This window comes from Streptomyces sp. NPDC091282, from assembly GCF_044757385.1.
Taxonomy (GTDB): Bacteria; Actinomycetota; Actinomycetes; order Streptomycetales; family Streptomycetaceae; genus Streptomyces; species Streptomyces gramineus.
In genome coordinates this window covers 114562-172107 of record NZ_JBIVUX010000004.1, presented here as the reverse complement: position 1 = coordinate 172107, position 57546 = coordinate 114562, and the positions used below count along the sequence as shown (strand labels likewise).

Here is a 57546-nt window from a genome sequence, read left to right as displayed (position 1 = left end):
CGCGGCTGCGCTCGGCGCGGGCGCTGGTGGCCGCGGGCGCGGTGACCGTGGACGGCGCCGTCGGGACGGTGACCGCCGAGGACGGTCATCTGCACCGGGTGCGGGACGCGGGCGGGGTGCTGAGCTGCAGCTGTGTGTGGTGGGCGAAGTACCGGGGCGGGCGCGGGCCGTGCAAGCACGCGCTGGCGGTGCGGATGGTGCGGCGCGGTGGAGCGGTGGAGCAGGACGTGGCGGAGATCGGCGGGGGTACGCGATGAGTGCGGTGCTGGATGCGGTGCGGACGGGACGCGCGGGCGAGACGGAGCTGCTGCTGAGGAGCTTGCCGGACGCCGAACGGCGTTCGCTGCTGCCGGAGTTGAAGAAGCTGCGCAAGGAGGTGCGGGACCTGCCGTGGGATCAGCGCAGCCGGGCCGAGCGGATGTATCCGGCGCTTCAGGTGGCCGGGGCGATGTGCCACTCGGGGGCCGCCGCGGCCGCGACCTGGATCGCCGGGGCCGACATGCGCTGGCGGCAGGCGCCGACGGAGACGCTGCTGCGGGCGCTGGCCGGCCGGGACACCGGCTGGCAGGCCGACGTGGCCCGGCGCCTCGCCGACCGCCCGGTCTCCGCGGACGTGCCGTTCGCGCTGATGGCCGGGCTGGTGCGCCGCTCGGGATGCGAGGTGCCGGTGACCGACGCCTACGTGGTCGGCTGGGTCCGGCACGTCGGCCACGGCTGGGGCCGCGTGCCGCTGGTGGACCGGCTGAGGGCCGAGCCTGACCTGGTGCCACTGGTGAACGGCCTGTTCGAGTTCTCCGAACTGAGCGAGGTCCGCTGGCTCTTCGGCGACGGCCCCGGTTCCTGGCAGAGCGCTCTCGCGGAACTGACCCGGACGGGCGAACTGGACCGCGCCGCGGTGGTCGACGCCTGTGTCGCCCGGCTGCTGCGCGGCGGCGGCCCGACCGACCACCGGGTCTTCCTGCCGCTGCTGGTCGAGCTCGCCCTGACCCGGGAGGAGGAGCGCGACCGGGTCGCGGACTGGACGGCCCTGGCCCGGGACGCCGCCTCCCCCGTCGCCGCCCACGCCCAGGCGGTCCTCGCCGCCCTGGCCCTCGACGGGCGGCTCGCCGCCGGGCAGCTGGCGGAGGCCTCCGAAGGGGTGCTGTTCCGCTCCGAGAAGAAGCTGGTGCGCGCCCAGCTGGTGCTGCTCGGCAAGGTGCTCGCCGGGGCCCCGGACGCGGCGCCGCAGCTGCTGCCCGCGGTGGCCCAGGCGTTCGGGCACGAGGACACCCAGGTCCAGGAGCGGGCGCTGAAGCTGGTGGAGCGGCACGCGAAGCGGCTGGCCGACCCGGTGGCGAGGTCCGGCATCGCCGAGGCCGCCGACCGGCTGAGCCCGGCCCTGCGCACCCGGGCCACCGGCGCCCTGGGCCTCGCGCCCGCGGCGGCTCCCGAGGCGTACGCGGAGGTGCTGCCGCCCGTGCCGGAGCCGTTCCGCCCGGAGCCGGCGCCGGACTCGGCGGTGGAACTCGCCGAGGAGATCGGGGCGTTGCTGGCGTCCGACGGGGACGTGGCGGCGTTCGAGCGGGCGCTGGACGGCCTGGCCCGCCACGCCTACCGCGACCGGGACGCGCTGCGGGCGGCGCTGGAGCCGGTGGCGGCCACGCGCTGGTGGCGGCAGCCCGACGTGATGGGCCGACTGCACGTCGAGGACTATTTCGGCCCCGGACGGCGAGGCCTCCTGGACGCCGAGCGAGGCCTCGAACTGGTCCTGGCCGCGCTCTACGAACTGGTGAGCCCGGCCACCCTGCTCGCCGGTCTGCGCAAGGGTCCCGCCGACCACGACTGCGCGCGCCACGCGTTCTCCCGGGTCATGGACGTCCGCTTCCGTGAACTGGCCCACCGGATAAGGACGGATCCGCAGCCGCTGCTGCTGGCGACGCCGTCCTGGAGCACCGGTCTCCTGGAGCCGGACGATCTCGTGGACCGGCTGGACACCTACCGTCGCCTCGGCGCCCGGGTGGGCGAGGTGGACTTCGCGCAGGCGCTGCTGCGGGTGCGGCGCGGCGACCAGGCCGCGGCCCTGGCGGCGGCCCGGCGCGCGAGCGGACTCGGCATGCCGGAGGGCGAGCGGCTGGCCCGCCTGCTGTCGGCCGGGGCGCCCGTCCTGCCCGCATCCCACCGCCGGACATCGGGCCCGCGCGTCCTGATCGAGTCCGGTGAGGTCCCGGAACTGCGGACGGGTTTCCCCGAGGCGTTCCGGCGGCTGGGGCTGCCGTTCACCGTGTCCGACGCCGTTCGGTACTGCTACCACTGGGGCCACGAGAACCACCGGCACTGGCTGGCCACGCTCCCGGAGCTGCGCGAACTGGTCGCCGTCCGGCTCGCGCACGACGTCTCGGAGGCGGCGGTGGACGACGAGCGGGGCGCGGCCGCCGCGCTTCCGCTGCTCGCCGAGTCCGGCGGCGCCGCGGGCGAGAGCACCCGGCTGTGCGTCGCCTACGGGCTCGGCGCCCGGCATCCGGAGGACCGGCTCGCCGCGGTGGACGCGCTGCTGGTGCTGGCAGCGCGGGGACAGCTGGACGCGGAGCGGCTGGGCGCCGACCTGGGGCAGCTGGTCCGGCGCGGCGCGGTGAAGCCGCTGCGGCTGGCCGAGTCCGCGCGGACGGCGGCGGCCACCGGCGCCAACACGACGATATGGGAGATGCTCCGGCACGCGCTTCCCGTGCTGCTCGCCGATCTGCCGGCGGCGGGCGCGGGCACACCGGGCGCGGCCCGCGGGCTCGGGGAGCTGCTCTCGGTGGCCGCCGAGTGCGCCGAGCGGTGCGGAGCGCGCGGTGCCGTGCCGCACCTGTCGCGGGCGGCGGCACGGCGCGGCTCGTCCCGTCTGGCGGTCCAGGCCCGCCGGCTGCGTGACGCGCTGGATACGGAGGCTGCCGCCTGACAGGGATCAGAACCGGTCATTTCCAGGGCTCGCCAACAGCAAAATTCGGCGCAAAAACAACATAAGCACACTTTACCCGTCGGTCACAGAGCGTTCGTGATCACGCAACACCCTTCCTTCACAGTGGATGCATGAATCGAGACATGTCTGACGTGAGGCGCACACGGGATGGACGCCCCGTGCACCACTGGCGACGGGACGTCGTCGAACTCGCCGCCCTGTTCACGGCCGTCGCGGCCGCGGACGCGGTGGCCAACCTGGTCGGGCACGGGCCCGACGGCCCGGCGCTGCTGGTGATCTCGGCCCTGGTGCTGGCGGCGACGGCCGGCTTCCACGTGTGGTGGGCCAGGCGTCCGGGTCACGCACCCCCGGTGCACCGCAGCGATACCGGCGCCCGGCCCGCGGTCTCCACGACGCGGCAGGCCGGGCCCGGTCCGCAGGCCCCGGGGGCCGAGGGCGCGGACAGCACGCTGTGGCGGCTGCGCACGACCGTGCGGGACGAGCCGGGTTCGCTGGCCGTGCTGTGCGCCGCGCTCGCCGGGCACGCGGTCGACATCCTGAACCTGCAGACGCATCCGCTGGGCGACGGCACGGTCGACGAGTTCCTGCTGCGGGCACCGGGACCGCTGACGGCCGGCGAGATCACCCGGGCGGTGGCGGTGGCCGGGGGCCGGGACACCTGGCTCGAGCGGGCCGACGCGCACGACCTCGTGGACGCCCCGACCAGGGTGCTGGGCCTGGCGACCCGAACCGCTCTGGACGCGGCGGAACTTCCGCTGGCCCTCCGGCAGTTGTTGGGAAGGTGCACGATCCGCTCGCTCCCCGCCCATCCGGTCGGCGGGGCCCGGCGCCCCGAGGCGGTTCCCGTCGAAGGGGTGCTGGAGGACACGGTGATGCGGCTGCGCGCACCGGAGGGTGGAGTGATCACCGTGGAGCGGCCCTATCTGCCGTTCACGCCGACCGAGTTCGCGCGGGCCCGCGCGCTCGTGGAACTGGACGCCCGGCTCGGGCCGCGCGTCCCGCACGGTCAGGACGTGCTCACCCTGCCCGAGGGCAGGGAGATCACCGTACGCCGGGCCGACACCGGTGACGTGGAGGCCGCGAAGGCCATGCACGAGCGCTGCTCCGCACGGACCCTCGGGCTGCGCTACCACGGCCCGGTGGGGGACGCGGACCGCTACCTGAACCACCTCCTGAGCCCGCGCTTCGGCCGGACGCTGGCCGTGCAGACCGCCTCGGGCCGGATCGTCGGCCTCGGGCACCTGCTGTGGGACGGGGACGAGACGGAGGTCGCGCTGCTCGTCGAGGACGACTGGCAGCGGCGCGGCATCGGCGCCGAGCTGCTGCGCAGGCTGGTGGGCATGGCTGCCGAGGCGGGCTGCGAGAGCGTGTACGCGGTGACGCAGGCGTCCAACACCGCGATGGTGGCGGCCATGCGCGGACTTGACCTGCCACTGGACTATCAGATCGAGGAGGGGACGCTGGTCGTCACGGCCCGGCTGGCCGCGGAGCCGGGCAGCGCCGTGACGGCCCTGGGGCGGCTGTCCGGCGCGGGCGAGCCGGGCAGGACCGAAGCGCCGTAGGCCTGCGGGCCGTACCGCCGCCGCGGGTGCGCGCGACCGGCCGCACCCGCACGGCGGGGCCGCGCCTCGGCCCCGTGCCCCTAGCGCACCGGGCCCAGTGCCCGGTCCAGGTCGGACCAGAGGTCCTCGACGTCCTCCAGGCCCACCGACAGGCGCAGCAGCCGGTCGCTCACTCCGGCGCCCCGGCGGTCGTCGGCGTCCACGATGCGGTGGCTGATGGACGCCGGGTGCTGGATGAGGGTGTCGACGCTGCCGAGGCTGACGGCCGGAGTGACCAGGCCGACCCGGGAGACGACCTCGTGCGGGTCGCCGAGCACCTCGAAGGCGATCATCGCGCCGCCCAGCCGCGGGTAGACCCGGGAGACGCGCGGGTCGGCGGCGAGCCGGCGGACGAGTTCCGCGGCGGTGGCGGAGGCGGCCCTGACCCGTACCGGCAGCGTGGACAGGCCGCGCAGCAGGAGATAGCCGGCCAGCGGGTGCAGCACGCCGCCGGTAGCGAAACGTATCTTCCTGAGCTGCCCGGCGAACTCCTCGTCGCAGGCGACCACACCGGCGAGGACGTCGCCGTGACCGCCGAGGTACTTGGTGGCGCTGTGCAGCACCAGCCGGGCGCCGTGCTCGGCGGGGCGCTGGAGCACCGGCGTGGCGAACGTGTTGTCGGCGAGCAGCGGGACCGTGCCGCAGGCGTGCGCGACGGCCCGCAGGTCGAGTTCGGCCAGCGTCGGGTTGGCCGGGGACTCGACCAGCACGAGACCGGTGTCCGGGCGCAGCGCGTCGGTGATGCCGGCCGGGTCGGTCCAGGTGACCTCGGTGCCCAGCAGGCCCGCGGTGAGGAGGTGGTCACTGCATCCGTACAGGGGCCGTACGGCGACGACGTGGCGCAGGCCGGCCGCGGTGCGGGCGAGCAGCACGGCGCTCAGCGCCGCCATGCCGCTGGCGAAGGCCACGGCCGACTCGGTGCCCTCCAGACGGGCCAGGGCGGTCTCGAAGCGGGCGACCGTGGGGTTGCCGAGCCGCCCGTAGACCGGCGGTCCCGCTGGGTCGGCGCCGTCGGTGGCGAAGGCGTCGATGCGGGCGGCCTCGGCACGGCTGTCGTAGGACGGATAGGTGGTGGACAGGTCGATCGGCGGGGCGTGCAGGCCCTGCCGGGCGAGGTCGTCGCGGCCGGCGTGCACGGCCTCGGTGGCCAGGGCGCGCGGGGCGCCGGACCGCCGCGCGGCACCGTCGCCGAGGTGCACCGGGCCGTCGAGGGCGCTCACTGAGTCGTCGTAGGTGCTCGTCGAGTCCATGCCCGAAGGGTGAACATCGAGCGGGGTACGGGAGACGAACACCGTGTTACGTTCGCCGTATGGCCGAATCTGTCGTACTGGATCCGGTCGATCTGCAGCTGCTTCGGCTGCTGCAGAACGACGCCCGGACCACCTACCGCGATCTCGCCGCCCGGGTCGGCGTGGCGCCGTCGACCTGCCTGGACCGGGTGACCCGGCTGCGGCGCTCGGGTGTGATCCTCGGTCACCGGCTGGAGCTGGACCCCGCCAAGCTCGGGCGCGGTCTTGAGGCGCTGCTGAGCGTGCAGGTGCGGCCGCACCGGCGGGAGTTGGTGGGGCCGTTCGTGGAGCGGATCAGGGCGCTGCCGGAGTCGCGGACGGTGTTCCATCTGACCGGCCCCGACGACTACCTCGTGCACGTCGCGGTGTCCGACATGACGGATCTTCAGCGGCTGGTCCTCGACGAGTTCACGTCCCAGCGCGAGGTGGCCCGGGTGGAGACCCGGTTGATCTTCCAGCAGTGGGAGTGCGGACCGCTGCTCCCGCCTACGCCCTCGGCTCAAACCCAGTGACGGGCGGCGGCCCGCCGTACGAGGATGGACCGCATGTCACAGACCAAGAGCCCGCTGCCCCGTCAGGTCGCCGACACCTTCGTCGACGAGCTCATCGCCCTCGATCCGATCACCGGTACGTTCCTCGGCGTCAAAGAGAGTTCGAGCCGGCTCCCCGACACCTCGCCGGCCGGCGGCGAGGCGCTCGCCCGGCTGCAGCGGGACACGCTCGCGCGGCTCGACGAGGCCGAGCGGCAGCCCGGTGCGGACAGTGACATCGAGCGTCGCTGCGCGCGGCTGCTGCGCGAGCGGCTGACCGCCTCCCTCGCCGTGCACGAGGCGGACGAGAGCCTGCGTTCGGTCAGCAACCTCAGCTCGGCCGCGCACGCGGTGCGCCAGGTGTTCACCGTGACGCCCACGGCCACCGAGGAGGACTGGGCGGCGGTCGCCGAGCGGCTGCGCGCCGTGCCGGCCGCGCTGGAGGGCTACCGGCAGTCCCTGGAACTCGGCCTGGAGCGGAAGCTGCACGCGGGTCCGCGCGCCACCGCCACCTTCGTGGGGCAGCTCGGCGAATGGGCCGGCACGGGCGAGGGGGGTGGCTGGTTCCAGCAGTTCGCCGCCTCCGGGCCCGAGGCACTGCGGGCCGGTCTGGACGAGGCGGCCCGTTCCGCCGACGCGGCCGTGCTGGCGCTGCACGACTGGATGCGGGACGTGTACGCGCCGGCGATCGAGGGCGCTCCGGACGTGGTGGGCCGCGAGCGGTACGCCCGCTGGGTGCGCTACTTCAACGGCACCGACCTCGACCTGGACGAGGCGTACGCGTACGGCTGGTCCGAGTACCACCGGCTGCTCGCCGAGATGCGGACCGAGGCCGAGAAGATCCTGCCCGGCGCGGCCACGCCGTGGGTGGCGCTGGCGCACCTGGACGAGCAGGGCACCCACGTCGAGGGCGTCGACGAGGTCCGCAGCTGGCTGCAGTCCGTGATGGACGAGGCCATGGACGAGCTGGACGGCACCCACTTCGACCTGGCCGAGCGGGTCCGCCGCGTCGAGTCCAGGATCGCTCCTCCGGGAAGCGCGGCGGCGCCGTACTACACGCCGCCGTCGGACGACTTCTCGCGCCCCGGCTGCACCTGGCTGCCGACCATGGGCCAGACCCGGTTCCCGGTCTACGACCTGGTGTCGACCTGGTACCACGAGGGCGTGCCCGGTCACCACCTCCAGCTGGCCCAGTGGAAGCACGTCGCCGGGAACCTCTCCCGCTACCAGGCCAGCGTGGGCATGGTCAGCGCCAACGCCGAGGGCTGGGCGCTGTACGCGGAGCGGCTCATGGACGAACTGGGCTTCCTCACCGACCCGGAGCGCCGGCTCGGCTACCTGGACGCGCAGATGATGCGCGCCGCCCGGGTCATCATCGACATCGGCATGCACCTGGAGCTGGCGATCCCGGACGACTCGCCGTTCCACCCCGGCGAGCGCTGGACGCCCGAACTGGCGCAGGAGTTCTTCGGCGCGCACAGCAGCCGTCCGGCGGACTTCGTGGAGAGCGAGCTGACCCGCTACCTGTCCATGCCGGGGCAGGCCATCGGCTACAAGCTGGGCGAACGGGCCTGGCTGACCGGCCGGGAGCGGGCCCGCGAGCGCAGCGGTGGCGCCTTCGACCTCAAGGCCTGGCACATGGCGGCCCTGTCCCAGGGCTCGCTGGGCCTGGACGACCTGGTGGACGAGCTGTCGCAGCTCTGACGGCGGCGGCCCGCGCCCGGCGGCGGTGACCGCCGCCGGGTCGCGGCGGTCTGCCGTTCGGGGGTGCTCCGGTGGCGGCGGCCGCCGGCAGCAGGCTTTCTGGTGCCGGGGGCCACCGGACAGGAAGCGAGCCGCGCATGCAGACCTCCACGACATCACGGCGGGAGCCGTTGCAGACCCCGCGCGCCGCCGGTGTGGCCGGGATCGTGTTCGCGCTGCTGATCGCCGCCGCCATCGTGCTGATCCGGCTCGGCATCCCCCAGGGCGCCGACGCGGTCTCCTACCAGGCGCCGGACCCCAGCCGGCGCAGCGCCGTCAAGTGGGCCCTCCTGCTGGTGCCGTTCGCCGGGATCTTCTTCCTGTGGTTCGTCGGCGCCGTCCGCTCGCACGTCGGCGAGGCGGAGGACCGGTTCGTGGCCACCGTGTACCTCGGCAGCGCCGTGGTCTTCACCGCCACCATGTTCTCCGCCGCCGCGGTGGCCTCGGCCCTGCTCGCCACCTCCCATCCGGCGGGCACCTCACCGTCCAGGCCCACCTGGGACTTCGGCCAGCATCTCGCCTACACGCTGATGATCGAGTACGCGATGCGGATGGCGGCCGTCTTCGTCTGTTCCACGTCGGTGATCGGGCACCGGCTGGGCATCATGCCGCGCTGGCTGACGCTGCTCGGTTTCCTCACCGCGCTGGTGCTGCTGTTCGTGTCGGCGAGCGTGCCCTGGTCGGAGCTGGTGTTCCCGGCCTGGTCCCTGCTGCTCAGCGTGTACATCCTCATGGAGAGCTTCCGCCGCTCCGCCACCGCCCCGGACCCGGAACCGGCGGCCTGAGCGCTCACCCGTTCGGAACGCCCCGGCGCGCGGCGCCGGGTGCGGGCTCCCATGCTGGCGTGCGGGGAGTTCACCGCCGTCCGAGACTGAAGGCACGGACGGGGGGACGCACGACACCCGGCCACCGGAAGGGCGGAGCCATGACGCGCCTTGTCGTCGATCTCAACAGATGTCAGGGATACGCGCAGTGCGCGTTCCTCGCCCCGGACGTCTTCACCATGCACGGCGAGGAATCCCTCGTCTACAGCCCGCACCCCGACGAGGAGCAGCGCGAGCGGGTGGCCCGTGCCGTCGCCGCCTGCCCCGTGCAGGCGATCACCGCCGACGGTCTGGACGGTGCCGTGGGAGGGACCTCCGATGGCGCCCGCTGACTACCTCGACTGGCTCCGGCGAGAGGGCCGGATCGTGATCGTCGGCGCCTCGCTGGCCGGGCTGCGCGGCGCCGAGACCCTGCGCGCCGAGGGCTTCACCGGCGAACTCACCATGATCGGTGACGAGCCGTACGAGCCGTACGACCGGCCGCCGCTGTCCAAGGCGGTGCTGCTCGGCAAGGCGTCCCCGAACCACACCGAGCTGCCCCGGCGCCGGGAGATCGACGCGAAGTGGCGGCTGGGGGTGGCGGCGACCGGGCTCGACCTGGAGGCCAAGCGGGTACGGCTGGCCGACGGTGACGAGGTCGAGTACGACCGTCTGCTGATCGCGACCGGAGTGAGCGCCCGGCCCTGGCCCAAGGAGGACGAGGCCCGTCTGGAGGGCGTGTTCACCCTGCGCACCCGGGACGACGCGGCCGCGCTGCTGCGGCGCCTGAAGGCGGGTCCGCGCCGGGTGTTCGTGATCGGTGCCGGGTTCACCGGTTCGGAGATCGCCTCGGCCTGCCGGGAGCACGGCATCGACGTGACCGTGGCGGAACGCGCGGGCGCGCCGCTGGTCGGAGCGCTGGGCGGGGTGATCGGGGCGGTCGCGGCGGACATGCACCGCGAGAACGGGGTGGACCTGCGCACCGGGGTCATGGTCACCGCCCTGGAGGGCGACTCGGCGGGCCGGGTGCGGGCCGTCCACCTGTCCGACGAGAGCGTGGTCGAGGCGGACGTCGTGATCGTGTCGCTCGGCGCGACCCGCAACACCGGCTGGCTGACCGGGTCCGGTCTCGGCGCGGGTCCCCGGGGCATCGCCTGCGACGCGGGCTGCCGTGCCTTCGACTTCCGGGGCATCGTCACCGACGACGTCTTCGTCGCCGGTGACGTCGCCAGGTCGCCGCACGCGCTGTTCGGCTACCAGTTCCTCTCCCTCGAACACTGGGGCAACGCGGTCGCGCAGGCGGAGACCGCCGCGCACAACATGATCAGCCCGAGCGCCGAGCGGCGGCCGCACCTGTGGGTGCCGGCCTTCTGGTCGTCGCAGTTCGGGGTGAACATCAAGTCCGTCGGGGTGCCGCCGATGGGCGAGCAGATCATGATCACGCAGGGTTCGCTGGCCGAACGCAGGTTCGTCGGGGTGTACGGCTACAAGGGCCGGACGATCGCCGCGGTGAGCTTCGACGACACGCGGTGGCTGGAGTTCTACCAGCGGCAGATCGAGAAGGGCGCGCCGTTCCCGGTGGAGTTCCCGACCGTGAACCGGCGGCCCGAGGGCCGGGTGCCGGTCGACGCCGACTTCCCGGACCCCGCGCTGCCGACGCACGGCCCGATGGTGACCCTGAGCGGTTACTCGCCGACCGACCAGCAGCTGGTCTTCCACCCCGCCCGCCACTGACCGTGCCCCGGCCCCGACGCTGCAAGGACCTGCCATGACGACGCAGACCTCGATGTTGCGCCAGATCACCGACTTCGCGAACCGCGCCAACCCGTATCCGGTGTACGAGGAACTGCGCAAGACGCCGGTGCTGCACGAGGAGGACGACGGCCCCTACATCATCAGCTCGTACCACGACATCGAGGCCCTGCTGCACGATCCGCGCATCAGCTCCGACGAGTCCAACGTGACCGTCGGCGGGCGCGACGACCTGTCGGGGCCGGAGGCGACGGGCCTGCCGCCGAGCTTCATCCGGCTCGACCCGCCGGAGCACGACCGGCTCCGCAGGATCGCCAACGGCTCCTTCGGACCTCCGCACCGGCCGCACCGGATCGACGACATGCGGGGCCAGCTGGAGGAGATCGTCACCGGTCTGATCGACGGACTCGGCCAGGCACGGGAGTTCGACCTCGTCGACCAGATCGCCTACCCCTTCCCGGTCACCGCGATCTGCCGGGTCCTCGGGGTGCCGCGCGAGGACGAGCCGCGCTTCCGGGCCTGGGTCGACCCGATCGTCGCGGGCCTGGACCCCGACAGCCGCACGGCCGCGGAGTCGCAGCGCACCGCGCAGGAGGCCCGGCTGCAACTGGGCATGTACCTGAACGGACTGGTGGAGCAGCGCGTCAAGGAGCCCCGTGACGACATGCTCTCCGACCTGGTGCACAGCAGCGGCCCGGACGGAGCCATGACGACGATGGAGGTGCTGAGCACGGCCGTGCTGCTGCTCATCGCCGGGCACGAGACGACCGTCAACCTGATCACCAACGGCATGCTCACGCTGCTGCGGCATCCGGAGGTCCTGGAGCGGCTGCGCCACGACCCGGGTCTCTCGGTGCGGATCGTGGAGGAGCTGCTGCGCTACGAGCCGCCGGTGCAGCTCGTGCCGCAGCGCACCTGCATCGCGGACATCGAGGTGCGCGGGGTGACGATTCCGAAGGGTTCGCGGATCTGGCTGGTGCTGGCCGCTGGCAACCGGGATCCGGAGCGGTTCACGGACCCCGACCGCTTCGACCCGGACCGCCAGGACATCCAGCACCTCGGCTTCGGCAGCGGCATCCACAGCTGCTTCGGCGCCCCGCTGGCCCGCCTCGAGGCCCAGATCGCGCTGTCCCAGCTGGCCAGGCGGCTGGACAACCCGCGGCTCGTCGAGGACCCGCCGCCCTACCGCCCGAACGCGGTGCTGCGCGGTCCGCGCCACCTCAACATCGCGATCGACGGCCTGAGGTGACGGCTCGTCAGGACTCGATCCTGCGCAACCGCACCAGGCCCACCCACGTTTCCGGGCCGGGCCTGGTGTAGGCGGCGTGCACCTCGTAGGTGCCGGCCTCCAGCGGGACCCGCAGGTGGTCCCCGCCCTCGGCCTCGCCGCCCGGCCAGGCGGAGTCGAACAGGACGACCGGGCCCGGCACCTGCCAGCGGATCCCCTTCTCCCACACGGCGCTGTCGAGCGCGGCGGGGACCTGGGCCAGCAGCTCGTCCTCGGAGTCGGCGGCGGACCAGCGGACGAACATGCCATGGTCCGGCAGGAAGGACGTCGCGGCGGGCTCGTCACCGAGGACCAGGGCCGCGCTGTCCCCGACCGGGAGCAGTCCGACGTAGCCGTCGACCTCGCAGGCCCGGTCGTAGTCGGTGGCCAGGTCCTCGCTGTCGGCTCCGGCCCAGAACGGCAGGACCGTCTCCGGGACCGCCACGAGGGGGCCGCCGCCCGACTCCACCCACTCCACCGCGCCTGGATCCGCATAACGAGTCATGGGGTGAACCTACACGTAGCGCGACGAGGCCCGTTCGCCTCGGGGAATCAGCAACCGCAGTCGCCCTCGGCCGGTGCGGTCAGCGGGTCGGGGTCCCGGCGTACGGGGCCCTGCCAGGTCTCGAACTCGAAGCCCTCGCGCGCCCAGTACTCGAATCCGCCGAGCAACTCCTTGACCCGGTAGCCGAGTTCGGCGAGCGCGAGCGCGGCGCGGGTCGCGCCGTTGCAGCCGGGGCCCCAGCAGTACGTCACCACGGGCACGTCCTTGTCGAGGAGCAGGGGGGCCTGCTCGGGGATCAGCGCGGTGGGCAGGTGGACGGCGCCGGGGATGTGGCCCTGGTCCCAGGACTCGGTGGAGCGGGAGTCCAGGACGACGAAGCCGGGGTCGCCGTCCGCGGCCAGCGCGGCGGCCACGTCGGAGACGTCGGCGTGCAGGGCGAGGCTCGCGCGGAAGTGGGCGGCGGCCTCGGCGGGCGCGGCGGGGGCGACGCGCAGGACGGGGTTCGCGGTGGTGAGGGTCATCTGGGGGCCTTTCTCCGGGCGCCGGTACGGCGGTTGTCCACGTCCGGAAATCTACGGCGCCGACCGGCCGCCCTGAAGGTGCGATCCCCGGCCCTCTTCTTGTGGGGCCGTGGAATCCCTGGTATCCATCGCCCATGACCGCGTTTTCCCCGGACGCCACCGACTGGCGCATCCTCGAAGCCCTCCAGCGCGACGGACGGGCCAGCTTCGCCGAGCTGGCACGGGCCGTCGCGATGTCCCCGAGCGCGGTGACCGAGCGGGTGCGGCGGCTGGAGGAGGCCGGGGTGATCCAGGGGTACGCCGCCGTGGTCGACCCGGAACGGCTCGGCCTGCCGGTCCTCGCCTTCGTCCGGCTGCGCTATCCGAACGGCAACTACCGCCCCTTCCACGACCTGGTCGCCGTCACGCCCGAGATCCTGGAGGCGCACCACGTCACCGGCGACGACTGCTTCGTCATCAAGGTCACCGCCCGCTCGATGCGCCACCTGGAGGAGATCACCGGCAGGATCGGCGCCCTGGGCTCGGTGACGACGAGCGTCGTCTACTCCTCGCCCCTCCCCCGCCGCGCGGTCAGCGTCTAGACGCCGCGCAGCCGCAGTGACGAGCCCGACCTGCCCTTGGCCACCTCCAGTTGGGCGTGGATGCGGCGGCGCAGGTCCGGGACGTGACTGACGATGCCCACGCTGCGGTCGCGTTCGCGCAGCGAGTCGAGGACGTCGAGGACCTCGTCCAGGGTCTGGTCGTCGAGGCTGCCGAAGCCCTCGTCGATGAACAGGGTGTCGAGCCGGACGCCGCCGGCCTCGTCGGTGACGACGTCGGCGAGGCCGAGGGCGAGCGCGAGGGAGGCGAAGAAGGTCTCGCCGCCGGAGAGCGTGGCGGTGTCCCGCTCGCGTCCGGTCCAGGCGTCGACGACGTGCAGCCCGAGCCCGCTGCGTCCGCGCCCGCTGCGGTCGTCGGAGTGGACGAGGGTGTAGCGGCCGGAGGACATGCGGTGCAGGCGGACGGTCGCGGCGGCGGCGACCTGTTCCAGCCGGGCCGCCAGGACGTACGACTCCAGCCGCATCCGGCGTTCGTTGTCCGCGGAGGTGCCGGCGGTGAGGGCGGCGAGCCGGGCGACCCGCTCGTACTCCTCGCGCAGGGGTCCGAGGCGGCGGACGTCCTCGGCGGCGCGGGCGGACAGCCGGTCGAGTTCGGCGCGGCAGCGGTCGGCCAGGTCCCGGCCGGAGACGGCCTCACGCAGCCGCCGGGCCGCCGTGGCCGCGTCCCGCTCCGCCGCCTCGGTGTCGGCGGGCGGCCGTACGGCGGCTGCCGCGGTGTCGGCCTCCGCGAGGACCGCGCGCACCGCGGCCTCCTCCGACTGCCAGTCGTCCAGGCGGCGTTGCAGTTCCCGGTGGGCCCGGTCGTCGAGGAGGGCGGCGGCCGCGTCCCGCGGGGTGTCGAAGCCGGCCCGGAAGGCGGCGTCGGCGAGCCGGGCGTCGGCGTCCTTCAGGTGCCCGGCGGTGTCGGCGGCGGCGCGGACGGCGTCCGCGGCGTCGGCGAGCAGCGCCGCCTGCCGCTCCAGTTGCGCGGCCCGCGCGGCGACGCTGGCCGCGCCGCCCCTGGCCTGTGCCAACTCCTCCTCCAGGGCGGCCCGTTCGGCGTCGAGGCCGTCCCGCCGGGTCAGCCGGGCGGTGGCCCTGACCTCGGCCTGCTGCCGGCCCGCGAGCCGGCGCTCGCGCTCCTGCTCGGCGAGCCGCAGCTCCTCGTGCGCGGCGTGCAGGCCGGCGGCGGCACGCCGGGCGCGGGTGTACTCCTGCTCCAGTTCGTCCATGCGAGCGGCGAGCCGTGCGGTGGGCAGGTCGTCGGCGGCCGCGGTGGCGGCGGCCAGCGCCTCGCGGGCGGTGCCGAGCCTGCGCTCGTCCTCGGCGCGCCCTTCGTCGGCGCGCTGGTAGGCGGCGAGCGCCCGCTCCTCCGCCTCGCGGTCGACGTGTCCGGCGACCTTGCGCGCCGGTGCGGGGTGTTCGGTGGCACCGCAGACCGCGCAGGGCGCGCCGTCGGTGAGGTCGGCGGCGAGTTCGGCGGCGATGCCGGCCAGCCGCTGTTCCTTGAGGTCGAGCCAGTGGGTCCGCGCGTCGGCGGCCCGGCGTGCGGAGTCCAGGGCGCTGCGCTGGATCTCGTCCGTGTCCCGGCCCAGTTCGTCGCGCAGGCGCGCGGCCGCCAGCTGCCGGCGGGCCGGGTCGCGCTGGACGGCCAGCTGCTCCGCGCGGGTCGCGGCCTCCTGCGCGGAGTCGATCCGGGCCGCCAGCCCCGCCCGCACGGCGTCCCAGTCGGCGAGCCAGCCCACGGCCTCGCGCAGGGCGTCCTCGTCGTCGCGTTCCTGCCGGTCCAGGCGGCCGCGCTCGGCCTCGACCTCGGCGAGCCGTCGCTCGGCCCGGCGCGCGGACTCCAGTCCGCCGAGTTCCTCGGCGGCCCGGCGGCCCGCGCCGGCGAGTCCGCCCGCATCGGCCTGTGCGAAGGTCTCCGGGAGCTGCGCACGCGCGCGTGCCTCGGCGGCGGCCGCCTCGCGGTGCCCGGCCTCGGCGGCCTCCCGCAGTTCCAGCGCCGGTGCCACCGCGGCCGCCTGCCGCGCCCGCTCCATCCTCGTATGTGCCGCACGGCGGTCCCCGGCCCGTTCCTCCAGCCGTGCGGCCCGCTCCCGGGCCTCGGCGAACCGGCTCTGCAGTCGGGCCAGTTCGCGGATGCCGGCCAGGGCGCGGTCGGCGGCGGACTGGGCGGACTCGGCCGTGGTGAGGCGGCAGCGGGCGAGGGTGAGGCGTTCGCGGGCGGTGCTGCGGGCGACGGCGGCGGCGGTGAGGACGGCCTCGGCGAGTCCGGGCTCGCCGGGCGCCAGTTCCGGCACTTCCATCGCGTCGCCGGCTTCCTGGTGCATACGGTGCGCGGCGGCCAGCAGCGCCGCGTCACCCTCCCGCACCCTGGCCTCGGTCGCCTTGCGGCGTTCGGCGAGGCGCTTCTCGACGTCGGCGAAGCGCTGGGTGTCGAAGAGGCGGCCGAGCAACTGGCCGCGGGCGCCGGCGTCGGCGCGCAGGAAGCGGGCGAAGTCGCCCTGGGGCAGCAGCACGACCTGGCAGAACTGCTCGCGGCTCATGCCGAGCAGGTGGGCGACCTCCTCGCCGATCTCCTGGTGGGAGCGGCTGAGGTCCTTCCAGGCGCCGCTCGTGGCGTCGTACTCGCGCAGCCAGGTCTGGGCCTTGTCGAGGGTGGTGCCGTGGCCGCGTTTCTTCGGGCGCTCCCAGGGCGGCTGCCGGGTGATCTCCAGCCGGCGTCCGCCGACGGTGAGTTCGAGGCGGATCCCGGTGCGGGTGGCGGGATCGGCGTGGTCGCTGCGCAGGGAGGTGCCCTGGCCGCTCTGGCGGGCCCCGGGGACGGTGCCGTACAGCGCGTAGCAGACGGCGTCCAGGACGGAGGTCTTCCCGGCGCCGGTCGGGCCGTGCAGCAGGAAGAGGCCAGCGGCCGAGAGCGCGTCGAAGTCGACGCTCTGCGTGCTGCCGAAGGGCCCGAAGGCGGTGATGTCGAGCCGGTGGAGCCTCACTGGGCGGCCTCCGTGGTCCGTCGTGCGTCCATGGTCACCGCGCCGCCTCGCGCACCGCGAGATGGGCCTGGACGGCGTCGAAGGCCTCGCCCAGTACGGTCAGTTCCCGCTGGTCGGGGCCCGCGCCGCGGACGTGGGCGACGAAGTCCTCGGCGATCTGGCGGTCGCTGCGGCCGGCCAGCCGGCGGGCGTAGGTCACGTCGGGGTCGCCGGGGGCTCGGTCGGGGGCGAAGACCAGGCTGAGGGTGTGCGGGAAACGCTCGGTCAGGCGGGCCATCGGGTCGGCGGGCCGGACCGGGTCGGTCAGCGTGGCCTCGACCCAGGCGGACTCGTGCCTGGTCAGGGCCGGGTCGGCGAGCAGGTCGTCGAGCGTGCCGCGGACGCGGGCCAGCGGGCGCGGTACCGGGCAGTCGAGGCGTTCGGCGGTGACGGTGCCGTCGGCGTCGAGGTCGACGAGCCACATGCTCTTGCGGTGGCCGGCCTCGGAGAAGGAGTACGCCAGCGGGGACCCAGAGTAGCGGACGCGCTCGGTGAGGGTCTGGCAGCCGTGCAGATGGCCGAGCGCGACGTAGTCGACGCCGTCGAAGACCCCGGCAGGGACGGCGGCCACGCCGCCGACGGTGATGTCCCGTTCGCTGTCGCTGGTCTCGCCGCCGGTGACGAAGGCGTGCGCGAGGACGACGGACCGCGTGCCGGGCGCGCGGGCGGCGAGGTCGGCGCGGACCCGGTCCATGGCGGCGGCCAGCACCGGTTCGTGTCCTGCCTTGTCGACGGCGAACTCGTCCTTCACCAGGGCCGGTTCGAGGTAGGGCAGGCCGTAGAAGGCGACGTCGCCGAAGGCGTCGGCGAGCAGGACGGGCGTGCCGCAGGCCGCGGGTTCGGTCCGCAGGTGGATGCCGGCACGGTCGATGAGACCGGCGCCGACGCCGAGCCGGCGGGCCGAGTCGTGGTTCCCGGAGATCATCACCGTGGGCACGCCCAGGGCGGCGAGCCGGTGCAGGGCGTCGTCGAACAGCTCGACCGCGGCCAGCGGCGGGACCGCGCGGTCGTACACGTCTCCCGACACGACCACGGCGTCGACGGCGTGCGCACGCACGGTCTCCACCAGGTGGCCGATGAACTCGGCCTGGGCGCCGAGCATGTTCACCCGGTGGAACGCCCGGCCGAGGTGCCAGTCGGAAGTGTGCAGGAGTCTCATGATCCCCGAGGTTAACGGCCGGGTCTGACATCACGGGCGGTTACTCCCGTATCAACCCCTCATGGGCCGGATGAGGTAAGGGAGTTTTGTCCGTTTAGTTCAGATCCTCACGCGTCCCCGTAGGCCTCCCCGCCCAGTTCGAGGTCCGCCGTGCCCGCGGTGGCGTCGGCGAGCCAGGCGCGGAAGGTGTCCACGTCGGCGTCCGGCAGGCCGATCTCGATGGCGACCGCCTCCCCGTAGCGGACGTCGCGGACCTCGCGGCCGGTGGCGCGCAGGTCGTTCTGGACCTTCCCGGCCCGCTGGTGGTCGACGGTGACGGTGGCCAGCCTGAAGCGCCGGCGGGTGATCGCGCCGACGCTGTCCAGGGCCTCCCCGACCGCGCCGCCGTACGCCCTGATGAGTCCGCCGGCGCCGAGCTTGACCCCGCCGTAGTAGCGGGTGACGACGGCGACGACGTACCGCATGTCGCGGCACAGCAGCATCTGGAGCATGGGGACGCCCGCGGTGCCGCCCGGTTCGCCGTCGTCACTGGCCTTCTGGGTGGCGGCGTCGGCGCCGATGACGTAGGCCCAGCAGTTGTGGCTGGCGTCGGCGTGCTCCTTGCGGACGCGGGCCACGAAGTCCCGGGCCTCCCGCTCGGTGGCCGCCGGGGCGAGGGCGCACAGGAAGCGGGAGCGGTTGACCTCGGTCTCGTGGGTGCCCGCGCGGGCGACTGTGCGGTACTCGTCCTGCATCCGCCCAGCCTATGCGGACCCGCGGACCCGGCTCGTCCGAGGTCGGGCTCAGCCCCGTCCGCCCCTCGGCACGATCACCTCGGTCAGCAGCGCCGCCCCCGGCTCCAGGGCCGTCCACGCCCGCCCGTGCCAGGCCAGGACCGCGATCGCCGACGTCGGGAACTTCTTGCGGACCTGCTCCAGGGTGTCGTCCAGGCCGTCCCCGGCCAGTTCCAGGACCAGCTCCTCCAGTCCCGGGTTGTGCCCGACCAGCAGCAGCGTCTCCACCTCCGACGGGATCTCGCGCACGACCTCCAGGAGTTCGGGCACGCCGGCCGCGTAGACCCGGCCGTCCAGGCGCACCGGCGGCGGTGTGCCCCACTGGCCGGAGACCAGTTCCCAGGTCTGCCGGGTGCGCACCGCGGTGGAGCAGACCACGAGGTCGGGCAGGCAGTCGGCGGCCGCGAGGGCGCGGCCGGCGGCCGGGGCGTCGCGGCGGCCGCGGGCCGCGAGCGGGCGCAGCCGGTCGGGCACCCCCTCGGGCCAGGCGGACTTGGCGTGCCGCAGGACGACCAGCCGGCGCAGCGGCCCGGCGCCGCGGATCACGGGGCGCTCCCGACGTCGCGCGTGAGGTCGAGGGCGAGCAGCCGGTCGGCGTGGGCGCAGGTCTCGAAGCGGGCGCCGTCGGGGATCTCCGGCCGGCCCGCCGCCCAGCGCAGGACGCCGAGCACGCCGGGGACGTCGAGGTCGTCCTCCCAGGCGTCCCGCAGCCGCCCCCGGACCGTCTCGGGCACCGGCCGCGAGGGGCTGCGCGCCCACCGGGCCACGTCCTGGCGGAGCCGAGCGAGGCTGCGGCCGGCCGCGTCCACGGCGCCGGCGCCCAGGTGGACGGCCGTGCCGCGCGGTGCGTCGAGCAGCGCGAGCCGGAGCGCGGCGGGATCGGCGAGCCCGTTGAGTACGGCCGCGTCGGGGCCGCTCGCGGGAGCGACGGCGACGGTCGGCCCACTGCCGGGCACGGTCGTGCCCTCGGCCGCCACGTGGACGACCTGGGCCTCGCCCAGTCCCGACGCGAGGTCGCGGCCGTCCTCGAAGGGGCGGATGCCGAGGGTGGTGGCGGCGGCGTGCAGTTCGGCCTGCCGGTGGCCGGCGGTGAGCAGGGGCAGGACCGGGGTGCCGCCGATCTCCAGGGCGCGCAGCAGCAGGTCGGTGGTGAGCAGGACCCGCAGCGCCGTCAGGTCGTACCCGTGGACATGGGCCTCGACCCGGGTCAGGGCGCGGCGGGCGGGGGCGGCGGGGACGGTCTCACCGGTCGTGGCGTCGAGGATGCGGAGCACGGGCTGAGCGTAGGCGCGTGGAGGGCCGTACGCAGGCACCTTGCGCCGATTCCGGTCACCGTGGCGGGACATGCGGGACATGTGGCGCCTTCTGCCGCTGTCTCCGGCGGGGAATGGGGGTCCGGGCGGTCGCTGTTGGCCAGGACGGACATGTCCCCGAACCGAGGAGGCCGGCGATGTACGGCGACGACGAGACGATCCGCAGGATCCTGACCGAGACCGGCGACACCTGGGCGGTGGTCGGCCTGTCGTCCAACCGGGGCCGCGCGGCGTACGGAGTGGCGCAGGTGCTGCAGCGGTTCGGCAAGCGGGTCGTGCCGGTCCACCCGAAGGCGGAGACGGTGCACGGGGAGCAGGGCTACGCCTCGCTGGCGGACATCCCCTTCGACGTGGACGTGGTCGACGTCTTCGTCAACGGCGAGCTGGCCGGTGCCGTGGCGGACGAGGCGGTGGCGAAGGGCGCGAAGGCGGTGTGGTTCCAGCTCGGGGTGGTCGACGAGGCGGCCTACGAGCGGGTGCGGGCCACGGGACGGGACATGGTCATGGACCGCTGCCCGGCCATCGAAATTCCCCGGCTGAATCGGAACTGACGGATGTCCGGACGGATGACCGGACCCGGGAACCGGCCGGATTTGAGGAAGATCTGAGACTCGCTGTCTTACCTTCTTCTCACTTATCACAGCTGAATACGGACATTCCATGACCCTCGCTGACCTGTGCAAAGGCTTTGGCCAAGACAGGAAAGATCGAGGGTCAAGTTTTGGGAAACAGTCTTCAGTCCGGGCGGCACGCGCCCATACCTTGTGGCCCCTTACTCGTTAAATCTGCGTTCAGAAACTGAGAGGCCACTTGACATGGTGAGTGTCGAGAAAGCCGCCACGGAGGACACGACTCCCTCGGGCGGCCTGAGGCGGGACGTCGGGCTGATCGGCCTGATGTGGGCCTCCGTGGGGTCGATCATCGGCTCCGGCTGGCTGTACGGAGCCCAGAAAGCGGTCGTGCAGGCCGGTCCCGCGGCGACCATCTCGTGGGTGGTCGGCGCGATAGCGATCGTCCTGCTGGCCCTGGTCCACGCCGAGCTGGGCGGCATGTTCCCGGTGGCGGGCGGCACGGCCCGGTACCCGCACTACGCCTTCGGCGGACTGGCCGGCATGTCCTTCGGCTGGTTCTCCTGGCTGCAGGCCGCGACCGTGGCGCCGATCGAGGTCGAGGCCATGATCGGTTACGCCGGTCACTGGAAGTGGGCGCAGCACCTGGAGCACGCCGACGGCACCCTGACGGCGAGCGGCCTGCTGGTGGCCGTGATCCTGATGGCCCTGTTCGTCGGGGTCAACTTCTTCGGCGTCCGGGTGCTCGCGCACACCAACAGCGCCGCGACCTGGTGGAAGATCGCCGTGCCGCTGGCCGCGATCTTCATCATCGCCGTCGGCAACTTCCACCCGGCCAACTTCCACTCCGAGGGCTTCGCGCCCATGGGCGCCAAGGGCGTGCTCGCGGCGATCAGCACCAGCGGCATCATCTTCGCGCTGCTCGGCTTCGAGCAGGCCATCCAGCTGGCCGGCGAGAGCCGCAACCCCAAGCGGGACCTGCCGCGCGCCACGCTCGGCTCGGTGGCCATCGGCGCCGTCATCTACGTGCTGCTCCAGGTCGTCTTCATCGCCGCGCTGCCGCACAGCACCTTCGCGCACGGCTGGGCGCACCTCCACTACGCGGGCGACAGCGGCCCGTGGGCCGGTCTCGCGACCCTGGTGGGCCTCGGCTGGCTGGCGTGGGTGCTCTACCTCGACGCGATCATCTCCCCCGGCGGCACCGGCCTGATCTACACCACCGCCACCTCCCGGGTCTCCTTCGGCCTGGCGAAGAACGGCTACGCGCCGAAGATCTTCAGCCGGACCGACTCCCGCGGTGTGCCGTGGTTCGGCCTCATCATGTCGTTCGTGACCGGCGTGATCTGCTTCCTGCCGTTCCCGAGCTGGCAGGAGCTGGTCAGCTTCATCACCTCGGCGAGCGTGCTGATGTACGCCGGTGCCCCGCTGGCGTACGGCGTCTTCGCCGACCGGCTGCCGCACTTCGAGCGGCCCTACCGGCTGCCCTTCGGCAAGCTGATCTCCCCGCTGTCCTTCGTCGTCGCCAACCTGATCATCTACTGGTCGGGCTGGGGCACCCTGTGGCGGCTCGGCATCGCGATCGTGCTCGGCTACGTGCTGCTCGGCGGGTACGGCGTCTACGCCCACCGCAAGGGCCTGCCCGACGCGCCGCGGCTGGACTTCAAGGCCGCCCAGTGGCTGCCCGTCTACCTCGTCGGCATGGGCGTCATCTCGTGGCAGGGCGGCTTCGGCGGCCAGGGCCACATCGCCCTGTGGTGGGACATCCTGGTGATCGCCGTCTTCTCGGTCGTCGTCTACTACTGGGCCAAGGCGACCGCCTCCTCGGCACAGGACATCGAGCGCAGCATCGACGAGGTCGTGGTCACGGACGCCCCGGCGCACTGACCCCTTCCGGCTTCCCACGTGTCCCGTCAGCCAGGGGCGGCCCCCGCCCCGGCTGACGGGACACCGTCATAATGGGACGGTGATCCCCCACTCACCTTCCGAAGAACGCCGTACGGTCGTCGTCCTCGGCGCCGGACCGGCCGGGCTGACCGTCGGCAACATCCTGCGGGCCGCCGCCGTCGACTGCGTGGTCCTGGAGACCGGGAGCAGAGAGTTCATCGAGACCCGGCCCAGAGCCGGGGTGATCGAGGAGTGGGCGGTCCGGGGCCTTGAGCAGCGCGGGCTCGCCGACGCGCTGCTCGCCGGGGCGCAGGTGCACAGCGCGTGCGAGTTCCGGTTCGACGGCGAGCGCTTCCGTTTCGACTACGCCGCGCTGACGGGCCGTCACCACTACATCTATCCGCAGCCGTTGCTGGTGACGGATCTGGTGCGGGAGTACGCGGACGTGCGCGGCGGCGACATCAGGTTCGGGGTGCGGGACGTCCGGCTTGACGACGTCGACTCGGACCGGCCCACGGTGTCCTACACCGACCCGGCGACCGGCCGGCGGCACGTCCTGCACTGCGCGTTCGTGGCGGGCTGCGACGGGGCGCGCGGGGTGAGCCGGGACACGGTGCCCGACGCGCGGACGCGGATGTCCCGGCAGGACTACGGCGTCGGCTGGCTGGCACTGCTCGCGCAGGCCCCGCCGTCCTCGGACTGCGTGCTGTTCGGCGTCCACCCCGACGGCTTCGCCGGGCACATGGCGCGCGGCCCCGAGGTCACCCGCTACTACCTGCAGTGCCCGCCGGGCGACGACCCGGAGAACTGGCCGCACGACCGGGTGTGGGCCGAACTGCACGAGCGGCTCGGCGCCGAGGGTGCTCCGCCGCTCAACGAGGGGCCGCTGGTGGAGAAACGCGTGCTGGACATGCACAACTACGTGGTCGAGCCGATGGTGTTCGGCCGCCTCTTCCTGGCGGGCGACGCCGGGCACCTGACCGCGCCGATCGCCGCCAAGGGCATGAACCTCGCGCTGCACGACGCCTTCCTGCTGGGCGACGCGCTCGTCGCGCACGTCACCGAGGACGACGACTCGGGCCTGGACGGCTACTCCCACGCGTCTTTGCGCCGGGTCTGGGACTACCAGGAGTTCTCCGGGTTCCTGTCCGGCATCTACCACGGCACCGCCTCCGGCGATCCGTTCCTCGCGGGCACCAGCCTGGCCCGGCTGCGCAGGCTGTTCACCTCGACCGCGGCGGCGACGGCCTTCGCCGAGCAGTACCTCGGCGCGGCCGTCGCCTTCTGACCACCGCGCGGGGACGGCCGGCGCCGTCCCCGCGCCGACGGCCAGCCGGACCGGGTGCCCGCCCTGCCGGCGGGGCTCAGCTCCCCGCGTCGGCGGCCGTCTCGGTGAGGCGGTGGTCCGCCACCTTCAGCGCCTCGTCGACCAGCCTGCGCACATGGCCGTGGCGCAGCGAGTACACCACCCGCCGTCCCTCCTTGCGCGTGCCCACCAGACCGGCGAGCCGCAGCCGGGCCAGATGCTGGCTGACGGCCGGCCGCGCGGCACCGCACACCTCGGTGAGCGTGGTGACGTCGGCCTCCCCGGACGCCAGGGCGTGCAGCAGCGTCAGCCGGGTGCGGTCGCCGAGCAGGGCGAGCAGGTCGGCGGCGAGCGCGAACTGCTCCTCGCCCGGACTGCGCGGATGCGCATGGTGCGCAGGTGATAGGTGCATGCGTGCGCTCATACGCACATAATGGCGTCGAGGGCGTCGCCTGTCCACGCCCGCGCACCGGAGAGGGGAGCCGCATGAGCGACCGGCACCACCACGAGCACGCCCACGTCCACGACGGGCCCGGCGGACACGCGCACGGCCACCCGCACACGCACTCCGCGCCGGGCGGCCTCCGGCACCGCCTCGGTCATCTGCTCACCCCGCACTCCCACGAGACGGCCGACAAGCTCGACCCGGCGCTGGAGGCCTCGGCGCGCGGCCTGCGGGCGCTGTGGGTCTCACTGGCCGTGCTCGGCGTGACGGCGGCCGCGCAGGCGGCGGTCGTGGCCCTGTCCGGCTCCGTGGCCCTGCTCGGCGACACCGTGCACAACACCGCCGACGCGCTGACCGCCGTACCGCTGGGCATCGCCTTCGTGCTCGGGCGCCGCGCGGCGAACCGCCGCTACACCTACGGCTACGGGCGGGCCGAGGACCTGGCGGGGATCGCGATCGTGCTGACCATCACCGCGTCGGCCGCCTTCGCCGCCTGGACCGCGGTCGAACGGCTGCTGGATCCGCGGCCGGTCGCGCATCTCCCGGCGGTCGCGCTGGCCGCGCTGGCGGGCTTCGCGGGCAACGAGTGGGTGGCCCGGTACCGGATCCGGGTGGGCCGGTCGATCGGCTCGGCGGCCCTGGTGGCCGACGGACTGCACGCCCGCACCGACGGGTTCACCTCGCTGGCCGTGCTGCTGGGAGCGGGCGGCTCGGCCCTGGGCTGGCAACTCGCCGATCCCCTGGTGGGGTTGGCGATCACCGCGGCGATCGTCCTGGTGCTGCGGGACGCGGCCCGGGAGGTGTTCCGGCGGGTGATGGACGCCGTGGACCCGGAGTTGACGGACCGGGCCGAGCGGGCGCTCGGCGAGGTGCCGGGGGTGCGGGCGGTGGGCGAGCTGCGGCTGCGGTGGATCGGGCACCGGCTGCGGGCCGAGGTGGCGGTGGTGGTCGACGGCGAGTCGACCGTGCGTCAGGCGCACGCGGTCGCGGTGGCGGCGGAACACGCCCTGCTGCACGCCGTGCCCCGGCTCACCGCCGCCCTGGTGCACGCCGATCCGGCGCCCGCGCCGGGCGAGCGGGACCCGCACCTGGACCTGGCCCACCACGCGCCGGGTCAGCCGCCCAGCCCCTCCAGCACGACCGCGCCCGGCAGTTCCGCGAACACCTTGCCGGGGACCAGGAGTTTGCCGCGCCGGCGGCCGCTGCCGACCAGGACGTAGGGCAGGTCGACCACGGCCGGGTCCACCAGCAGGGGCCAGTCGCGCGGGAGTCCGATCGGGGTGATGCCGCCGTACTCCATGCCGGTCTCCCCGGTCGCCAGGTCCATCGGGGCGAACGAGGCCTTGCGGGCGCCGAGATGACGCCGTACGACGCCGTTGACGTCGGCCCTGGTGGTGGAGAGGACCAGGCAGGCGGCGAGCGTCGTGCCGCCGCCGCGCTTGCCCGCCACCACGACGCAGTTGGCGGACCGCTCCAGCAGATCGCGCCCGTAGTGCTCGACGAAGACGGCGGTGTCCGCCCACTGCGGGTCCGTCTCGACGTAGACGATCTGCTCGGCGGGGACGGAGCCGCTCCAGTGCCGTACGGCGTCGGCGACCGGCGCGACCAGGTCGTCGAGGCGGTCGGGGGCGGGGTCGGCGGTCTCGAAGTCTCCGATGGGTGCGCGCATGCCCGCACCGTAACAGCCGGGTGGGGCGGGCTCAGGGCACGGGCGGGACGGAGACCGTCATGACCATCTCCATCGGCTCGTCCCCGGTGTTGCCGTACACGTGGGCCGTGTTGGCCTCGAAGGAGGCGCTGGCGCCCGTCGGCACGCGGTACTCGGCGCCGTCGACGGTGAGGGTCAGCTCGCCCGCGGTGACGTGGACGATCTCCACGGTGCCCGCCGGGTGGGGTTCCGAGGGGCTGCTCTCGCCCGGCATCAGCCGCCAGTCCCACATCTCCAGCGGGCCGGGCGCCTCGGTGCCGGCGAGCAGGCGGTTGTAGCTGCCGGCGTCGGTGTGCCACAGCCGGACGGCCTTGTCGACCGGGACGATCTGGACCCTCGGCCCCTGTTCGTAGTCGAGCAGGGTGGTGATGCTGATGCCGAGCGCGTCGCCGATCTTGACGACGGTGCCGATGCTCGGGTTGGTGCGGGCCTGCTCGATCTGGATGAGCATGCCGCGGCTGACCCCGGCCCGGGCCGCGAGCACGTCGAGGGTGAAGCCGCGCACCGAGCGCCAGTGCTTGACGTTGCGGGCCAGGGACTGGGTCAGCAGGTCGAGGTCCGACACGTTCCGTCCATCGTCGTGAGCATCGAGGTCCAATATTCTGAATGACAGCGTTTAACTGAGTGAACTACGGTGGGGTGTACCTGATCGTTCACCGAACTGTACTGCGAGGCGGGCCGTGACAGCATTCTTCGCCCTGACCACCAGCCTCCTGTGGGGGCTGGCCGACTTCGGCGGCGGGCTGCTCACGCGACGCGCCCCGGCGCTCACGGTGGTCGTCGTCTCGCAGGGCATCGCGGCGGTGGTCCTCGGGGTGATCGTGGCCGCCACGGGCGGCTGGAGCGAGGCCGGGCCGCGGCTCTGGTTCGCGTGCGCCGCCGGCCTGGTCGGGCCGGTCGCGCTGTTCTCCTTCTACAAGGCGCTCGCGCTCGGCCCCATGGGCGTGGTCTCCCCGCTGGCCACGCTGAGCGTCGCCGTCCCGGTCGGTGTCGGACTGATACTCGGCGAGCGGCCGGGACTGCTGCAGTTCGCGGGGATCGCGGTCGCCGTCACCGGGGTCGTCCTGGCCGGCGGACCGCAGCTGCGCGGCGCGCCGGTCCAGCGCCGCACGATCCTGCTCACCCTGGTCGCGGCCGGCGGCTTCGGCACGGTCTTCGCACTGATCACGGAGGCGTCCACCACGGTCACCGGCCTCTTCCTGGCCCTCTTCGTGCAGCGGCTGACCAGCGTGGCGACCGGCGGCGCCGCCCTGTGGCTGTCGGTGCGGCAGGGCACGCCCGCGCTGCCGGACGGCGGTTTCGCCTGGTCCACGCTGCCGGCCCTCGGTTTCGTCGGTCTGGCCGACGTCGCCGCCAACGGCACCTACTCGGTGGCCGCCCAGCACGGCCCGGTCACCGTCGCCGCGGTGCTCGCCTCGCTCTATCCGGTGGTCACCGCGCTGGCGGCCCGCGGATTCCTCAGCGAGCGCCTGCGGGCCGTGCAGGCGGCGGGCGCGGGCCTCGCGCTGGTCGGCACGCTGCTGCTCGCGACCGGCTGACTCAGTTCTCGCTCTCCAGCGCCGCGAGCCGCGCCACACCCTCCTCGTCCAGCTCCGCCAGCGCGCGCAGCTGCTCCGGGGTCATGCCCTCCGGTATCGGCACCGGCGCGGGTGTGCGCAGCGGCGGCTGCCAGCCGGTCTCGGCGGTCCAGCGGCGGACCACCCGGGCCGGCGCGCCGGCCACCACGGCGTGGTCGGGCACCGTGCCCCGGACCACCGCGCCGGCGGCCACCACCACGTTCCGGCCGATCCGCGCGCCCGGCAGGATCACCGCACCGGTGCCGATCCAGCAGCCGGGGCCGATCTCCACGGACTCCATGCGGGGCCACTGCCGGCCGATGGGCTCGTGCGGGTCGTCGTAGGAGTGGTTGGTGGAGGTGACGTAGACGTACGGGCCGAAGTAGCAGTCGCTGCCGATGGTGACGGTCGTGTCCGCGATGACATGGCTGCCGCGGCCCAGGACCACGCCGTCGCCGATGCGCAGGATCGGCTCGGGGCCGAGGTCGAGGTCGGGCATCAGGCCCGCGGTGAGGGTGACCTGTTCGCCGACGATGCAGTGGGAGCCGAGGTGGATCCAGGGTTCGCCGAAGACCGTGCCCAGCGGGAAGGCCAGGCGGGTGGCCTCGCCGATGGCGCCGAACCGGAACCGGCCGGGGTGGTCGGCGGTGACCGAACCGGTGCGCTGCACCCAGGCCCAGCCCGCGTGCACCGCTCGCTGGGCGAGGCGGCGGCACCAGGACGAGAACGTGTTCTTGGGCTTCGGCACGGGGTCACGCTACGCGCAGGGCGCCGTCGGCAAGAGGGCGGGCCGCTGTGATCTTCGCCCCAGGCCGTCGGCTAGGTTGCCGTGGACATCGAGGACGAAAGGGAGTGCGTGATGACGCGGAAGGCACTGATCGTGGGGATCGGCGGGCGCGAGCCGGTGATCGGGGACGACGTGTTCGTGGCGCCGACCGCCTCGGTGATCGGGGACGTGACGCTGAAGGCGGGGGCGAGCGTCTGGTACGGCGCGGTGGTGCGCGGGGACGTCGAGAAGATCACCGTGGGTGCGCAGGCGAACGTGCAGGACAACGTGACGCTCCACGCCGACCCCGGGTTCCCGGTGAGCGTCGGGGAGCGGGTGTCCATCGGGCACAACGCGGTGGTGCACGGGGCGACGGTCGAGGACGACTGCCTCATCGGGATGGGGGCGACCGTGCTGAACGGGGCCGTGATCGGCGCGGGCTCGCTGGTCGCCGCGCAGGCGCTGGTGCCGCAGGGCATGGTGGTGCCGGCGGGTTCGCTGGTGGCCGGGGTGCCGGCGAAGGTGAAGCGGAGCCTGTCGGAGGAGGAGCTTCAGGGGGTGACCCTCAACGGGACCCTGTACGCGGAGCTGGCGAAGGCGCACCGCGAGGTGCACACGTCGTAGGCCCCGCGACGGGCGCGGCCGGTCCGGGTCCGCCGCGCCCCCGCGGCCCGCGCCCGCGGGCCTTCACTCCCCGGCGCCCACCGGTTCGGCTTCCTTCTCGGCGACCTGCGCCTTCTGCGCCTTGCGCCGCACGATCAGCATCGACGCGAGGCCCACCAGCACCGCCGCCGCCAGGCCCACGTACGAGAACCGCTTCAGCCAGTCCTCCGCGACGATGCCGACGTAGTAGACGACGGCCGTGGTGCCGCCCGCCCAGCAGATGCCGCCGAGCAGGTTCGCCGTCAGGAACTTCCAGTACGGCATGTGCAGGACGCCCGCGAGCGGGCCCGCGAAGATGCGCAGGAGGGCGATGAAGCGGCCGAAGAAGACCGCCCACATGCCCCACTTCTCGAAGGAGCGCTCCGCGGTGGCCACATGGCCCTCGCTGAAGTGTCTCGGGAACTTCCGGCCCAGCCAGGCCAGCAGCGGACGGCCGCCCTTGCGGCCGATCGCGTAGCCGACGGAGTCGCCGATCACCGCGCCCGCGGTGGCGCAGGCTCCGAGGACGAACGGGTCGATGCCCGAGTGCTGGGAGGACAGCAGCGCGGCCGAGACCAGCACGATCTCGCCCGGCAGCGGGATGCCCAGGCTCTCCAGCCCGATGACCAGCGCCACCACTGCGTAGACGGCGACCGCCGGCACCGAGTCGAGCCATTCCTGGACGTGCACCGCGGGTTCCTCCCCTGTCGTGTGCCGGGTATACCCCTGGAAGGCTACCGGGTCGCCCGGGCGGGGCCGTGCCCGTGGCACCGGCCCGCCCCCCGTCCTTCGGCTCTCCGACATCCGGGTGTCATACGGGACGGGAAGGCTCCGAGCGGTCCCGCACGCCTGCGGTCCCGCTCGCCTGCGGCCCCCCACCGCGGCCCGCCGTGGAAGGACAACGTCCCCGTGTCCTCACTGTCGTCACTGTCCTCGCCCTGCCCCGACGCCCCCGCGCGCACCCTGCCGGTGCCGTCGGCGGCGGGCCGTCCGCTCCGGCTGGCACTGTGCCTGTCCCCGCTGCTGGTCGCCGCGGTCTATGGGCTGACCAACCAGTCCCTGCTGAACGAGGGCGTGGCCCGGCTCGCCCGCGCCGAACCCCTGTGGCTGCTGGCCGCCGGCGGTTTGACCTGCCTGACCTGGGTGCTGGCCGCGTGCATGCGCCAGGGCGCCGTGCCCGACCCGCTGCCGCCGGGGCTGCTGCTGGCCTCGCAGTTCGCCGCCGGAGCGGCCAATCACGCGCTGCCCGCCGGACTGGGCGCGCACGCCGTCACCGTCCGTTTCCTGCGCACCCAGGGAGTGCCCCTGCAGCGGGCCACCTCCTCGATCGCGCTGTACTCGGTGGCCAAGTCGGGCGCGAAGACGGCCGTGCTGATCGGGTTCCTGCTGTCCTCCTCCGCCTGGCGGCGGCTGGGCGACCTGATCCCGGAGGGCGTGGTGCTGGTCCCGGTCGCGGCCGTGCTCACGCTGGTGGGTGTGGCGACCGCGGTGGTACGACCGCTGCGGCGGCCGGTCACCCGGCTGGTGCGCGCCGCGCTCACCGATGCCCGCGCGGTGCACGCCCGGCCCTGCCGGGCGGCGGCCCTGTGGGGCGGGGCCACCGCCCTGCCGGTGGTGCAGGCGAGCGCGCTGGCCTGCACCGGGGAGGCGCTCGGGCTCGGGCTGCCGTGGGGCACCGTCGTCTTCGCCTTCCTGGCCGGCGGGACGGCCGGCGGTGCCGTACCGGTGCCGGGCGGGGTCGCGGTGGACGCGGCACTGGTGATCACGCTGGCCGCGTTCGGGGCTCCGGTCGCGGTGGCCACGGCGACCGTGATCGGCTACCGGATGGTGACCGACTGGGTGCCGCTGCTGCCGGGCGCCCTGGTGCTGTCCGCGATGATCCGCGCCAAGACCCTGTGAGGGCTCAGTCGCGGCGGGCCACGATCCGGTAGGCGTTGGAGACGCGCAGCCGGTGCGCGAGGGGCCGTACGGCGAAGCGGTCGGCGAGCGTGCCGGCGACGAGGGCCGGGATCCCGGCGAGGAGCAGCGCGGCGCGAGCCGTCCTGCGCAGGGCGCCCGGCGGCCGGGACAGCCAGGGGGCGTCCTCGCGCGGGGCGGTGTGGTCCAGGGCGAGCCAGACGGCGGCCAGCAGGTCGACGGGGTCGTGCGCCTCGGCGTGCTGTTCGGCCACCACCGTGAAGCCCAGCTCGGTGAGGCGGGCGCGGAGGTTGGCGACCGGGACGAAGTGCAGGTGCTGGGGCTGGAGCCAGGGCAGCCACCAGCGGCCGAGCAGCCGCGCGTAACGGCTCTGCGGGTCGGGGACCTCGATCAGCAGGTGGCCGCCGGGACGTACCGTGCGGTGGGCGGCGCGGAGTTCGTCGTCGGGGTCGGTGCTGTGCTCCAGGTAGTGGAACATGCTGACCACGTCGTAGGCCGCGGTGAGGTCGGGGGCCAGTTCGGGGAAGGCGCCGCGGTAGGCGCGCTCCACGCGGCCCTCGCGGGCGGCCAGTTCGACGCCGTCGGTGAAGTCGAGGCCGTCGAAGGCGGTGCCGGGCAGCACCTCGCGGGCGGCCTCGCAGAAGTGGCCGTGGCCGGTGCCGACGTCGAGCCAGTTCTTGGGGGTGGCGTCGTGCGGGAGCATGGCCGCGGCACGGCCCCGGTACATCTTGGTACGGCCGCCGAAGGTGCCGCTCATCCGCTGTTCGCCGAGGCCGTCGTAGAAGTCGCGGTAGTAGAAGTCGAGGCCCGTCTCGTTCAGGCGCGGGTTCTGGAAGGTGTGGCCGCACTCCTGGCAGCGGTCCAGGAGGAAGCGGCCGGGCTTGTGCTGGAGCAGGTCGGTGGTGCGCAGCCGGGTGGTCAGCCGGCCGGAACCGCACCAGGGGCAGGCGGTGCGCCGGGGTTCGAAGAAGCGGTCGACGCCGTCGGCCAGGTCCCGCTGGTAGGCGGAGCGCAACGCGTCGATCTCACTCTGCTTGCTCATCGGGTCTCCTGAGGTGCGAATCGGCTGCCAGGGCTTCCAGGTGGGTCGCGGCGACCGGTGCTCCGCCCGCCGCCCGGAACGCGGCGCGGATCCGGGCGGCCGCGGTGCGCGGGCCCGGCTCGTACAGGACGGTGTCGAGGGCCTCGCCCAGCCGCTGGGCGGTGACCCGGCCGAACCTGACCCGGACGCCCGCGCCGGCGTCCACGACCTGCCCGGCGATCACCGGCTGGTCGTCCCGGATGGGGGCGACGACCAGCGGGACGCCGTGCCACAGGGCCTCGCACACGGTGTTGTGCCCGGCGTGGCAGACCACCGCGTCGACCCGTTCCAGCAGCGGGAGCTGGGGCAGCGAGGGCAGGATCAGGACGTCCTTGTCGTCGGTCGCGGGCGGCAGGGTGCCTCCGGGGTCGGCCACCAACGCCTGGACCCGGTGGGCCCGTTCGCGCACCGCGGCCACGCACTCGGCGAGGAACCGGCCGCCGACGTCCGCGTTGGCGGTGCCGAGCGAGACGAGCACCCGTTCCCGGCCGGGGTCCAGCCAGTCCCAGGGAAAGCCGCCGGCCACCGGCCGTTCGGCGATCGACGGTCCCACGTGACGGATCGTCATGCGCGTCTGCGTACCTGCCAGTTCGGGCGTGGTGAAGGCGAGCGTGAGGTGCGGGGAGAAGCGCGGGTCGGCCGTGCCCGCCGGGTCGCCGATGTCCTCCCGCAGCTCCGCGAGCCTGGCCCGGAGCCACTCGGCGACCTTGGGGATGCCGTCGTAGGCGCCGCCGAACTCGGCGGAGGTGGTCGCCGAGGTCGCCCAGGGCAGTCCCAGCCGCTCGGCCACCAGGGCGCCTGCGAAGGCCTGCTGGTCGGCGACGACGGCATCGGGACGGAAGTCGTCGACGGCGGCCCGGACGCCGGGGGCCATCGCCCGCGCGAGCGGCACCAGGAACCACTCCCACAGGAACTTCAGCGCCTCCGCGCCGCGCAGGTCGGCGGGCCGCTCGCCGTCGGCCGTGCCCGCGCACGGGTACACCCGCGCCCGCGGCCCCGCCAGCCGGCCCGGCAGCGCGGGATCGGGACAGACCCAGGCCACCCGGTGTCCGCGCGCCTGGAGTGCGGCGGCGACGCCGACGGCCGGGTTGATGTGGCCGACCAGAGGCGGTACGACGAAGAGGAAGCGGCTCACCGGACGCCGGCCGCGCGCGCCCCGCTGACCGAGTGGATCAGCTCCATGATGTGTCCGCCGACCGTGCCGGCCGCCTCGACCAGCACGGAGTGCTCGTGTCCCGGCAGCACCACCGACCGGAAGTCGGCCAGCAGCGCCTCCTTCAGCGGGACCACCTCCACCAGGTCCGAGTCACCGCCGTACACCCCGAGGACCGGGCAGCGTACGGCGCTGATCTGTTCGTCGGTGAGCACCCGGCTGGCGGGGATGTCCCGGCCGAGGCTGGTCTCGCGGGCGAGCCGGGCCGCGCCCCTGGCCAGGCGGGCGGTGTTGTGGCTGCGGTTCGCGGTGATCCAGGCGATGGCGTCCGGCTCGTTGTGGGCGAGTTCGGTGACGACGCGGCGCAGGATCCCGCCGAGCTTGTCCGCCCAGGCGGCGGTGGCGGGCTCGGACTCGATGAGGGTGAGGCTGGCGGCGCGTGCGGGGTGGCGGGCCGCGTAGCCGAACGCGATGGTGCCGCCGTAGGAGTTGCCGACCAGGTGCACCGGGCCGGTGATCGACAACCGGTCGAGCAGCGCCTCCAGGTCGTCGATGTTGTGGTCGAGGGTGTATCCGCCGGGCGGCCGGGCGCTGCGGCCGTGCCCGCGCAGGTCGTACATGACCACGTCCAGGCCGGAGGCGGCGAAGGCGGGCGCCACGGTGAAGTAGTAGCTGGCCAGGCTGTCGGTGAGCAGCCCGTGGACCAGGACCACCGTGGCGACGGGGACACGGCCCTGCGCCGGGCCCATGCGCTGGACGTGCAGCCGGATGTCTCCGGTGTCGACGATCGCCATGGTTCAGCCCGCCTCCGTGGCCTTCAGGCTCCACACGACGAACTCCACCAGGCGGCCGACGGTCAGCCCGATGATCTCGTCGAACTCCATCCCGGCAAGGAACTCGGCGAAGTTGACCCGTTTCCCGTACCGCTCCTCCAGGAGTCCGGCGAGGGTGACCAGGTCGATGCTCTCCAGCTCCAGGTCGCGGTTGAAGGTGGTGTCCATGCCGATCTCGGCGTCGTCGTCGCCGTACTCCTCCAGGAGGGTGCGGAGCATCCGGGTGAGGTCGGCGAGGACCGCCTGCTCGTCGGCGCGGACTTCGGGCTCGGTCGGGTTCATCGCGGGTCCTCCTGAGGGTCTGCGGCTGCCGGTCCGGTCGTCCAGGCCACGACGTAGTCGCGGTCCGGCAGTGCGGGGGGATTGCGGACCGGCGCGCAGTGCACCGGGTAGGCGCGTTCCAGCCGGCCCGCCACCAGGAGCCGGCTGCCGTCGGGTGCCGCCTCCAGGACGGCGAAGTCCCGCGGCCTGCCGTCGAATCCGGTGCCCTCCGCCTTGGCGACGGCCTCCTTGGCGGCCCAGAACCGGGTGAACCACAGGGCGGTGGAACCGCCGGTGCCGCAACGCTCGTGCAGCAGACGCAGTTCGTCCGCGCCCAGGGCGGCCGCCAGCGCGGCCGGGTCGCGTTCGGTGACCTCTTCGAGGTCGATGCCGGGGCCGGGTCCCGGCCGGTGCGGCCGTACGATCGCCACCGCGGCCTCGGCGCGGTGGGCGAGCGAGACGTCGAGCGCGGGCAGCGTGCGACCGTGCACACCGGTCACGTACGGGCGGCCCGAGTCGTCGTTGTGGACGCGGAGTTCGGCCGGGAAGACCGGTCCCTCGCCGTGCTCCCAGAGCCACTGCCGGACGGCGTCCTTGGCGGCGATCCGGCCGAGCAGCCACTGTCTGCGGCCGCGTGGCGTGTGCTCCGCGTACCGCGAACGCTCCGGCCCGCCCAGCGAGTTGCGCATGATCAGCTCACGGGAGGCGAGGTCGGGCCAGCGTTCGTGGACGAGCGCCCAGCCGCCCGGCCGTGCCTCGGAGAGGGTGTTGCGGTCGGGGAAGCGCTCGACCGGGCGGGTGTGCGGGTCGTTGTCGAAGCGCCGGTCCTGCCAGCCCCGGATCAAGGCCCACACCCGGTCCCCGGCGGTCAGCTCCACGTCGGCTTCGAGGACGGTGTCGGTGAGCGAGGTGATCCGCACCTGGCAGCCGACCTCGGTGCCGGGCGCGGGATGCGGGCCGAAGAAGCGCATCTCCCGCATGCCCACCGGGAAGACGACGGTCCGCTCGGTGCGGGTGGCCATGATCCAGTAGCCGAGGATCTGGCCCACGTTGTCGAGCAGGGCCCCCGGGGCGGCGGGGGTGGTGATCACTCCGCGGATGTGCCGGTCGCCGATCGCGGTGAGTTCGGTGACGCCCTGGTACGCCGGGCCGTGGAACATCCAGCGGTCGGCGTAGAGCTGGGCCGCGGTGTGGCCGGGGGTGCGTTCGGGAGCCGGCGGCGCGGTGGCGGCGGGCGGGCGCGCGTGGGCCGGGGCGAGTTCGACGACCGCGCGGGCGGTGGGGCCGAAGGCGGCGGCGACCCGGCCGGGGCCTTCGGGGGTGACGGTGACGAGGACGTCGACGGCCGGGGTGGCGGTGAGCCAGCGGTCGAAGCGGGCGCCGTGCACGGCCACCGCGCGCAGCCCGGTGGCCTCCTCGGCGGCGTCCATCAGGTGCCGGACGATGGTGGTGGCCGGGACGACCGGCCAGCGGTCCTCGATGTCGGGCCAGCCGGCGCGCTGCGGGTGGAAGCAGTGGTCGAGCAGGTGCGGCATGGTGTCCGGGGAGACCCGGACGGTGGTGGTGCGGGTCCCGGGCGCGTGTGCGGCGGTGGCGGTGGCGGTGGCGGAGACTGCCGCGGGACGGGGCGGGGTCGCGGGGACGCGCGGGGGCGTCGGCGGCCGTGGGTCCGGTGGGGCCGCGGGAGCGGACGGGACCGGTGTCCTTCGTGCGGTGAGGACGGCGGCCGCGGTGTCCGCGGTGTCGCGCAGCAGCGCGCTGAGTTCGGCGGCGGCCGGGAGGGCGGCGGCCAGGTCGTCGAGCGGGGACGGGCCGGGCCCGGCCGCGGCGGGCCGTCCCAGCTCGGCGCGGAGCCGGTGCAGCACCGGGCCGTCCAGGGAGACCAGCGCGCCGCCCAGGTCGAGCCGGACGGGCGGACGGCCCGCTGCGGGCGTACTCGTGCCGCGGGCGACGCGGACACCGGCACCGGCACCGGCACCGGCACCGGTCGGTGGTACGGCCGGTGCCACGGTCGCGCCCGCCGTCCACAACGCGGTCGCCACGCGCCGGAGCTGGGCGATCCCGGAGCGGTGCGGGGAGTTGGCGGCGACGGCCAGGTGGTCGCGGTCGCCGAGGGTGTCGGTGACGAGCGAGGCCAGCCGGCCGGGACCGGCCTGCACGAAGACGCGGTGCCCCGCGCCGTACAGGGCCTCGACCAGTTGCCGGAACCTGACCGGCTCCAGCAGGTGCCGGACGAACAGGGCGCGCACCTCGGCCTCGGCCCGCGGGAAGGGCGCGGCGGTGGTGCCGGACCAGACCGGGACGGTCGGCCGGTGCAGCTCGAAGCGCTCGGCGGCCGCCTTGATGGGCCCCAGGTACGGCTCCAGCATCGGCGTGTGGAACCCGGACCGGAACGGCAGCACCTGGCACAGCACGCCGTCGGCGCGGAAGGCGCGGACGAGGTCCGCCACCGCCCGGTCCGGGCCGCAGACCGTCGACTGGCCGGGCGCGTTGTCGTGGGAGAGGACGATCCCGGAGTCCGCCCTGTCGTCGTCCAGGGCGGCCAGCACCCGGGCGGCCGGGGCGCCCACGGCGGCGAAGGCGAGGCCGGGCACGGTGACAGCGTCGGGGTCGAACCCGGCCATGAACGCGTCCACCTGGTCGCCGGAGTAGAGGCCGGCGGCCGCCATCGCCGTCCACTCCCCGACGCTGTGCCCGGCGACCGCGTCCGGGACCACGCCCATCCGGCGCAGCGCGGCGTCCAGGAGCCGCCCCACGCCGACGACACCGAATCCATGACGGCCCACGTCACCGACCCGAACGTCCCGTTCGGCGGGTCCGGTGACGGCGGGGAGGCCGAAATGCACGGCGATGTCGTCGACGCGGGGAGTGAACTCGCCTTCCAGGCCCGGGAAGACGAAGGCCAGCCTGCCGGTGTCCAGGAGCGGCGAGGGCCGGTACCAGACGTCGTTGCGGCCCTGCCAGGCGCGGTCCCTGCCGACGGCGCGGCGGGCCAGCGCGAGGCGTTTGGCGGTGGGGTCGACGATGCCGAGGCGGGCCGGACCGGCCTGCGGGTGGGCACGGTCGGGGGCCAGTCCGGCGACGAGGACGGCGGAGTCGTCGGCGGCGAGCGCGGCCGCCAGCCGTTCGGGGGTGCGGGCGGCGAGGAGCAGGACGCGCTCGGGTTCGGTGACCGTCACGGCGGACGGGGCGGCGGACCGGCGTGCGCCGGGTGCCTCCTCCAGTACCACGTGGGCGTTGATCCCGCCGAACCCGAAGGCGTTCACCCCGGCCCTGCGCACCGGCCGGTCGGGGCCGGCCGGCCAGGGCTCGGCCCGGTCCAGGGTGCGGAAGCGGGTGCCGGCGAGGGCCGGGTGCGGGTCGTCGCAGTGCAGGGTGGGCAGCAGGGTCGCGTGGTGCAGGGCGAGGGCGGCCTTGACCAGGCCCGCGACGCCGGCGGCCGGCATGGTGTGGCCGATCATCGACTTCACCGAGCCCAGCACGGCCCGCTCGCCGCCGTCGTCGCTCGCCCCGAACACGTCGGCCAGTGTGGCGAGTTCGGCCCCGTCACCGGCCGGGGTCGCGGTTCCGTGCGCCTCCAGGAGCCCGACGGAGTGCGGGGCGGTCGGGTCGAGCCCGGCGGCCCGCCAGGCCTGCCGTACGGCGTGTGCCTGACCGCCCGGGTCGGGGTTGACGAGTCCGGCGGTACGGCCGTCGCTCGCCACCCCCGTGCCCCGGATCACGGCGTAGACGCGGTCGCCGTCGCGTTCGGCGTCGGCGAGGCGCTTGAGGACGACGACGCCGGTGCCCTCGCCGATGAGGATGCCGTCGGCCTCGCGGTGGAAGGGACGGATGCGCTGGCTCGGGGAGAGCGCGCGCAGCTGGGAGAAGACGCTCCACAGGGTGATGTCGTGGCAGTGGTGCACTCCCCCGGCGAGCATCAGGTCGCAGCGCCCGGCGGTGAGTTCGGTGACCGCCTGGTCGACGGCGACCAGCGAGGAGGCGCAGGCCGCGTCGACGGTGTAGGCGGGGCCGCGCAGGTCCAGGCGGTTGGCGATCCGGGAGGCGGCCAGGTTGGGCACCAGGCCGATCGCGGACTCCGGGCTGGCGGGTCCGAGCCGCTCGGTGAACGCCTCCCGGACCCGGGCCAGTTGACCGGGCGTGAGGCCGGGCACCAGCTCGCCGAGGGTGCGTACCAGTTGCCCGGCCGTGCGGACCCGCTGGTCCAGGCGGACCAGGCCGGGCGTGAGGTAGCCGCCGCGGCCCAGGACCACGCCGACGCGGTGCCGGTCGGGCAGCCGGTCCGGGCCGCCGGCGTCGGCGATCGCGGCGGCGGCCACGTCGAGGGCGATCAGCTGGTCGGGCTCGGTGCCGTCGACGGAGTGCGGCATGATGCCGTACCGGGTGACCTCGACCTCGGCGAGGCCGTCCACGAAGCCCCCGCGACGGCAGTACACCTGGTCGGGGACGGCGGGCCCGGCCGCCGAGCCGGGCCGGTAGTAGTCCGCGTCCCAGCGGCCCTCGGGCACGTCGCCGATCGCGTCCACGCCGTCCCGCAGGTTTCTCCAGTACGCGTCGAGGCCGGCGGCGCCGGGCAGCAGCACCGCCATGCCCACGATCGCGACCGGCGTCTGGCGGTCGTCGCTCATGTCACCAGCCCGACGCGGTGTAGACGACGGCCCGCACAGACTCCGGTCCGTAGGCGAGTTCGCGCAGCAGCGCGGCCGCGCCCTCCTCGGGGTCGATCAGCCGGACCCCGCGCCGGGCGTACTCGCGCCCCAGCTCCGGGCTGACCATGCCGGTGTGCCCGCCGGTCGGCGCCCACGGCCCCCAGTGCACGGTCAGCGCCCGGTTGCCGGTGCGGTCCGCCCACTGGGCGCCGAGGCTCTCCAGCGCGTCGTTGGCGGCGGCGTAGTCGGCCTGGCCGCGGTTGCCGAGGACGGCGGAGACGCTGCCGAACAGCACGGCGAATCCGGGTCCTTCGGGCAGTTCGTCCAGGGCGGCGAGCAGGGTGGCGGCGCCGTTCGTCTTGGTGCCGTGGACCCGCCGGAAGGACTCCGGGGTCTTCTCGGCGATCAGCCGGTCCTCGATCACTCCGGCCGCGAAGACGACGCCGTCCAGGCGGCCGTGGTCGGCGTGGATCTCCTTGACGGCCTGGAGCACGGCGTCCCGGTCGCGGACGTCGACGGCGCGGTAGCGCACCTCGCTGCCCAGTGCGGCGAGTTCGTCCAGGGTGGCGGTGATCTCCCGCTGGGCGAGGATCAGTTCGGCCTCCCGGTTGACCTCGGCGGGCCCGAGGCCGCCCCGGGCGGCGAGGGCCGCGCGGAGCGCGGCGGGGGTCGGGGCGGCAGCGGTGTCCCGGGCCTCGGGTCCGGTGGGCGCGGGGGTGCGGCCGATCAGCTCGACGCGGCAGCGGCAGGCGGCGGCGAGGCCGGCGGCGAACGTGGCGGTGATGCCGCGTGCCCCGCCGACCAGCAGTACCACGGAGTCCCGGTCGAGGCCGAGGGCGGCGGCCTCGGCGGCGCCGGCCCCGGCGGGTCCCGCGCCGGTGCCGGCGAGCGGGCCGAGCGGTACCTCGGTCAGTTCGAGGCCCTGCCGTCCTTCGGCGGTGCGCAGGACGACGGGGGCCGGTGCGGGCAGGAGCAGTTCGGCGAGGAGCGCGTCGGCGACGGCGGCCGGTGCGGTGTCCGCGAGGGACACGACCCGGGCGACGGTGTCCGGGTACTCGCGGGCGACGGTCCGGAACAGGCCGTGCAGTCCCGCCGAGCGGGCCGCGTCCTCGGTTCCGGCGGGCCGGGCGGCCAGCAGCCAGCGCGGGGCGCGGGCCAGGGCGGCGCGCAGCACGGGGAACGCGTCGGGCAGCACGGGTCCGTCGCCGCCGGGCAGCGCGCCCAGGTACAGGACGCCGTCGACGGGTCCGTCGGCCTCGTCGAGCAGGTGGTCGGCGCCGGCCGTCACGCACGCGGCGCCGTGTCCGGAGAGCAGCCGCGTCAGCCGGTCGCCGTGTCCGGCGGGCGCCCCGCCCCCGCCCAGGATCACGAACCGCCTGCCGGACAGCACGGCGGCCGGATCGGTTCCGGGGTCCGGTTCCGCCAGGTCGACGGGGCGCATCTCGAACCGTCCGGGCGCCTCGCCCCGAGGTGTGTCCTCGTCCCGGCCGGACCGGTGGACCGGCGCGGACGTGCGGGGATCCGGCGCGGCGGCGGCCGGATCGGCACCGTCCTCGGCGGTGGCCGCGGCCGTCTCCTCCCGCCGTCCGCCGGTGCCGACTCGTGCCCGGAGCCAGCCGGTGACGGCGGCGGCCGTCCGCGCCTTGGCCAGTTCCTCCAGCTCGGCGTCGTCCAGGGTCGCCGCGCCGCCCGCGATGCCGAGCCGCTTCGCCAGTTCGCCGGCGATCTCGGCCCGTTTGATGGAGTCGATGCTGAGGTCCGCCTCCAGATCGAGGTCGGGCTCGATCATGTCGACGGGGTAGCCGGTGCGCTCGCTGATGATCTCCAGGACGATCCGTTCGACGTCGGTCCCGGGGGTCGCGGGCGCCGGTCCGGGCTCGGGCAGGGCGGTCGCGGCCGGCGTGGGCGCGGACGGGAGTGCGGGGACCGGGACGGGGGCGAGCGCGGGCCGCGGCGGCGACGCGGGTGCGTCGGGCACCGCTCCCGGCGCTCCTCCGAAGTAGGTGAGCAGGACGTCGCGCTGAGCGGCGATCATCTCCCGGCTGGTGCGCAGGAATTCGGAGATCAGCGCGTCCCGGTCGGCCGGGGCGCCGTGCGGCTGGTCCGTCGTCACAGTCGTCTCCACGACTCGTCGGGCCGGTGCGAGGGCACCGGGCAGGAGGTCTCCGGTGGCGGTGCGCACGAGCTGTCCGTCGACGGTCCAGCCGGGGCGCGCGGGCGCCGGGGTGCGGACGGCGTCGACGGCGTCCCGGCCGCGCAGCAGCCAGGCGGTGCGGACGGGCGCCCCGGCCGCGGCCAGTCGGGCGAGCGCGTCGAGCCAGCCGCGCAGTCCGCTGTCGGCGCGGGGTTCGCAGGCCACGGTGGTGTGCGGCCGGTCGCCGAGGATCTGCCCGACGAGCCGGGTGAGCACGGTGCCGGGCCCGGCCTCGACGAAGACCCGTGCTCCGGCCTCGTACATCGCCTCGATCTGGGCGGCGAAGGCGACGGGCGAGCCGATCTGGGCGGCGAGTTCGGCGCGTACGGCGCCGGGGTCCGCCGGGTAGGGGGCCGCCGTGCGGTTGGACCACACCGGGAACTCGGCGGGCTGTACGGCCGCCCGCGCGAGGGCCGCCGCGAACCGGGGCGCGGCGCCGGCGACGACCGGGCTGTGGAAGGCGCAGGCCACCGGGATCCGCTTGGCGCCGAGCCCGGCTTCGCGCAATCGCTTCACGGCTTCGGTCACTTCTGCGGTGGGGCCGGAGATGACGCTCTGCTCGGGCGAGTTGTGGTTGGCGACCACGACGGAGTCCGGGATCCCGGCGGTGCGCAGCGCGCGCTCCACGTCGGCGGCGGCGCCGGACACGGCGGCCATGGTGCCCGGTTCGTCGCCCGCGGCGGCCAGGATCGCGGCGGCGCGTTCGGTGCTCAGCGCCAGGACGGTCTCGGGGGCGAGGGCGCCGGCCGCGGCGAGGGCGACGAGTTCGCCGTAGCTGTGCCCGGCGGCCATGTCGGGGCGGACCCCGGCCGCCGTCAGCATGGCGTGCGCGGCGAGGCCGGTGATGCCGAGGGCGGGCTGCGCGGCCCGGGTGTCGGTGAGGGCGGCCCGGTGGCGGTCCCGGGTGGCGTCGTCGAAGGCGGCCGGCGGGTACAGGCTGCCTGCGTGGGCGTGGCCGAGGCGCAGGTAGTGCCGCAGCTCGGGGAGGGCCACCAGGAGGTCGGCGAGCATGCCGGGGCGCTGGCTGCCCTGGCCGGGGAAGAGGAAGGCGACCTTGGCGTCGGCGTCCGCCCGCGCACCGGCCAGGTGGACGCCGGCGGCCGGGCCGGGTTCGCCCGCGAGGACCTGCCGCAGCTGTCCGGTCAGCTCCCGCGGGTCGCGGGCCACCACCGCGGCCACGACCGGCTCGTGGGAGGCGTCCGCGCGGCGGGCGGCGGCGAGCGCCAGGTCGCGCAGCCGCCAGGAGCCCGTCTCGGCGGCCCGCAGGATTTCCTCGACGCCCCGGTGCGCGGCCTGCGCGTCCCGGCCGCGGAACAGGAACAGCTCGGCGGGCCACAGGTCCAGTGCCTGCTCCGGCGGCACGCCGTCGTCGTGGGCGCCGAGCACCACATGGAAGTTGGTGCCGCCGAAGCCGAACGCGCTGACCCCGGCGATCCGTTCGGCCGCCGGAGCGGCCCACGGCCGGGCCTCGGTGTGGAAGGCGAACGGGCTGTCCTCTTCCTGCCACGCCGGGTTGGGCCGGTCCAGGTGCAGGGTGGGCGGTCTGACGCCGGTGTGCAGGGCGAGGGCGGTCTTGATCAGTCCGGCGAGTCCCGCGGCGCACTTGGTGTGCCCGATCTGGGACTTGACCGAGCCGAGCGCGCAGCCGCCTCTTTCGGCCCCCGCCTCCGTGAACACCTCGCTGAGGATGGTGAGTTCGGTGCGGTCGCCGACGACGGTCCCGGTGCCGTGCGCCTCCACCAGTCCGACCTGCGCCGGGGAGACGCCCGCGTTGCGGTAGGCGCGCAGCAGCGCGGCCCGCTGTCCCTCGGGGCGCGGGGCGGTCAGGCCGAGGGAGCGGCCGTCGCTGGAGGAGCCGAGTCCCTTGATCACGCCGTAGACGCGGTCGCCGTCGCGTTCGGCGTCGGCGAGCCGCTTGAGGACGACGCAGGCGACGCCCTCGCCGAGCGCGATGCCGTCGGCCGAGGCGTCGAAGGCGCGGGAGCGGCCGGTCGGCGAGAGGGCGTGCACGGACGAGAAGAGGACGTAGTCGTTGATGCCGTTGTGCAGGTCGGCGCCGCCGCACAGGACGACGTCGCTGGTGCCGGCGGTGAGTTCCTTGCAGGCGACGTCGACGGCGGCCAGCGAGGAGGCGCAGGCGGCGTCCACCGTGTAGTTGGCGCCGCCGAGGTCGAGGCGGTTGGCGATCCGCCCGGAGATGACGTTGGCGAGCATGCCGGGGAAGGAGTCCTCGGTGAGCTGCGGCAGTTGGGCGTCGAGGCCGTCGGGGACGCGGCCGTAGTAGGAGGGCAGGACGGCGCGCAGGGTGGCCGCGTTGGAGAGGTCGCTGCCGGCCTCGGCGCCGAAGACCACGGAGGTGCGGGAGCGGTCGAACTCCTTTCCGCGGGCGTATCCGGCGTCGTCCAGGGCGCGCCGGGCGGCCTCAAGGGCGAGCAGCTGGACGGGTTCGATGTGGCCGAGGGAGGCGGGCGGGATGCCGTAGCCCAGCGGGTCGAACGGGATGGGGGGCAGGAAGCCGCCCCACTTGGAGGTGGTGCTGCCGTCGGCGTGGTGGACGTCCGGGTCCCACCGCTCGGCCGGGACCTCGGTGACCGCGTCGTGTCCGGCGACCACGTGCGCCCAGAACGTGGCGAGGTCGGGTGCTTGCGGGAACATCCCGGCCATGCCGACGATCGCGATGTCGAGCGGGGCGGGCGCGGGCGGCTCCCTGCGCGGCTCGGGGGCGGGCCGCCGGGCCAGGCGGTCGGCGGCGCCGTCGGTGACGGCGTGGTGCAGGGCGGCCAGGGTGGTTCTCGCCGAGCGCAGCACGGCGACCTCACCGGCCATGAACATTCCCTCGTTGAGCTGGCGTTGCTCGTCGACCGGCGTCAGCTCGCCGGCGGCGGAGCGGTCGACGCCCTTGCTGGCGATGCGCAGCCGGCCGACGTTGAGCCGTTCCAGTTCCTCCCACAGCCGCCGGTCCGGCACGCCGTTCGCCCGCAGTTCCGCCTCGCGCCTGTGGTAGCCGAGGGTGAACGGGCTGGGTACGCAGCGGGTGGCGTGGCCGGGCGCGGTCTCCAGCAGCGCGGTCGAGGCGGCCGCCATGACCTGGCGCTGGAACAGGGGCCGGATCGCGCCCCGGTCCACCGCCTCCTCGGTGAAGAGGTAGGCGGTGCCCATGAGCAGGCCGACGGCGGCGCCCCGGGCGGTCAGCGGAGCGGCGAGCGCGGCGACCATCGCGGCGGAGCGTTCGTCGTGGATGCCGCCGGCGAAGAACACCTCAAGTCCCTCGGCCCGCGGGAAGTCCTCCAAGACGGCGAGCTGGGCCTCCCAGAGCGGGAAGCTCGCGCGCGGTCCGACGTGGCCGCCGCATTCGGAGCCCTCGAACACGAACCTGCGGGCTCCGGCCTCCAGGAACTGCCGCAACAGGCCGGGCGAGGGCACGTGCAGGAAGGTGGTGATCCCGGCCCGTTCCAGCGCCTCGGCCTGGGCGGGGCGGCCGCCCGCGATGATCGCGTGGCTGGGCCGCAGCTCCCGGACGGCGTCGAGCTGGGCGTTCCTGAGGTCCTCGGGGGCGAAGCCGAGCACGCCGACGCCCCAGGGCCGGCCGTCCAGCGCGGCCATGGCCTCGGTGAGCAGTTCCCGCGTGCGGGCGCCGTCGGCGAGGGCGAGGGCCAGGAAGGGCAGCGCTCCGTCGGCGGCGACGGCCGCGGCGAAGGTGGCCCGGTCGCTGACCCGGGTCATCGGGCCCTGGGCGACGGGCAGCCGGGTGCCGAGGGCTCGGCTCATGGCGGAGGTGCCGGGCCGTAACGCGTCCGGGGCGACGGCGCTGTCCTCCTGGATCGCCGCCCGCAACTCCCTCATGGTGCGCCGTACATCGCCCCACCGGTCGGCGAACCGGGCGGCGAGGAAGCCGTCCTGTCCCACCGGCAGGAGCTGGGTGCGGGGGTCCTCGGCGCCCAGCAGCGCGGCGACCGCGGCCGGGTCGTCGGCGGGCGGGCGCGGGGCGTCCGGGCCGCGCCGGTGCAGGATCCGGTGACCGGCCACGACGGTGGTCTCGGAGCCGTCCAGGGAGCGCAGCAGGGCCGCGGTGGCCTCGGGCAGCCGGGACTCGGCGAGCAGGGCCAGCTGGCTGTCCAGGACGACTCCGGCCGCGCCGCCGGCCACCGCGGCCGCCGCGGTACGCGGTCCGATGCCGCCGCAGGCCCACACCGGGACGGTCAGTTCCGGTGCCGCGAGGAGCTGTTGGAGCAGGACGAAGGTGCTGAGCCCGCCCACCCGGCCGCCGCTCTCGGCGCCCCGGGCGATCAGCCCGTGGGCTCCGGCCTCGACCGCCGTCCGGGCTCCGGCCAGGTCGGTGACCTCGGCCAGCACCCGGCTCCGCGCGGTGAGCCGGCCGGCCGGCCAGGGCGCGTCGGCGGCCAGGACCACGGTGTCGGGCGCCTCGTCGAGGTCGTCGGGGGTGAGTGCGCAGCGCGGGCCGACCCGCACGCCGTAGGGGCCGGGGGCCGCGCGTCTCAGCCGGGCCAGGGCCTCCCGGGTTCTTCGGTCTCCGCGCCCCAGGTCCAGGACACCGAGTCCGCCGGCGGCACAGACCGCCGTGGCCAGCCGGTGGTCGGGTTCTCCGAAAGGGGTGACGCACATGATCAGGTCGACGGCACGCACAGGGGACGTCATGATGCTCCGAATAATCGGGAGGACAGCACGGTGGGGGATGTGTGCGGCGGAAAGCTCGGGGTGAGGCCACGGAAACTAGCGAGTTCATTACTCGCGGGTCAATAACGGAACGGCCCTACCATGGCCGGGGGCATTGATTCGGCCAGCCGGGGAAATACACCGCAAGTGCCGAAAATCCGAGCATTCCACTGCGCCGAAACGGCCCCGGAACCGGCCGAGCACCGGCGTCACACCGCCACAAGACCGTCAAAGCGCCCGGGTCATTCACGCGCCACTCACCCCGGCGCAACACCCCGTGCGGGCGCGCCCAGCTCTGTAAATTCGGGATGACTTCGGTCCGCTGGCTCGATCGTGGCACAGCGGAAACGTGCGGCGCCCGGCCCTGCACGAAGCCTGCACCAACCCTGACCCAAGCCTGACAAAAACCTGTCGCCGAGCGTATTACTTCAGGTGAAACGCACGACGGGGAAAATCCTTGTAAACCCTTGAAGTAAAGCGGCCGGAGAGGGTTCGCCCGCCGACCGCTCATTGACATTCGTTCAGTTTTCCGTCCGCCCACGCGGGCATGGCGTGCGGGGCGGGCCCGCGCGCACGGGCGGACACCGGGGCCGCCGGGGGCGCCCGCCACCGGGCCGACGGAGAGGTACGTGCCCCCGGTCAGCCGAGCAGGCCCGCCGCTCCGTCCAGGACGCCGGTCACCGTGGCCGGGACGGACTCCAGCACGTCGTCGGCCGTCGCGGTGAGCGTCGCGACGGGCTCGGCCCGCTCCGGCGGCCCGGACGGCACGACCGGGACCGTGCCGTGCGAACCGACCTGCGCGACCCGGGTGCGGTACGGCTCCCGCGCGTCCTCCGGCGCCTTCGGCGGAGCCGACGCGTCCGGCGGGGACGCCGGGGCGGGCGGTCCTTCGCTCTTCTCGGGTGCGGCCGGTGCGGCCGGTGCGGAGTGCGGGGCGCCCGGTGCGGCGCCGCCGGACGCCAGCTCCCAGCGCTGCCGAAACGATCCGTCACGCCGGGCCACGGTCACCTTCGTGCCGTCCACGGTCAGCGCGCGGCCGGTGTCCCAGCGCAGCAGGAGCTCGCCGCGCACGGTCAGGTCGTACGCCACCTCGCCCGGGTGCACCAGGCAGCCGGAGAGCACGACGGTGCCGGCACCCGGGTCGGCGGCCAGGCAGAGACCGGGGTCGAGGGTGCTGCGCAGCATGCCGTCGTCCTGGTAGGACCACTGCTGGGAGCCGGTGTCCGCGCACCGGCCGAGCCCGAGGCCCGCCCCCTCCCGCGGCCGGCCGCCGCGCACGTCCAGGCAGAGCCCGGATTCGAGGCTGCGCAGCCTGCCGCGGGCGACCTCGGCGGGCTCGCCCGCGGAGGCCGGGGACGGCGAGCCGGCGGTGGCCGGTGCGCGGTCGGGGCCGGGCGTGGTGGCGCCGGAGCCGTGGGCGCCCCAGGCGGTGGCGCCGGGACGCGGGACACCGTTGTCGTCGGACCAGCTCCTGGCCACGAGCACGGTGGCGAGCAGCGCGAGGGAGACCAGGGCGGCCCCGGCCAGCAGGGCCCCGCGACGGCCGCCCTCGGACACCGTGCGGTGCCGGCCGCCGGGCGCCGTCGCGGACGCGGACGCGGACGCGGGGACCGTGCGGGCCGGCCAGGGCTCGGCGGTGCCGCGGCCGGGCCGTGCGTCGAGGTAGCGGCGGGCACCCCAGCCGAGCACGGTCTCGGCGAGCAGCACCTCAAGACCGCCGTCGAAGTGGCTGAGCTGTTCGGCGGCGTGCCGGCAGAAGCGGCAGAGGGCCAGGTGCCGCTGCACGTCGGGGAGCAGGGCACCGCCCCGGCGCAGGGGGACGTCGAGGAGGCGGTTGTAGAAACGGCATTCCTTCGAGGGCGCGAGTTCCCGGTGGGCGCGGACCACACCGGCCCTGAATTGTTCTCGGGCCTGGTCGAGCGCGGCTGTCGCGGTGGCCACGTCGACACCCAACAGACCAGCGGGTATGTTTATCGGTTCGGCTTCGGCCTCGGTGTGCCACAGGAGACATTGAGAGGCCGCGGGAAGGGCCTGGAAAGCGCGTTCCGCGAGGTGCCGCCTTTCCGGGGTGCCCGGCTTCGCGGCGCCGAGTCCACGGCCTCCGGTGGTTTTGCGCAGTTCCGGTACGACCACGGAAATGGCTTCGTCGGCGGCCCACGCGCGGACCGTCTCCCGTACGGCCACCAGGAGCCGCGGACGCAGGGCGCCGCCGACCGCGCCGCCGGCCGCCCCGCCGAGCACCCGCTCGAAGGCGGCGCCGGCCACCAGTTGCGCGGCGGGGGTGGCGCAGGCGAGGCAGACGACGGCGTAGTCGCAGGTGGCGCGCCAGTGCCGGGTGAGCAGCAGGGCGACGGCGTGATGCCTGTCCGCGGGGGTTCCGGCGAGCCGGGCGAGGAGGTCGCGGTCGGACTCCCCCGGGGTCGCGCCGGGGCGGGGCGGGTAGGGCGGGCGTGGGGGGTAGGGGGATTGCACTGAACCATTTCCTTCCGAGCCGCAGGACGGCAGTCGAAATGGCGTCCTGACGGAATGCAGTGCCTGATTGGTGCGTACCTTTTGGAGACCATAAGGACCGGGCTGACGGCCGTGCCGGTCTCTGGACCCTCCCGCGGGGAGGCTCACCTTCGCACACAGGTCTCTCAGGAAACAAGAACTCGTGATGACTCGGGTTCAGGGTTCGGTGAATTCAGATGAGTTACCGTCGGTATCCGCATCCGCATTGCATTCGGCGGGTCCACCGGGCCGAGTTGTGCGCGTCATGGACCCGGTGGCACACGAAATCTTCAACTCGCCCCAGGCCGCGTCGACCGCGGCGGAACGGGCCCTTCCACAGCCGTCTCCCACGTTCCTCTCGGCCCTCTCTCATCCCGGCGCGCCAGCATGGCCCGCATGACCGCCCCCCACCCCTCCCCCGCGCCCGCCGCCGCCCGTCCGGTCCGCAAGGCCGTCGTACCGGCCGCCGGGCTGGGCACCAGGTTCCTGCCCGCGACCAAGGCCACCCCGAAGGAGATGCTGCCGGTCGTCGACAAGCCGGCGATCCAGTACGTCGTCGAGGAGGCCGCCAGGGCCGGGCTCGACGACATCCTCATGGTCACCGGCCGGCACAAGCGGGCCATCGAGGACCACTTCGACCACGCCTTCGAACTGGAACAGGCGCTCGCCGCCAAGGGCGACACCGTGCGCCTGGACGCGGTACGCGATCCCGCCCGGCTCGCCGACATCCACCACATCCGCCAGGGCGACCCGCTCGGCCTCGGCCACGCGGTGCTGTGCGCGCGGCACCACGTCGGCGACCAGCCGTTCGCGGTACTCCTCGGCGACGACCTGATCGACGCCCGGGAGACCCTGCTCGACCGGATGCTGGAGGTCCGCGACCGTCTCGGGGGCAGCGTGGTGGCGCTGATGCGGGTCGACCCGGCGCAGGTCCACCTCTACGGATGCGCCGCCGTCGAGCGCACCGGCGAGGAAGGCGTGCTGCGGGTGACCGGCCTGGTGGAGAAGCCGTCCCGCCAGGACGCGCCCAGCGACTACGCGGTCATCGGCCGCTACGTCCTCGACCCCGCGGTGTTCGGCGTCCTGGAGCGGACCGCGCCGGGCCGGGGCGGCGAGATCCAGCTGACCGACGCGCTGCGGGAACTCGCCGCGGACGGCACGGTGCACGGGGTCGTCTTCGACGGACTGCGCTACGACACCGGCGACAAGGCGGACTACCTGCGCACGGTGGTCCGGCTCGCCTGTGAACGCCCCGACCTGGGGCCCGGGTTCACCGCGTGGCTGAAGGAGTTCGTGGCGGACCTGACGGCGGGCGAGGCCGCACGGGCCGCCTGAACCGGGCCCCCGGGGCGTGCGCGCGCGAGGTGTGCCCGCGCCCTCCGGGCCCGCCGGGCGGACCCGCGCGGCCCTCGGGCCCGGGTGCTGATGCGGCGGCATGGCGCTACCGTCGTGGGGAGAGCCAGGGGCGTGTCCACCGGTACGGCGGACCTCTTCTCCGATCCGCGCACCGGCCCTTTCTCCTGTCGGGACGCGTCCCCTTCGCAGAAGCTGGAACGAGGAGGCTTCCGATGGCGTCCACCGCACGGCGGCGGAATCTCTCGACGACACTCACGGCGGTGGCGATCGCCCTCACCGGCACCCTGTCCGCGGCCCCCGCGTCCGGCGGGCAGACGGCCGACCAGCGGACGAAACCCACGATCGTCCTCGTGCACGGCGCGTGGGCGGACGCGTCCAGCTGGAACGGCGAGGTCTCTCTCCTGCGCCGGGCGGGCTACACGGTGCGCGCGATCGGCAATCCGCTGGAGAACCTGACGACCGACGCGCAGACGGTCCAGGACTTCCTGAAGACCATCAAGGGCCCGATCGTGCTGGCCGGGCACTCCTACGGCGGCTCGGTGATCACCAACGCCGCCCAGGGCGTCGGCAACGTCAAGGCGCTCGTCTACGTCGACGCCGCCGCGCCCGCGGTCGGCGAGACCACGGCGCGGCTGAGCGGCCCGACGTCGGTGCTGACCAAGGGGTCGCCCGCCGACCTGTACGACGCGGTGCCGTACGCGAACGCGCCGTCCAAGGCGTCCGCGCTGTACCTGAAACAGGACGTGTTCGTCACGAAGTTCGCGAGCAGTGTCCGCCACGACCAGGCGCTCGGCCTGTGGGCCACCCAGCGCGCCGCGACCACGGTGGCCTTCAACACCCCCTCCAAGTACGCCGCGTGGAAGACGATCCCGTCCTGGTACTTCATCAGCACCGGCGACCAGATCATCACGCCCGACTCGGAGAAGGCGATGGCGCGCCGCGCCGGGTCCAAGGTGACGCTCTACAAGGGCGGTTCGCACCTCACGCTGGTGTCGGACCCGGCGGCCGTGACGAAGGTGATCCAGTCCGCGGCCGCCTCCGTGCACTGAGGCGGCGGACGACCGGGGAGGCGCCGGCTCAGCCGTTGGGACGCAGGGTCCACACGACGGTCATCTCCCCGGTGACGGCGCCGTCCTCGCGGGTGATGGCGACGGCGACCGGGAACTCGGGGCGCCTGCCCTCGTCGAGTTCGGCGACGACGTCGGCGATCGGGCGGCCCAGGGTCGCGGTCGCCGTGACCGGTCCGAGTGCCACCTTCTTGTAGGCGATCTCGGCGCTGACGGCCAGCGGCACGGCCCGCGAGAGCTGGTCGCCGAAGGCGGCGAGGACGATCGCGCCGCTCGCGGACTCGGCGAGGGTGAACATCGCGCCCGCGTGCGGGCCGCCGATGTGGTTGTGGAAGTCGCCCTGGTCCGGGAGGGCCAGCACGGCGCGCTCCGGAGTCGTCTCCAGGTACTCGAGGTTGAGGGTCCGCACCATCGGGACCGTGGCGGCGAGCATCTCGCCGATCGACATCTGGTCTGTGCTCATGACGGTCATGTTACTCACGGGTAGCAGTTCTGCACAGAGCCGGTGCGGTGTTCGCCGCCGGGGCGGCCGCCACCTGGCCCGACGGCGTTCACCGGTCCCGAGGGGGTACCCCGGACCCGGGCGGCACTAGGGTTACGAGCCATGTGGCCAGAACAGCAGCCGCCAGGGGGCGAGCAACACCCGCAGGGCAACCCGTACCAGCAGCCGGGTTACCAGCAGCCGAATCCGTACCAGCAGCCCGGCTACCAGCAGTACCCGCCGCCGGGCGGGTACGGGCAGCAGCCGCAGTGGGGTCAGCCGGGTCAGGCCGGCGGGCCGCAGCCGCCGCAGGGCGGGGGCGGCGGCAACCGGACGAAGCTGGTCGCGATCATCGCGGCCGCGGCGGTCGTGGTGGCGGCCGGCGTGACCGGTTTCCTGGTGCTCGGCGGCAAGAAGGACGACACCGCGGACGGCGGCAAGGACCGGCAGGCGTCCCGGTCGCCCGCGCCGTCGCCGACCGTCTCCGCCTCGGCGGACGACAACCCGCGCGGCGGGGAGACAGAGAAGCCGACGATCGCGGGCTGGAAGACCGTCGTGAACCCGAAGTGGGGCACGGCCTTCGACGTGCCGGCCGACTGGGAGGTGCTCACCCCGGGGACGTCCATCGGCTTCGAGGACAAGGACGGCAAGCCGATCATCACCATGTCGGGTGCCGCCCAGTACAAGTCGACGTGGTGCACGAGCGACGACGACAAGGACGGCAGGACCGAGGACACCTCCCTCGCCGGGGTCGGCACCAAGGGCGAGAGCGGCGCCAAGAGCGGCGGCGACGCGGCCGTGCGCGAGGTCCCCTGGTGGGTGTACGGCGGCTACACGCAGCCGGACAAGAAGAGCCTCGACTACGACAAGAAGGCCACCGCCTACACCACCGCCTCCGGTCTCAAGGGCGCCTACGCCTGGGCGCGTTCGTCGGACACGCCGCAGAAGGGCAAGTGCGCGAGCGACGGCAAGGCGATCACGTTCGGCTTCGAGAACTCGGCCGGCGACCTGGTGTCCTGGGACTTCTACGGCGCCAAGGGTGTCAAGGGCGAGGTCCCGACGGCGACGATCATGAAGATCCTCAGCACGGTCCGGCTGCACGGCACGCCGACCGGAGGCTGACCCGGCCGGGGGTCCACATGCCCGCCGACCGGTTTGGCAAGCCGGACCCGCGGCAGGGATAGTCGGGCGGTGACCTCCACCTCCGACACCCCCGGCACCCCCGCCCGCCTGCGCAGACCCGGCTGGGCGGGCCGCAACTACAGTCTGCTGACCGCGGCGGCGGTCGTGACGAGCCTGGGCGCCAACGGCTCGCTGATCGCCGCCGCGTTCGCGGTCCTGGACGCGGGCGGCGACGGCGGGGACGTCGGTCTGGTGGCCGCCGCGCGGACGCTGCCGCTGGTGCTGTTCCTGCTCGTCGGCGGCGCGGTGGCGGACCGCTTCCCGCGCCACCGGGTGATGGTCGCGGCCAACGCCCTGAACTTCCTCTCCCAGGGCACCTTCGCCGTCCTGGTGCTCGCGGGCGACCCGAAGCTCTGGCAGATGATGCTGCTCACCGCGCTCGGCGGCACCGGCCAGGCGTTCTTCAGCCCGGCCGCCGAGGGCATGCTGATGTCCTCGGTGAGCGGCGAGCAGGCGGGCCGCGCCTTCGCCGTGTTCCGGATCGCGATGCAGGGCGCGGCGCTCGGCGGTGCCGCGCTCGGCGGTGCCCTGGTGGCGGCGGTGGGTCCGGGCTGGGTGCTGGCGGTGGACGCGGCCGCCTTCGCCGTCGCCGCGGCGCTGCGCTCGTTCCTCGACGTCAGCCATGTCCCGCCGCGCGTGCCCGGCGAGGGACTGGTGGCCGACCTGCGGGAGGGCTGGCGGGAGGTCAAGGGCCGTCCCTGGCTGTGGGGCATCGTCGTGCAGTTCTCGATCGCGAACGCGGTGGTGGGCGCCGCCGACGCGGTCTACGGCCCGCTCGTCGCCCGCGACAGCCTCGGCGGCCCGGCACCGTGGGGCCTGGCGCTGGGCGCCTTCGGGGCGGGCACGGTGGCCGGCGCCCTGCTGATGACCCGCTGGAAGCCCCGCCGGCCGCTGTTCGCCGGCACCCTGTGCATCTTCCCGCTGGCCCTGCCCTCGGCGGCGCTCGCGGTGCCCGTCCCGGTGGCGGTCCTCTACGCGGTGATGTTCGTCTCCGGCGCCACGGTCGAGGTCTTCGGCGTCTCCTGGATGACCGTGCTGCACCAGGAGATACCCGAGGACAAGCTCTCCCGCGTCTCGGCGTACGACTGGTTCGGCTCCGTCTCCCTGCTGCCGCTGGCGACCGCGCTGGCGGGCCCGGCGGAGGACGCCTTCGGCCGGAGCCCGGCGCTGTGGGGCTGTGCGGGGCTGGTGGTCGCGGTCACCGCCGCGGTGCTGCTGGTGCCGGACGTCCGCAACCTGACCCGGCGCACGGTCCCGGTCGCCGCACGGGCGGCGCGGCCGTCAGCCGATGCCGAACGTTCCGCCGGGGGGCTCGGGTGAGGGGACGGCGTCCGCGTCGGCGACCGGTGCGGCACCGCCGATGAACCGCCGCAGCGCGGGGCCGTGTTCGACACGCGCCGGGAAGGCGTCGGCGGCGGTGCGGCGGGCCGGCCCGGACAGGTCGACGGGCCGGTGCGAGGCGACGAGGACCGCGTTCCCGAACCGCCGCCCGCGCAGCACGCCGGGCTCCGCGATGACCGCCAGCTCCTCGAACACGGCGGCGAACGTGGCGAGTTGGGAGCGCAGGAAGTCGAAGGGCGCGGAGTCCGCGAGGTTCGCCAGATAGACGCCGCCGTCCCGCAGCACCCGCTGGGCCTGGCGCGCGTAGCCCAGCGAGGTCAGGTGCGCGGGGATCCGGGACCCGCCGAACACGTCGGCGATCAGCACGTCGGCCGAGTCGCCGGGAGCGCCCTCCAGCCAGCCGCGGGCGTCGGCGGCGTGCAGGGCGATCCCGGCGCGGTCCGGCAGCGGCAGCTGCTCGGTGACCAGGTCCAGCAGCCCCCGGTCGGCGTCCACGACGTCCTGCCGGGAGCCCGGCCGGGTCGCCGCCACGTACCGCGGCAGGGTCAGGGCGCCCCCGCCGAGATGCAGCACGTCCAGGGGCGCCCCGGCCTCCGCCACGGCGTCGAGGACGAATCCGAGACGCCGGGCGTACTCGAACTCCAGATGCGTCGGCGCGTCGAGATCGACGTACGACTGGGGCGCCCCGTCGACGGTCAGCAGCCACGCCCGTGCCCGGTCGACGTCGGGCATGAGCTTCGCGGTGCCGTGGTCGGTGACCCGGACGACGGGTATGGCTTCGTTCACGCCTCCATTGTGCGATGCGCCGGTCCGCCCGGAGGCACGGGGAAGACCGGCCCCGCACCGGCCCGCGCCGCCCGCTCACCGCGGTCTCACTCCACGGCGGTCACGGTCCCCGCGCCCACGGTCCGGCCGCCCTCGCGGATCGCGAAGCCGAGCCCCGCCTCCAGCGGCACCTCCCGTCCCAGCTCCACCGTCATCTCCACGGTGTCACCGGGCCGGGCGACCGCCGCCGCGCCGAGGTCGACGACGCCGACCACGTCCGCGGTACGGATGTAGAACTGCGGACGGTATCCCGTCGAGACCGGGGTGGTACGGCCGCCGTCGCGGCCCGGGAGGACGTACACCCGTGCCGTGAACCGCCGTGCCGGCGTCACGCTGCCCGGCGCGGCCACCACGTGCCCGCGCCGCACCGCGTCCCGTGCCACCCCGCGCAGCAGCAGCGCCACGTTGTCCCCGGCCTGCGCCTCGTCCATCGGCCTGCCGAAGGTCTCCAGGCCGGTGACGACCGTCTCGACGCCGGCGCCGAGCACCTCGATCCGGTCGCCGACCCGTACGGTGCCCCGCTCGACGGCACCGGTGACGACGGTCCCGCGCCCGGTGATGGTGAGGACGTTCTCCACCGGCAGCAGGAACGGCGCGTCCAGATACCGCTCCGGCATCGGGACGTAGGTGTCCACCGCGTCGAGCAGCGCCTCGACGGACGCCGTCCAGCGCGGGTCGCCCTCCAGGGCCTTGAGCCCGGAGACCCGTACGACGGGCACGGCGTCGCCGCCGTACCCCTGCGCGGTGAGCAGGTCCCGGACCTCCAGCTCCACGAGGTCGGTGAGCTCCTCGTCACCCGCGTCGGCCTTGTTCAGCGCGACCACGATGTGGTCGACGCCCACCTGCCGGGCGAGCAGCACGTGTTCGGCGGTCTGCGGCATGATCCCGTCGAGCGCGGAGACCACCAGGATCGCGCCGTCCAGCTGGGCGGCGCCGGTGACCATGTTCTTGACGTAGTCGGCGTGGCCCGGCATGTCCACGTGGGCGTAATGCCGGGTGTCGGTCTCGTACTCGACGTGCGCGATGTTGATGGTGATGCCGCGGGCGGCCTCCTCCGGGGCCCGGTCGATGCGGTGGAACGGCACGAAGGTGCCGGTGCCGCGGTCGGCGAGGACCTTGGTGATGGCGGCGGTCAGGGTCGTCTTGCCGTGGTCGACGTGGCCCATCGTGCCGATGTTGAGGTGCGGTTTGGTGCGGACGTATGCCGTCTTGGGCATGGCTCTACCTCGAAGCCTGAACTGCGGTGGGGCGTCTCGTCGATGCGGGACGCGGGGACCCCGGCGGACCGCCGACCCTCCCCCTGCGGGGTCCGCCGGACGTTCCGGGGAGGGTCAGCTTCGGGCGCCGTCGACGGTGGCCGGGAGAGCGGGCACGGCAGCCTTCGGCGCATCCGCGGCTGCGGATGCTGCGAGGAGGAAGGCGTACCGGAACATGACGCAGATCATGGCCGACGCGTCGCCGCACGTCGAACGGTTTTCCGTGGCACCGGTTTCGCCCAATGGACAGGAAGCGTACGGCGATCACACATCTGCTTCGGCTAGGGTCACTGAATGCTCGATGCCAACCGCTCTGGCACCGCCACGGCCGTTCCCCCGGCCGCCGCCGAGGAGCTGACCATTGCCGTGTCCGGTCAGGTGAGTTTCGCCGCGCGCTGCACGAGAGTGCTGCTGTCGCCGTGGTCCAGGCTGTCCCTGCTCGTCGCCCTGCTGGCGGCGGCCGGCGCCTCGGTGCTGCTCTTCGAACCGCAGAAGCTGCTGACGCAGGGCTGGCCGCCCCAGGTCGAGGGCACCACCGCGGTGGTGGTCTTCGCCGTGGCGTACGGCCTGGTCACGGTGGCGTTCGTGCCGAGACCGTTCCTGAACCTGGCGGCCGGCGCGTTGTTCGGCTCGGCGCTCGGGATGGGCGCGGCGATGGCCGGCACCCTGCTCGGGGCGTGGATCTCCTTCGCGCTCGGCCGCCTGCTCGGCCAGGACGCGCTGCGCCCGCTGCTGCGCGGCCGGCTGCTGAACGCGGCGGACAACCAGTTCAGCGAGCACGGCTTCCGCTCGATGCTCGCGGTACGGCTCTTCCCCGGCGTGCCGTTCTGGGCCGCGAACTACGCGGCGTCCGTCTCCCGCATGCGCTACACCCCGTTCCTGCTGGCGACCGGGCTCGGTTCGATCCCGAACGTCGCCGCGTACGTGGTGGCCGGGGCACGGGCCTCGACCCCGACGTCCCCGGTCTTCCTGATCTCGGTCGCCGCCATCGTCGTGCCGGCGGTGGCGGGCGCGGTGGTGGCCTGGCGCAAACGCCACCACCTGCGCGCCAAATAAGGGCACGCCCCGACAGGGGCGCGGGGAACTGCGCGACAAGCCACGACGAACCCGCACCCGCACGACGGCACGACACACCACCCCAGGCGGCGCACGGCCCCAGGACCCGTCCGGCGAATCACACCGCCGCCACGCAGCCTGCCCCACCCTCCCCCGGAGGACACCCCGGCGACCCGAGCCCCAAAGGGGCGCGGGGAACTGCGCGACAAGCCACGACGAACCCGCACCCGCCACGACGGCACGACACACCACCCCAGGCGGCGCACGACCCCTACCGCACCGCCTCCAGGATCATCGCGTTGGCCAGCCCGCCCGCCTCGCACATGGTCTGGAGACCGAAGCGGGCGCCGCGCTCGCGCATCGCGTGCACCAGGGTCGTGGTGAGCCGGGTGCCGCTCGCCCCGAGCGGATGCCCGAGCGCGATGGCCCCGCCGTGCACGTTGACCTGGTCCAGGTCCGCGCCGGTCTCCTGCCGCCAGGCCAGCACCACGCTGGCGAAGGCCTCGTTCACCTCGAAGAGGTCGATGTCGCCGAGGCCGAGACCGGCCTTGCGGAGCACCTTCTCGGTGGCCGGGATCACGCCGGTCAGCATCAGCAGCGGGTCGGAGCCGGTCACGGCGAACGCGTGCAGGCGGGCCAGCGGCCGCAGCCCGAGCCGCTCGGCGGTCTCACCGGCCATGATCAGCACGGCGGAGGCGCCGTCGTTGACCGGGCTGGCGTTGCCCGCCGTGACGCTCCAGTCGATCTGCGGGAAGCGCTCGGCGAAGCCGGGGTCGTGGTAGGCGGGCTTGAGGCCGGCGAGGATCTCGGCGGTGGTGCCCGGCCGTACCGACTCGTCGCGGCCCACACCCTCCAGCGGCGCCACCTCGGCGTCGAAGAGGCCCGCGTCCCAGGCGGCCGCGGCCTTGTGGTGCGAGGAGACGGCGAACGCGTCCATCTCGGCCCGGCCGATCGACCACTTCGCCGCGATGAGTTCGGCGCTGATGCCCTGCGGGACCAGGCCCTCCGGGTAGCGGGCGGCGACCCCGGGGCCGAAGGGGTCCTTGCCGG

46 protein-coding genes (2 of these 46 cut by a window edge) are annotated in these 57546 nt (G+C 74.4%); 22 read left to right on the top strand and 24 right to left on the bottom strand.

Going from position 1 to position 57546, the window contains the following annotated elements; translation table 11 throughout:
- The 3 genes from ACIQOE_RS19795 to ACIQOE_RS19785 form a co-directional block, all read left to right on the top strand.
- Positions 1-257: the 3' portion of an SWIM zinc finger family protein gene (locus tag ACIQOE_RS19795; RefSeq protein ID WP_351326831.1), read on the top strand. Its footprint begins 1153 nt before the window's first position; only the last 257 of its 1410 coding nucleotides appear in the window; the start codon falls outside the window, past its left edge; the stop codon is at positions 255-257.
- Positions 254-2920 (top strand): DUF6493 family protein, encoded by a 2667-nt coding sequence (locus ACIQOE_RS19790; protein WP_401412670.1) that lies wholly within the window; start codon positions 254-256, stop codon positions 2918-2920. Before ACIQOE_RS19795 ends, ACIQOE_RS19790 begins: the two co-directional genes overlap by 4 nt.
- Before the next feature lie 179 nt (positions 2921-3099).
- Positions 3100-4503, top strand: a complete 1404-nt coding sequence (locus ACIQOE_RS19785; RefSeq protein ID WP_401412668.1) for a GNAT family N-acetyltransferase — start codon at positions 3100-3102, stop codon at positions 4501-4503.
- 80 nt (positions 4504-4583) lie between these two features.
- Here ACIQOE_RS19785 and ACIQOE_RS19780 read toward each other — a convergent pair whose 3' ends face one another.
- A complete protein-coding gene (locus tag ACIQOE_RS19780; RefSeq protein WP_401412666.1) occupies positions 4584-5792 on the bottom strand; it encodes a trans-sulfuration enzyme family protein in 1209 nt (402 codons plus the stop codon).
- A 59-nt stretch (positions 5793-5851) separates the two neighbouring features.
- Here ACIQOE_RS19780 and ACIQOE_RS19775 point away from each other — a divergent pair, with 59 nt between their 5' ends.
- The 6 genes from ACIQOE_RS19775 (at position 5852) to ACIQOE_RS19750 (ending at position 11908) form a co-directional block, all read left to right on the top strand.
- Positions 5852-6343, top strand: a complete 492-nt coding sequence (locus ACIQOE_RS19775; protein WP_351326837.1) for an Lrp/AsnC family transcriptional regulator — start codon at positions 5852-5854, stop codon at positions 6341-6343.
- Between the two features lie 33 nt (positions 6344-6376).
- A complete protein-coding gene (locus tag ACIQOE_RS19770) occupies positions 6377-8065 on the top strand; it encodes a DUF885 domain-containing protein (RefSeq protein WP_362642072.1) in 1689 nt (562 codons plus the stop codon).
- 137 nt (positions 8066-8202) lie between these two features.
- Positions 8203-8889, top strand: a complete 687-nt coding sequence (locus ACIQOE_RS19765; protein WP_365553670.1) for a hypothetical protein — start codon at positions 8203-8205, stop codon at positions 8887-8889.
- Positions 8890-9029: 140 nt separating this feature from the next.
- Positions 9030-9260: a ferredoxin gene (locus ACIQOE_RS19760; protein WP_362642073.1), complete on the top strand. Its 231-nt coding sequence runs from the start codon at positions 9030-9032 to the stop codon at positions 9258-9260.
- Positions 9247-10641: an FAD/NAD(P)-binding oxidoreductase gene (locus ACIQOE_RS19755; protein WP_351933406.1), complete on the top strand. Its 1395-nt coding sequence runs from the start codon at positions 9247-9249 to the stop codon at positions 10639-10641. Before ACIQOE_RS19760 ends, ACIQOE_RS19755 begins: the two co-directional genes overlap by 14 nt.
- A gap of 34 nt (positions 10642-10675) precedes the next feature.
- Positions 10676-11908, top strand: coding sequence for a cytochrome P450 (locus tag ACIQOE_RS19750; protein WP_351326845.1), 1233 nt, complete (start codon positions 10676-10678; stop codon positions 11906-11908).
- A 7-nt stretch (positions 11909-11915) separates the two neighbouring features.
- Here the strand turns inward: ACIQOE_RS19750 and ACIQOE_RS19745 are convergent, their stop codons facing one another.
- Positions 11916-12431, bottom strand: coding sequence for an immunity 21 family protein (locus tag ACIQOE_RS19745; protein ID WP_401412662.1), 516 nt, complete (start codon positions 12429-12431; stop codon positions 11916-11918).
- Between the two features lie 47 nt (positions 12432-12478).
- On the bottom strand, positions 12479-12952 hold the full coding sequence (locus tag ACIQOE_RS19740; RefSeq protein ID WP_351326849.1) for a rhodanese-like domain-containing protein: 474 nt from the start codon (positions 12950-12952) through the stop codon (positions 12479-12481).
- A 134-nt stretch (positions 12953-13086) separates the two neighbouring features.
- Between ACIQOE_RS19740 and ACIQOE_RS19735 the strand changes: the two genes are divergently transcribed.
- On the top strand, positions 13087-13533 hold the full coding sequence (locus ACIQOE_RS19735; RefSeq protein WP_365571157.1) for an Lrp/AsnC family transcriptional regulator: 447 nt from the start codon (positions 13087-13089) through the stop codon (positions 13531-13533).
- Here ACIQOE_RS19735 and ACIQOE_RS19730 read toward each other — a convergent pair.
- The 5 genes from ACIQOE_RS19730 to ACIQOE_RS19710 all read right to left on the bottom strand — a co-directional run bounded on the left by ACIQOE_RS19730 (position 13530) and on the right by ACIQOE_RS19710 (position 19765).
- Entirely contained in the window at positions 13530-16520 is a 2991-nt protein-coding gene (locus ACIQOE_RS19730; RefSeq protein WP_401412660.1) for an AAA family ATPase, read from the bottom strand. The two genes, ACIQOE_RS19735 and ACIQOE_RS19730, sit on opposite strands and share 4 nt — an antisense overlap.
- Positions 16521-16554: 34 nt before the next feature.
- Positions 16555-17718 carry an exonuclease SbcCD subunit D gene (locus tag ACIQOE_RS19725; RefSeq protein ID WP_365571151.1) on the bottom strand — a complete coding sequence of 388 codons (1164 nt, stop codon included), beginning with the start codon at positions 17716-17718 and terminating at the stop codon, positions 16555-16557.
- A 107-nt stretch (positions 17719-17825) separates the two neighbouring features.
- Entirely contained in the window at positions 17826-18452 is a 627-nt protein-coding gene (locus ACIQOE_RS19720; RefSeq protein WP_401412657.1) for a YigZ family protein, read from the bottom strand.
- Positions 18453-18500: 48 nt separating this feature from the next.
- Positions 18501-19037: a histidine phosphatase family protein gene (locus ACIQOE_RS19715; RefSeq protein ID WP_365571148.1), complete on the bottom strand. Its 537-nt coding sequence runs from the start codon at positions 19035-19037 to the stop codon at positions 18501-18503.
- On the bottom strand, positions 19034-19765 hold the full coding sequence (locus ACIQOE_RS19710) for a hypothetical protein (protein WP_399009667.1): 732 nt from the start codon (positions 19763-19765) through the stop codon (positions 19034-19036). Before ACIQOE_RS19710 ends, ACIQOE_RS19715 begins: the two co-directional genes overlap by 4 nt.
- Positions 19766-19941: 176 nt before the next feature.
- On the opposite strand from ACIQOE_RS19710, the gene ACIQOE_RS19705 reads away from it, so the two are divergent.
- From ACIQOE_RS19705 to ACIQOE_RS19695, 3 genes are all read left to right on the top strand, one after another.
- The gene (locus ACIQOE_RS19705) at positions 19942-20355 is read left to right on the top strand and encodes a CoA-binding protein (protein ID WP_362642083.1); all 414 of its coding nucleotides are present in this window, start codon (positions 19942-19944) and stop codon (positions 20353-20355) included.
- A 264-nt stretch (positions 20356-20619) separates the two neighbouring features.
- Positions 20620-22257 (top strand): APC family permease, encoded by a 1638-nt coding sequence (locus ACIQOE_RS19700; protein ID WP_351326863.1) that lies wholly within the window; start codon positions 20620-20622, stop codon positions 22255-22257.
- Between the two features lie 79 nt (positions 22258-22336).
- Entirely contained in the window at positions 22337-23545 is a 1209-nt protein-coding gene (locus ACIQOE_RS19695) for a 4-hydroxybenzoate 3-monooxygenase (RefSeq protein WP_401412654.1), read from the top strand.
- Between the two features lie 76 nt (positions 23546-23621).
- Here ACIQOE_RS19695 and ACIQOE_RS19690 read toward each other — a convergent pair whose 3' ends face one another.
- Positions 23622-23975 (bottom strand): metalloregulator ArsR/SmtB family transcription factor, encoded by a 354-nt coding sequence (locus ACIQOE_RS19690; protein ID WP_365571140.1) that lies wholly within the window; start codon positions 23973-23975, stop codon positions 23622-23624.
- Between the two features lie 74 nt (positions 23976-24049).
- Here ACIQOE_RS19690 and ACIQOE_RS19685 point away from each other — a divergent pair, with 74 nt between their 5' ends.
- Complete coding sequence (locus tag ACIQOE_RS19685; RefSeq protein ID WP_401412652.1) at positions 24050-25228, top strand: cation diffusion facilitator family transporter; 1179 nt, start codon at positions 24050-24052, stop codon at positions 25226-25228.
- Here ACIQOE_RS19685 and ACIQOE_RS19680 read toward each other — a convergent pair.
- Positions 25123-25677 (bottom strand): YbaK/EbsC family protein, encoded by a 555-nt coding sequence (locus tag ACIQOE_RS19680; RefSeq protein ID WP_401412650.1) that lies wholly within the window; start codon positions 25675-25677, stop codon positions 25123-25125. The two genes, ACIQOE_RS19685 and ACIQOE_RS19680, sit on opposite strands and share 106 nt — an antisense overlap.
- Before the next feature lie 31 nt (positions 25678-25708).
- The gene (locus tag ACIQOE_RS19675) at positions 25709-26281 is read right to left on the bottom strand and encodes a helix-turn-helix domain-containing protein (RefSeq protein WP_351326873.1); all 573 of its coding nucleotides are present in this window, start codon (positions 26279-26281) and stop codon (positions 25709-25711) included.
- Between the two features lie 115 nt (positions 26282-26396).
- Here ACIQOE_RS19675 and ACIQOE_RS19670 point away from each other — a divergent pair, with 115 nt between their 5' ends.
- A complete protein-coding gene (locus tag ACIQOE_RS19670) occupies positions 26397-27254 on the top strand; it encodes a DMT family transporter (protein ID WP_363015045.1) in 858 nt (285 codons plus the stop codon).
- Between the two features lies 1 nt (position 27255).
- Here the strand turns inward: ACIQOE_RS19670 and ACIQOE_RS19665 are convergent, their stop codons facing one another.
- A complete protein-coding gene (locus tag ACIQOE_RS19665; RefSeq protein WP_351326877.1) occupies positions 27256-28020 on the bottom strand; it encodes an acyltransferase in 765 nt (254 codons plus the stop codon).
- A gap of 111 nt (positions 28021-28131) precedes the next feature.
- Between ACIQOE_RS19665 and ACIQOE_RS19660 the strand changes: the two genes are divergently transcribed.
- Positions 28132-28662 carry a gamma carbonic anhydrase family protein gene (locus ACIQOE_RS19660; RefSeq protein WP_351326879.1) on the top strand — a complete coding sequence of 177 codons (531 nt, stop codon included), beginning with the start codon at positions 28132-28134 and terminating at the stop codon, positions 28660-28662.
- Between the two features lie 63 nt (positions 28663-28725).
- Here ACIQOE_RS19660 and ACIQOE_RS19655 read toward each other — a convergent pair whose 3' ends face one another.
- A complete protein-coding gene (locus ACIQOE_RS19655) occupies positions 28726-29370 on the bottom strand; it encodes a DedA family protein (protein WP_351326880.1) in 645 nt (214 codons plus the stop codon).
- A gap of 219 nt (positions 29371-29589) precedes the next feature.
- Here ACIQOE_RS19655 and ACIQOE_RS19650 point away from each other — a divergent pair, with 219 nt between their 5' ends.
- Positions 29590-30579 carry a YbhN family protein gene (locus tag ACIQOE_RS19650; protein WP_401412646.1) on the top strand — a complete coding sequence of 330 codons (990 nt, stop codon included), beginning with the start codon at positions 29590-29592 and terminating at the stop codon, positions 30577-30579.
- 4 nt (positions 30580-30583) lie between these two features.
- Here ACIQOE_RS19650 and ACIQOE_RS19645 read toward each other — a convergent pair whose 3' ends face one another.
- The 7 genes from ACIQOE_RS19645 to ACIQOE_RS19615 all read right to left on the bottom strand — a co-directional run bounded on the left by ACIQOE_RS19645 (position 30584) and on the right by ACIQOE_RS19615 (position 47914).
- Complete coding sequence (locus ACIQOE_RS19645; protein ID WP_351326884.1) at positions 30584-31639, bottom strand: class I SAM-dependent methyltransferase; 1056 nt, start codon at positions 31637-31639, stop codon at positions 30584-30586.
- The gene (locus ACIQOE_RS19640) at positions 31623-32813 is read right to left on the bottom strand and encodes a glycosyltransferase (protein WP_401412644.1); all 1191 of its coding nucleotides are present in this window, start codon (positions 32811-32813) and stop codon (positions 31623-31625) included. Before ACIQOE_RS19640 ends, ACIQOE_RS19645 begins: the two co-directional genes overlap by 17 nt.
- Positions 32810-33625, bottom strand: coding sequence for an alpha/beta fold hydrolase (locus ACIQOE_RS19635; protein ID WP_401412642.1), 816 nt, complete (start codon positions 33623-33625; stop codon positions 32810-32812). Before ACIQOE_RS19635 ends, ACIQOE_RS19640 begins: the two co-directional genes overlap by 4 nt.
- Positions 33626-33628: 3 nt before the next feature.
- Complete coding sequence (locus ACIQOE_RS19630) at positions 33629-33946, bottom strand: acyl carrier protein (RefSeq protein ID WP_351933453.1); 318 nt, start codon at positions 33944-33946, stop codon at positions 33629-33631.
- Positions 33943-38553 (bottom strand): beta-ketoacyl synthase N-terminal-like domain-containing protein, encoded by a 4611-nt coding sequence (locus tag ACIQOE_RS19625; RefSeq protein WP_401412640.1) that lies wholly within the window; start codon positions 38551-38553, stop codon positions 33943-33945. The genes ACIQOE_RS19630 and ACIQOE_RS19625 overlap by 4 nt, the downstream gene beginning before the upstream one ends.
- Before the next feature lies 1 nt (position 38554).
- Positions 38555-45424 carry an SDR family oxidoreductase gene (locus ACIQOE_RS19620; RefSeq protein ID WP_401412638.1) on the bottom strand — a complete coding sequence of 2290 codons (6870 nt, stop codon included), beginning with the start codon at positions 45422-45424 and terminating at the stop codon, positions 38555-38557.
- Between the two features lie 657 nt (positions 45425-46081).
- The gene (locus tag ACIQOE_RS19615; protein WP_401412636.1) at positions 46082-47914 is read right to left on the bottom strand and encodes an RICIN domain-containing protein; all 1833 of its coding nucleotides are present in this window, start codon (positions 47912-47914) and stop codon (positions 46082-46084) included.
- A 414-nt stretch (positions 47915-48328) separates the two neighbouring features.
- Between ACIQOE_RS19615 and galU the strand changes: the two genes are divergently transcribed.
- Entirely contained in the window at positions 48329-49267 is a 939-nt protein-coding gene (gene galU / locus ACIQOE_RS19610) for a UTP--glucose-1-phosphate uridylyltransferase GalU (protein ID WP_399009653.1), read from the top strand.
- 233 nt (positions 49268-49500) lie between these two features.
- Positions 49501-50337 carry an alpha/beta hydrolase gene (locus ACIQOE_RS19605; protein WP_363015029.1) on the top strand — a complete coding sequence of 279 codons (837 nt, stop codon included), beginning with the start codon at positions 49501-49503 and terminating at the stop codon, positions 50335-50337.
- Between the two features lie 28 nt (positions 50338-50365).
- On the opposite strand, the gene ACIQOE_RS19600 is transcribed toward ACIQOE_RS19605, so the two are convergent.
- A complete protein-coding gene (locus tag ACIQOE_RS19600) occupies positions 50366-50803 on the bottom strand; it encodes a DUF4442 domain-containing protein (protein WP_351326999.1) in 438 nt (145 codons plus the stop codon).
- Between the two features lie 156 nt (positions 50804-50959).
- On the opposite strand from ACIQOE_RS19600, the gene ACIQOE_RS19595 reads away from it, so the two are divergent.
- A complete protein-coding gene (locus tag ACIQOE_RS19595) occupies positions 50960-51958 on the top strand; it encodes a hypothetical protein (RefSeq protein ID WP_365553616.1) in 999 nt (332 codons plus the stop codon).
- 69 nt (positions 51959-52027) lie between these two features.
- A complete protein-coding gene (locus tag ACIQOE_RS19590; protein ID WP_351326902.1) occupies positions 52028-53338 on the top strand; it encodes an MFS transporter in 1311 nt (436 codons plus the stop codon).
- Here the strand turns inward: ACIQOE_RS19590 and ACIQOE_RS19585 are convergent.
- A complete protein-coding gene (locus ACIQOE_RS19585; RefSeq protein ID WP_365571103.1) occupies positions 53300-54145 on the bottom strand; it encodes a fused MFS/spermidine synthase in 846 nt (281 codons plus the stop codon). The genes ACIQOE_RS19590 and ACIQOE_RS19585 overlap by 39 nt on opposite strands.
- Positions 54146-54231: 86 nt before the next feature.
- On the bottom strand, positions 54232-55401 hold the full coding sequence (gene tuf, locus ACIQOE_RS19580; RefSeq protein ID WP_365553610.1) for an elongation factor Tu: 1170 nt from the start codon (positions 55399-55401) through the stop codon (positions 54232-54234).
- Between the two features lie 333 nt (positions 55402-55734).
- Between tuf and ACIQOE_RS19575 the strand changes: the two genes are divergently transcribed.
- A complete protein-coding gene (locus ACIQOE_RS19575) occupies positions 55735-56496 on the top strand; it encodes a TVP38/TMEM64 family protein (protein WP_351326907.1) in 762 nt (253 codons plus the stop codon).
- Between the two features lie 271 nt (positions 56497-56767).
- Here ACIQOE_RS19575 and ACIQOE_RS19570 read toward each other — a convergent pair whose 3' ends face one another.
- Positions 56768-57546, bottom strand: the 3' portion of a protein-coding gene (locus ACIQOE_RS19570) for a thiolase family protein (protein ID WP_401412631.1). It continues 394 nt past the right edge of the window; 779 of the gene's 1173 nt are visible here — the last part of the coding sequence; the start codon falls outside the window, past its right edge — the gene reads right to left on this strand; its stop codon occupies positions 56768-56770.

Coding starts and splice junctions, on each gene's coding strand:
- ACIQOE_RS19620 (WP_401412638.1), bottom strand. CDS start 45,424: ATGACGTCCCCTGTGCGTGCCGTCGACCTGATCATGTGCGTCACCCCT.
- ACIQOE_RS19720 (WP_401412657.1), bottom strand. CDS start 18,452: ATGCAGGACGAGTACCGCACAGTCGCCCGCGCGGGCACCCACGAGACC.
- galU (WP_399009653.1), top strand. CDS start 48,329: ATGACCGCCCCCCACCCCTCCCCCGCGCCCGCCGCCGCCCGTCCGGTC.
- ACIQOE_RS19625 (WP_401412640.1), bottom strand. CDS start 38,553: ATGAGCGACGACCGCCAGACGCCGGTCGCGATCGTGGGCATGGCGGTG.
- ACIQOE_RS19645 (WP_351326884.1), bottom strand. CDS start 31,639: ATGAGCAAGCAGAGTGAGATCGACGCGTTGCGCTCCGCCTACCAGCGG.
- ACIQOE_RS19605 (WP_363015029.1), top strand. CDS start 49,501: ATGGCGTCCACCGCACGGCGGCGGAATCTCTCGACGACACTCACGGCG.
- ACIQOE_RS19745 (WP_401412662.1), bottom strand. CDS start 12,431: ATGACTCGTTATGCGGATCCAGGCGCGGTGGAGTGGGTGGAGTCGGGC.
- ACIQOE_RS19595 (WP_365553616.1), top strand. CDS start 50,960: ATGTGGCCAGAACAGCAGCCGCCAGGGGGCGAGCAACACCCGCAGGGC.
- ACIQOE_RS19600 (WP_351326999.1), bottom strand. CDS start 50,803: ATGTCGATCGGCGAGATGCTCGCCGCCACGGTCCCGATGGTGCGGACC.
- tuf (WP_365553610.1), bottom strand. CDS start 55,401: ATGCCCAAGACGGCATACGTCCGCACCAAACCGCACCTCAACATCGGC.
- ACIQOE_RS19635 (WP_401412642.1), bottom strand. CDS start 33,625: ATGGCGATCGTCGACACCGGAGACATCCGGCTGCACGTCCAGCGCATG.
- ACIQOE_RS19790 (WP_401412670.1), top strand. CDS start 254: ATGAGTGCGGTGCTGGATGCGGTGCGGACGGGACGCGCGGGCGAGACG.
- ACIQOE_RS19705 (WP_362642083.1), top strand. CDS start 19,942: ATGTACGGCGACGACGAGACGATCCGCAGGATCCTGACCGAGACCGGC.
- ACIQOE_RS19630 (WP_351933453.1), bottom strand. CDS start 33,946: ATGAACCCGACCGAGCCCGAAGTCCGCGCCGACGAGCAGGCGGTCCTC.
- ACIQOE_RS19725 (WP_365571151.1), bottom strand. CDS start 17,718: ATGAGACTCCTGCACACTTCCGACTGGCACCTCGGCCGGGCGTTCCAC.
- ACIQOE_RS19660 (WP_351326879.1), top strand. CDS start 28,132: ATGACGCGGAAGGCACTGATCGTGGGGATCGGCGGGCGCGAGCCGGTG.
- ACIQOE_RS19575 (WP_351326907.1), top strand. CDS start 55,735: ATGCTCGATGCCAACCGCTCTGGCACCGCCACGGCCGTTCCCCCGGCC.
- ACIQOE_RS19770 (WP_362642072.1), top strand. CDS start 6,377: ATGTCACAGACCAAGAGCCCGCTGCCCCGTCAGGTCGCCGACACCTTC.
- ACIQOE_RS19775 (WP_351326837.1), top strand. CDS start 5,852: ATGGCCGAATCTGTCGTACTGGATCCGGTCGATCTGCAGCTGCTTCGG.
- ACIQOE_RS19735 (WP_365571157.1), top strand. CDS start 13,087: ATGACCGCGTTTTCCCCGGACGCCACCGACTGGCGCATCCTCGAAGCC.
- ACIQOE_RS19700 (WP_351326863.1), top strand. CDS start 20,620: ATGGTGAGTGTCGAGAAAGCCGCCACGGAGGACACGACTCCCTCGGGC.
- ACIQOE_RS19680 (WP_401412650.1), bottom strand. CDS start 25,677: ATGCGCGCACCCATCGGAGACTTCGAGACCGCCGACCCCGCCCCCGAC.
- ACIQOE_RS19690 (WP_365571140.1), bottom strand. CDS start 23,975: ATGCACCTATCACCTGCGCACCATGCGCATCCGCGCAGTCCGGGCGAG.
- ACIQOE_RS19760 (WP_362642073.1), top strand. CDS start 9,030: ATGACGCGCCTTGTCGTCGATCTCAACAGATGTCAGGGATACGCGCAG.
- ACIQOE_RS19740 (WP_351326849.1), bottom strand. CDS start 12,952: ATGACCCTCACCACCGCGAACCCCGTCCTGCGCGTCGCCCCCGCCGCG.
- ACIQOE_RS19765 (WP_365553670.1), top strand. CDS start 8,203: ATGCAGACCTCCACGACATCACGGCGGGAGCCGTTGCAGACCCCGCGC.
- ACIQOE_RS19685 (WP_401412652.1), top strand. CDS start 24,050: ATGAGCGACCGGCACCACCACGAGCACGCCCACGTCCACGACGGGCCC.
- ACIQOE_RS19750 (WP_351326845.1), top strand. CDS start 10,676: ATGACGACGCAGACCTCGATGTTGCGCCAGATCACCGACTTCGCGAAC.
- ACIQOE_RS19755 (WP_351933406.1), top strand. CDS start 9,247: ATGGCGCCCGCTGACTACCTCGACTGGCTCCGGCGAGAGGGCCGGATC.
- ACIQOE_RS19780 (WP_401412666.1), bottom strand. CDS start 5,792: ATGGACTCGACGAGCACCTACGACGACTCAGTGAGCGCCCTCGACGGC.